This is a genomic window from Brevundimonas sp. (genome assembly GCF_035626535.1).
In the GTDB taxonomy this organism is placed as follows: domain Bacteria; phylum Pseudomonadota; class Alphaproteobacteria; order Caulobacterales; family Caulobacteraceae; genus Brevundimonas.
The window spans coordinates 1-46,491 of sequence record NZ_DASPNO010000092.1; the positions used below are offsets into that span (position 1 = coordinate 1).

General features: G+C 69.5%; 50 protein-coding genes and 1 pseudogene. 19 read left to right on the forward strand and 32 right to left on the reverse strand.

What is annotated here, in order from left to right:
- Window positions 1–257: 257 nt before the first annotated feature.
- Window positions 258–1,562, forward strand: coding sequence for a UDP-glucose/GDP-mannose dehydrogenase family protein (locus VEC04_RS13850; RefSeq protein ID WP_324777579.1), 1,305 nt, complete (start codon window positions 258–260; stop codon window positions 1,560–1,562).
- On the opposite strand, the gene VEC04_RS13855 is transcribed toward VEC04_RS13850, so the two are convergent.
- Both VEC04_RS13855 and VEC04_RS13860 read right to left on the reverse strand, forming a co-directional pair.
- Entirely contained in the window at window positions 1,559–1,726 is a 168-nt protein-coding gene (locus VEC04_RS13855; RefSeq protein WP_324777580.1) for a hypothetical protein, read from the reverse strand. The genes VEC04_RS13850 and VEC04_RS13855 overlap by 4 nt on opposite strands.
- Window positions 1,727–1,892: 166 nt before the next feature.
- Window positions 1,893–2,561, reverse strand: a complete 669-nt coding sequence (locus VEC04_RS13860; RefSeq protein ID WP_324777581.1) for an OmpA family protein — start codon at window positions 2,559–2,561, stop codon at window positions 1,893–1,895.
- Window positions 2,562–2,745: 184 nt separating this feature from the next.
- On the opposite strand from VEC04_RS13860, the gene VEC04_RS13865 reads away from it, so the two are divergent.
- Window positions 2,746–3,711 (forward strand): isopenicillin N synthase family dioxygenase, encoded by a 966-nt coding sequence (locus VEC04_RS13865; protein WP_324777582.1) that lies wholly within the window; start codon window positions 2,746–2,748, stop codon window positions 3,709–3,711.
- 91 nt (window positions 3,712–3,802) lie between these two features.
- On the opposite strand, the gene VEC04_RS13870 is transcribed toward VEC04_RS13865, so the two are convergent.
- The 10 genes from VEC04_RS13870 to VEC04_RS13915 form a co-directional block, all read right to left on the reverse strand.
- Window positions 3,803–5,689: a ubiquitin-activating E1 FCCH domain-containing protein gene (locus VEC04_RS13870; RefSeq protein ID WP_324777583.1), complete on the reverse strand. Its 1,887-nt coding sequence runs from the start codon at window positions 5,687–5,689 to the stop codon at window positions 3,803–3,805.
- A gap of 123 nt (window positions 5,690–5,812) precedes the next feature.
- The gene (locus VEC04_RS13875) at window positions 5,813–7,696 is read right to left on the reverse strand and encodes a M2 family metallopeptidase (RefSeq protein WP_324777584.1); all 1,884 of its coding nucleotides are present in this window, start codon (window positions 7,694–7,696) and stop codon (window positions 5,813–5,815) included.
- A gap of 95 nt (window positions 7,697–7,791) precedes the next feature.
- Window positions 7,792–8,484, reverse strand: a complete 693-nt coding sequence (gene mtgA, locus VEC04_RS13880; protein ID WP_324777585.1) for a monofunctional biosynthetic peptidoglycan transglycosylase — start codon at window positions 8,482–8,484, stop codon at window positions 7,792–7,794.
- Window positions 8,485–8,896: 412 nt separating this feature from the next.
- Window positions 8,897–9,868, reverse strand: coding sequence for a WD40 repeat domain-containing protein (locus VEC04_RS13885; protein WP_324777586.1), 972 nt, complete (start codon window positions 9,866–9,868; stop codon window positions 8,897–8,899).
- Between the two features lie 46 nt (window positions 9,869–9,914).
- The gene (locus tag VEC04_RS13890) at window positions 9,915–10,646 is read right to left on the reverse strand and encodes a hypothetical protein (protein WP_324777587.1); all 732 of its coding nucleotides are present in this window, start codon (window positions 10,644–10,646) and stop codon (window positions 9,915–9,917) included.
- 64 nt (window positions 10,647–10,710) lie between these two features.
- Window positions 10,711–10,863, reverse strand: coding sequence for a DUF2093 domain-containing protein (locus VEC04_RS13895; RefSeq protein WP_414642684.1), 153 nt, complete (start codon window positions 10,861–10,863; stop codon window positions 10,711–10,713).
- Window positions 10,864–10,965: 102 nt separating this feature from the next.
- On the reverse strand, window positions 10,966–12,039 hold the full coding sequence (locus tag VEC04_RS13900) for a GTP-binding protein (protein WP_324777588.1): 1,074 nt from the start codon (window positions 12,037–12,039) through the stop codon (window positions 10,966–10,968).
- A 38-nt stretch (window positions 12,040–12,077) separates the two neighbouring features.
- Window positions 12,078–13,034 carry a cation diffusion facilitator family transporter gene (locus VEC04_RS13905; protein WP_324777589.1) on the reverse strand — a complete coding sequence of 319 codons (957 nt, stop codon included), beginning with the start codon at window positions 13,032–13,034 and terminating at the stop codon, window positions 12,078–12,080.
- A 10-nt stretch (window positions 13,035–13,044) separates the two neighbouring features.
- On the reverse strand, window positions 13,045–13,701 hold the full coding sequence (locus VEC04_RS13910) for a hypothetical protein (RefSeq protein ID WP_324777590.1): 657 nt from the start codon (window positions 13,699–13,701) through the stop codon (window positions 13,045–13,047).
- A gap of 64 nt (window positions 13,702–13,765) precedes the next feature.
- On the reverse strand, window positions 13,766–14,386 hold the full coding sequence (locus VEC04_RS13915; protein ID WP_324777591.1) for a hypothetical protein: 621 nt from the start codon (window positions 14,384–14,386) through the stop codon (window positions 13,766–13,768).
- Between the two features lie 245 nt (window positions 14,387–14,631).
- On the opposite strand from VEC04_RS13915, the gene rplU reads away from it, so the two are divergent.
- The 3 genes from rplU to VEC04_RS13930 all read left to right on the forward strand — a co-directional run bounded on the left by rplU (window position 14,632) and on the right by VEC04_RS13930 (window position 16,202).
- Window positions 14,632–15,195, forward strand: a complete 564-nt coding sequence (gene rplU / locus VEC04_RS13920; RefSeq protein WP_324777592.1) for a 50S ribosomal protein L21 — start codon at window positions 14,632–14,634, stop codon at window positions 15,193–15,195.
- A gap of 28 nt (window positions 15,196–15,223) precedes the next feature.
- A complete protein-coding gene (gene rpmA / locus VEC04_RS13925; protein WP_324777593.1) occupies window positions 15,224–15,502 on the forward strand; it encodes a 50S ribosomal protein L27 in 279 nt (92 codons plus the stop codon).
- Window positions 15,503–15,668: 166 nt separating this feature from the next.
- Complete coding sequence (locus tag VEC04_RS13930; protein ID WP_324777594.1) at window positions 15,669–16,202, forward strand: GNAT family N-acetyltransferase; 534 nt, start codon at window positions 15,669–15,671, stop codon at window positions 16,200–16,202.
- Between the two features lie 102 nt (window positions 16,203–16,304).
- Here VEC04_RS13930 and VEC04_RS13935 read toward each other — a convergent pair whose 3' ends face one another.
- The 3 genes from VEC04_RS13935 to VEC04_RS13945 all read right to left on the reverse strand — a co-directional run bounded on the left by VEC04_RS13935 (window position 16,305) and on the right by VEC04_RS13945 (window position 17,917).
- On the reverse strand, window positions 16,305–16,502 hold the full coding sequence (locus VEC04_RS13935) for a hypothetical protein (RefSeq protein ID WP_324777595.1): 198 nt from the start codon (window positions 16,500–16,502) through the stop codon (window positions 16,305–16,307).
- Between the two features lie 177 nt (window positions 16,503–16,679).
- Window positions 16,680–17,318 carry a BA14K family protein gene (locus VEC04_RS13940; protein ID WP_324777596.1) on the reverse strand — a complete coding sequence of 213 codons (639 nt, stop codon included), beginning with the start codon at window positions 17,316–17,318 and terminating at the stop codon, window positions 16,680–16,682.
- 53 nt (window positions 17,319–17,371) lie between these two features.
- Complete coding sequence (locus VEC04_RS13945) at window positions 17,372–17,917, reverse strand: hypothetical protein (RefSeq protein ID WP_324777597.1); 546 nt, start codon at window positions 17,915–17,917, stop codon at window positions 17,372–17,374.
- Window positions 17,918–18,055: 138 nt separating this feature from the next.
- On the opposite strand from VEC04_RS13945, the gene VEC04_RS13950 reads away from it, so the two are divergent.
- Both VEC04_RS13950 and VEC04_RS13955 read left to right on the forward strand, forming a co-directional pair.
- Window positions 18,056–19,258, forward strand: a complete 1,203-nt coding sequence (locus tag VEC04_RS13950) for a threonine ammonia-lyase (RefSeq protein ID WP_324777598.1) — start codon at window positions 18,056–18,058, stop codon at window positions 19,256–19,258.
- Complete coding sequence (locus VEC04_RS13955) at window positions 19,239–19,787, forward strand: FKBP-type peptidyl-prolyl cis-trans isomerase (protein WP_324777599.1); 549 nt, start codon at window positions 19,239–19,241, stop codon at window positions 19,785–19,787. The genes VEC04_RS13950 and VEC04_RS13955 overlap by 20 nt, the downstream gene beginning before the upstream one ends.
- Window positions 19,788–19,793: 6 nt before the next feature.
- Here VEC04_RS13955 and VEC04_RS13960 read toward each other — a convergent pair whose 3' ends face one another.
- The 4 genes from VEC04_RS13960 to VEC04_RS13975 are packed head-to-tail and all read right to left on the reverse strand — an operon-like array spanning window position 19,794 to window position 21,929.
- Window positions 19,794–20,450, reverse strand: a complete 657-nt coding sequence (locus tag VEC04_RS13960) for a glutathione S-transferase family protein (protein WP_324777600.1) — start codon at window positions 20,448–20,450, stop codon at window positions 19,794–19,796.
- Window positions 20,450–21,103 (reverse strand): dihydrofolate reductase family protein, encoded by a 654-nt coding sequence (locus VEC04_RS13965; protein WP_324777601.1) that lies wholly within the window; start codon window positions 21,101–21,103, stop codon window positions 20,450–20,452. Before VEC04_RS13965 ends, VEC04_RS13960 begins: the two co-directional genes overlap by 1 nt.
- A complete protein-coding gene (locus tag VEC04_RS13970) occupies window positions 21,100–21,585 on the reverse strand; it encodes an SRPBCC domain-containing protein (RefSeq protein WP_324777602.1) in 486 nt (161 codons plus the stop codon). Before VEC04_RS13970 ends, VEC04_RS13965 begins: the two co-directional genes overlap by 4 nt.
- Complete coding sequence (locus VEC04_RS13975) at window positions 21,582–21,929, reverse strand: metalloregulator ArsR/SmtB family transcription factor (protein WP_324777603.1); 348 nt, start codon at window positions 21,927–21,929, stop codon at window positions 21,582–21,584. Before VEC04_RS13975 ends, VEC04_RS13970 begins: the two co-directional genes overlap by 4 nt.
- Window positions 21,930–22,031: 102 nt before the next feature.
- Here VEC04_RS13975 and VEC04_RS13980 point away from each other — a divergent pair, with 102 nt between their 5' ends.
- A complete protein-coding gene (locus VEC04_RS13980) occupies window positions 22,032–22,415 on the forward strand; it encodes a hypothetical protein (RefSeq protein WP_324777604.1) in 384 nt (127 codons plus the stop codon).
- Here the strand turns inward: VEC04_RS13980 and VEC04_RS13985 are convergent.
- The 3 genes from VEC04_RS13985 to VEC04_RS13995 form a co-directional block, all read right to left on the reverse strand.
- Window positions 22,412–23,350, reverse strand: coding sequence for a hypothetical protein (locus VEC04_RS13985; RefSeq protein ID WP_324777605.1), 939 nt, complete (start codon window positions 23,348–23,350; stop codon window positions 22,412–22,414). The genes VEC04_RS13980 and VEC04_RS13985 overlap by 4 nt on opposite strands.
- Before the next feature lie 92 nt (window positions 23,351–23,442).
- Entirely contained in the window at window positions 23,443–24,210 is a 768-nt protein-coding gene (locus tag VEC04_RS13990; protein ID WP_324777626.1) for an ABC transporter permease, read from the reverse strand.
- Between the two features lie 2 nt (window positions 24,211–24,212).
- Entirely contained in the window at window positions 24,213–25,151 is a 939-nt protein-coding gene (locus VEC04_RS13995) for an ABC transporter ATP-binding protein (RefSeq protein WP_324777606.1), read from the reverse strand.
- A gap of 197 nt (window positions 25,152–25,348) precedes the next feature.
- Here VEC04_RS13995 and VEC04_RS14000 point away from each other — a divergent pair, with 197 nt between their 5' ends.
- Both VEC04_RS14000 and VEC04_RS14005 read left to right on the forward strand, forming a co-directional pair.
- Window positions 25,349–26,161, forward strand: a complete 813-nt coding sequence (locus VEC04_RS14000) for a DUF1206 domain-containing protein (protein WP_324777607.1) — start codon at window positions 25,349–25,351, stop codon at window positions 26,159–26,161.
- Window positions 26,162–26,260: 99 nt separating this feature from the next.
- Entirely contained in the window at window positions 26,261–27,592 is a 1,332-nt protein-coding gene (locus VEC04_RS14005) for a sorbosone dehydrogenase family protein (protein WP_324777608.1), read from the forward strand.
- Window positions 27,593–27,648: 56 nt separating this feature from the next.
- Here VEC04_RS14005 and VEC04_RS14010 read toward each other — a convergent pair whose 3' ends face one another.
- Entirely contained in the window at window positions 27,649–28,197 is a 549-nt protein-coding gene (locus tag VEC04_RS14010) for a hypothetical protein (protein WP_324777609.1), read from the reverse strand.
- A 354-nt stretch (window positions 28,198–28,551) separates the two neighbouring features.
- Between VEC04_RS14010 and VEC04_RS14015 the strand changes: the two genes are divergently transcribed.
- The 7 genes from VEC04_RS14015 to VEC04_RS14045 all read left to right on the forward strand — a co-directional run bounded on the left by VEC04_RS14015 (window position 28,552) and on the right by VEC04_RS14045 (window position 34,924).
- Window positions 28,552–30,351 carry a long-chain-acyl-CoA synthetase gene (locus tag VEC04_RS14015; RefSeq protein WP_324777627.1) on the forward strand — a complete coding sequence of 600 codons (1,800 nt, stop codon included), beginning with the start codon at window positions 28,552–28,554 and terminating at the stop codon, window positions 30,349–30,351.
- Window positions 30,352–30,428: 77 nt separating this feature from the next.
- A complete protein-coding gene (motA, locus tag VEC04_RS14020) occupies window positions 30,429–31,298 on the forward strand; it encodes a flagellar motor stator protein MotA (RefSeq protein ID WP_324777610.1) in 870 nt (289 codons plus the stop codon).
- 152 nt (window positions 31,299–31,450) lie between these two features.
- The gene (locus VEC04_RS14025; protein ID WP_324777611.1) at window positions 31,451–31,729 is read left to right on the forward strand and encodes a hypothetical protein; all 279 of its coding nucleotides are present in this window, start codon (window positions 31,451–31,453) and stop codon (window positions 31,727–31,729) included.
- A gap of 178 nt (window positions 31,730–31,907) precedes the next feature.
- Window positions 31,908–32,129: a hypothetical protein gene (locus tag VEC04_RS14030; RefSeq protein WP_324777612.1), complete on the forward strand. Its 222-nt coding sequence runs from the start codon at window positions 31,908–31,910 to the stop codon at window positions 32,127–32,129.
- Window positions 32,130–32,309: 180 nt separating this feature from the next.
- Window positions 32,310–32,561 (forward strand): hypothetical protein, encoded by a 252-nt coding sequence (locus VEC04_RS14035; RefSeq protein WP_324777613.1) that lies wholly within the window; start codon window positions 32,310–32,312, stop codon window positions 32,559–32,561.
- Between the two features lie 87 nt (window positions 32,562–32,648).
- Entirely contained in the window at window positions 32,649–34,457 is a 1,809-nt protein-coding gene (mnmC, locus tag VEC04_RS14040; protein WP_324777614.1) for an FAD-dependent 5-carboxymethylaminomethyl-2-thiouridine(34) oxidoreductase MnmC, read from the forward strand.
- 41 nt (window positions 34,458–34,498) lie between these two features.
- Complete coding sequence (locus VEC04_RS14045; RefSeq protein ID WP_324777615.1) at window positions 34,499–34,924, forward strand: DUF6491 family protein; 426 nt, start codon at window positions 34,499–34,501, stop codon at window positions 34,922–34,924.
- Between the two features lie 3 nt (window positions 34,925–34,927).
- Here the strand turns inward: VEC04_RS14045 and scpA are convergent, their stop codons facing one another.
- Complete coding sequence (gene scpA, locus VEC04_RS14050; protein WP_324777616.1) at window positions 34,928–37,069, reverse strand: methylmalonyl-CoA mutase; 2,142 nt, start codon at window positions 37,067–37,069, stop codon at window positions 34,928–34,930.
- Window positions 37,066–38,454, reverse strand: coding sequence for a methylmalonyl-CoA mutase family protein (locus tag VEC04_RS14055; RefSeq protein ID WP_324777617.1), 1,389 nt, complete (start codon window positions 38,452–38,454; stop codon window positions 37,066–37,068). The genes scpA and VEC04_RS14055 overlap by 4 nt, the downstream gene beginning before the upstream one ends.
- 127 nt (window positions 38,455–38,581) lie before the next feature.
- Here VEC04_RS14055 and VEC04_RS14060 point away from each other — a divergent pair, with 127 nt between their 5' ends.
- On the forward strand, window positions 38,582–39,286 hold the full coding sequence (locus VEC04_RS14060) for a glutathione S-transferase N-terminal domain-containing protein (protein ID WP_324777618.1): 705 nt from the start codon (window positions 38,582–38,584) through the stop codon (window positions 39,284–39,286).
- Between the two features lie 3 nt (window positions 39,287–39,289).
- On the opposite strand, the gene VEC04_RS14065 is transcribed toward VEC04_RS14060, so the two are convergent.
- From VEC04_RS14065 to VEC04_RS14080, 4 genes are read right to left on the reverse strand one after another with little or no spacing between them, the layout of a single operon-like run.
- Window positions 39,290–39,598 carry a hypothetical protein gene (locus VEC04_RS14065; protein WP_324777619.1) on the reverse strand — a complete coding sequence of 103 codons (309 nt, stop codon included), beginning with the start codon at window positions 39,596–39,598 and terminating at the stop codon, window positions 39,290–39,292.
- Window positions 39,599–39,601: 3 nt separating this feature from the next.
- The gene (locus VEC04_RS14070) at window positions 39,602–42,139 is read right to left on the reverse strand and encodes a cbb3-type cytochrome c oxidase subunit I (protein WP_324777620.1); all 2,538 of its coding nucleotides are present in this window, start codon (window positions 42,137–42,139) and stop codon (window positions 39,602–39,604) included.
- A complete protein-coding gene (locus VEC04_RS14075; protein ID WP_324777621.1) occupies window positions 42,136–43,098 on the reverse strand; it encodes a cytochrome c oxidase subunit II in 963 nt (320 codons plus the stop codon). Before VEC04_RS14075 ends, VEC04_RS14070 begins: the two co-directional genes overlap by 4 nt.
- The gene (locus tag VEC04_RS14080) at window positions 43,088–43,345 is read right to left on the reverse strand and encodes a c-type cytochrome (protein ID WP_414642685.1); all 258 of its coding nucleotides are present in this window, start codon (window positions 43,343–43,345) and stop codon (window positions 43,088–43,090) included. Before VEC04_RS14080 ends, VEC04_RS14075 begins: the two co-directional genes overlap by 11 nt.
- Window positions 43,346–43,673: 328 nt before the next feature.
- Here VEC04_RS14080 and VEC04_RS14085 point away from each other — a divergent pair.
- Window positions 43,674–44,126: pseudogene (locus VEC04_RS14085) on the forward strand (c-type cytochrome); the annotation flags it as partial.
- On the opposite strand, the gene VEC04_RS14090 reads toward VEC04_RS14085, so the two are convergent.
- The 3 genes from VEC04_RS14090 to VEC04_RS14100 all read right to left on the reverse strand — a co-directional run.
- Window positions 44,122–44,856, reverse strand: a complete 735-nt coding sequence (locus tag VEC04_RS14090) for a cytochrome b (RefSeq protein ID WP_324777622.1) — start codon at window positions 44,854–44,856, stop codon at window positions 44,122–44,124. The pseudogene VEC04_RS14085 and the gene VEC04_RS14090 sit on opposite strands and share 5 nt — an antisense overlap.
- The gene (locus VEC04_RS14095; RefSeq protein WP_324777623.1) at window positions 44,853–45,608 is read right to left on the reverse strand and encodes a cytochrome c oxidase assembly protein; all 756 of its coding nucleotides are present in this window, start codon (window positions 45,606–45,608) and stop codon (window positions 44,853–44,855) included. Before VEC04_RS14095 ends, VEC04_RS14090 begins: the two co-directional genes overlap by 4 nt.
- Window positions 45,587–46,491: PQQ-binding-like beta-propeller repeat protein (locus VEC04_RS14100; RefSeq protein WP_324777624.1), on the reverse strand; the 905-nt coding region annotated here is incomplete at its 5' end. The genes VEC04_RS14095 and VEC04_RS14100, both read right to left, overlap by 22 nt.

Here is a 46,491-nt window from a genome sequence, read left to right on the forward strand (position 1 = left end):
GCGAGACCCAGCTGGCCCGCCCGACCGCCGACGGCGTTCGCGAGCCTCTGAACCGCCGCGCCACCATCGACATCAACTTCTAAAGAGTTGAGGTCGACCGCTCTGGCCCCGGCCGGAGCGGGACACGGCAAGAAACAGAGCCGCCGGTCCCTCACGGGGCCGGCGGTCTTGCTTTGCATCTCTCCCCGGGCGCGGCGGGGTGGCCAAAGCCCGAGCCGCCCGCTATCTCCCGGCCACTGTCGAAAGGGCGAAACCGCATGCGCGTCGCGATGATCGGAACCGGCTATGTAGGCCTGGTCTCAGGAGCCTGTTTCGCCGACTTCGGCCACGACGTGACCTGCGTCGACAAGGATCCGTCGAAGATCGAGCGCCTCGAGCGGGGCGAAATTCCGATCTTCGAGCCCGGCCTCGACGATCTGGTCGCCGCCAATGTTCGGGACGGCCGGTTGTCGTTCGCCCTCGACGGCGCGGAAGCCATCCGGGCGGCCGACGCCGTGTTCATCGCCGTGGGCACGCCGTCGCGCCGCGGCGACGGCCACGCCGACCTGTCCTATGTCCATGCCGCCGCAGAGGAGATCGCCGGCCTGATCGAAGGCTTCACGGTCATCGTCACCAAGTCGACCGTGCCGGTGGGCACCGGAGACGAGATCGAGGCCATCATCCGCGCCCGCCGTCCCGACGCCGACTTCGCCGTAGTCTCCAATCCGGAATTCCTGCGCGAGGGTGCGGCTATCGAGGATTTCAAGCGGCCGGACCGGATCGTGGTCGGGGCCGAGGACGAGCGGGCCCAGGCTGTGATGCGCGAACTCTATCGCCCGCTGAACCTGAACGAGACGCCGATCCTGTTCACCGGCCGGCGCACCTCGGAGCTGATCAAATACGCCGCCAACGCCTTCCTGGCGATGAAGATCACCTTCATCAACGAGATGGCCGACCTGTGCGAGAAGGTCGGCGCCGACGTGCAGCAGGTCGCGCGCGGCATCGGCCTGGACAACCGGATCGGCTCCAAATTCCTCCACGCCGGTCCCGGCTACGGCGGCTCGTGCTTCCCCAAGGACACGCTGGCGCTGGTGCGGACGGCGGTCGATGCAGGCTCGCCGGTGCGGCTGATCGAGACCACGGTCGAGGTCAACGAGGCGCGCAAGAAGGCGATGGCGAGCCGCGTTTCGGCGGCGCTGGACGGCGATCTGGCCGGCAAGACGGTCGCCCTGCTGGGCCTGACCTTCAAGCCGAACACCGACGACATGCGCGACGCCCCCTCGCTGGACGTGGCCCCGGCCCTGATCGCCATGGGCGCGACGGTGCAGGCCTTCGACCCAGAGGGCATGAACGAGGCCGCGCACCTGCTGCCGGGCGTCGTGTTCAAGGACGGCCCCTATGATGCCGTCGAGGGGGCGGACGTGGTGGTCATCCTGACCGAGTGGGACCAGTTCCGGGCTCTGGATCTGAATCGCGTCAAACGGCTGTTGCGCCAACCGGTGATGGTCGATCTGCGCAACGTCTACCGGCCCGAGGACATGCGGGCCCGCGGCTTCCGCTATGCTTCGGTGGGGCGGCGTTAGCGGAGAGAGGCGGCGATAAGGACCGGCTGGTCCTTTGCCTGCGCTTCCGCCCGCGGCAGAAGGCTGCGTCCGACCCCGATCACCAGCATCGCCGTCACGACCGCCGAGACGACCGCGATCGCGCCGAGCCTGACGCCGTCGGTGAATTCATGGTCCGGCCGCACGCGTTTCCCCCGAGTCGAAACAACGTTTGTTATCCAGCACCTGCGCCCCGCCGCCGCAAGTCACGGAACGGTGTCCGGCCACACAAAAGGCGGAGCCGAAGCTCCGCCTTTCTCTTGATGCGTTATCGTTCGCCGCACGGCGGCTCGCTCCTCGAGCGCGTTGGCGTCAGCCCCGGAACGGGCGGATCAGGATCTCCACGCGCCGGTTCTGGGCCTTGCCGCTGGCCGTGGCGTTGGTGGCCACCGGTTCGCTCTCGCCGCGTCCGTCCACGTATAGCCGGTCGGGCAGCACGTTGCGGCTGACCAGATACTGGGCCACCGACGAGGCCCGCTGACGCGACAGATTCAGATTGTAGTCCTCGGCCCCATCGGAATCGGCGTGGCCGATGATGTCGACGATGGACTGGTCGTAGCGGTTCAGCACCGCGGCGACGTCGTCGAGCGTGGCGTAGAAGGCCGGATTGATCGACGACTGGTTGGAGGCGAAGGTCACGTCCGACGGCATGCGGAGGACGAGGTTGTCGCCCTGGCGGGCCACGCCCACGCCGCTGCCCGACAGCTCGGCTTCCAGTTCGCGTTGCTGGCGGTCCATGTAGGCGCCCACCGCCGCGCCGCCGAGCGCGCCGATGCCGGCCCCGATCAACGCGTTCTTGCGGCCTTCCTCTGAGTTGGAGGTGTTGGTCAGGTAGCCGAGCACGGCGCCGCCAATGGCGCCCGCGATGGCCCCCGTGCCGGTGTTGTTGCGGCGCGGGGTCGAGCTGTACGGGTCGGTCGTCGTGCAGGCGCCCAGCAGGGCGATGACGCTGACGCCGGTGACGATAAGTTTGGCGTGCATGTGGAAATGGTCCTTCCAGGTTCTGGTCGACGGGAACGCGGCCTTACAGTCAAGGTTCCGTCCGTCCTCTGCTGAACGACCGGCGAGCGCGGCTTCATCCGCGCCGGGCGCCGGCGCCCCCGCTTTGCCAAGATCGGCTCGCAGGGCGTATGGAAACGCCCGAATGCAGTTTTGAGGTCCCGCCATGGCTGACAGCCTGAGCTCCACCACCGCCCGCCGGTCGATCGAACCGGTGTCGATGACGCTCTACGACACCGATTTCCAGGCCTTCGCCGACAAGCTCGGCGCGTCGTTCAAGCGCTATGGCTTCGCGGTCATCGCCGATCACGGGCTGGACGAGACGGTGATCGACGCCGCCCTGGATGACGCCAAGGCCTTCTTCGCCCTGCCGGAAGACGTCAAGCGCCAGTACCATCAGCCGGGGACCGGCGGCGCTCGTGGCCTGACCCCGTTCGGGGTCGAGGCGGCCAAGGGCGCGGCCACCGTCGACCTGAAGGAGTTCTGGCACGTCGGGCGCGAACTGCCGGAGGGCCACCCCTACCGGAAATACATGCGCGACAATGTCTGGCCGACCGAGATCGAGGGCTTCCGCGAGCACCTGTACGGCATGTTCACAGCCATGGACGAGCTGGGGCGCAAGATCCTGCGCGCCATCGCCCGCTACCTCGAGCTGGGCGACGACTTCTTCGAGGACAAGGTCGAGCTCGGCAACAGCATCCTGCGCATGCTGCACTATCCCCCCGTCCCGGCGGACGCGCCCGGCGTCCGCGCCGGCGCCCACGAGGACATCAACGTCATCACCCTGTTGCTGGGCGCCGAGGAGGCGGGCCTGCAGCTGAAGGACGCCGACGGCGAATGGCTGGACATCGCGCCGCCGCCGAACGCCCTGGTGGTCAACATCGGCGACATGCTGCAGCGGCTGACCAATCACGTGCTGCCGTCGACGACGCACCGAGTGGTCAATCCGGCTCCGGAGCGGCGCGGCTTCGCCCGCTATTCGACGCCCTTCTTCCTGCACTTCAATCCGGACTTCGTCATCGAGACCCTGCCGACCATGGTCTCGGACGAGAACCCCGACCGCTACGTCGGCAAGGCCATCATGGCCGAGGATTTCCTGACCGAACGGCTGAAGGAAATCCGGCTGATCTGAGGGCAATGCGTTCCGGGTGAGACATGCTCGACAATGGCGTCGAAGACATAGCCGACACCGTAGACAAGCAAGACATCTTCGCGACGGCGGCCTATTTCGAAATCCGCAGCTGGGTGATGTCGCGGCCGATGGCGGCGAAGGCGTCAGACAGGTCGCCGGCGCTGGCCGCGATGTGGAAATTGCTCGGCGTGCTCGCGCAATAGGCCAGAACGCTGGCGGCCTGCCCCGTCGCCGCGATCTGGAAGCCCACCGTGTAGATCAATATGCCCTGGGCCTTGATGGCCTCGCAGAGAGCCCTGGCTTGCGTGAAGGCGTCGCCGTTGTTGGCGGTGCAGTTGTTCCTGTAGGTGGCGCTGGTGGCGCCTGTATTCCGGTCCGGTACGGCGTCGCAGTAGGCCGTGTTGAACTCGCCGTCAGTCATGATGACCATCGCCTTCAGGGTCTCGGAGGTGTCATAGGCGGCGGCCGTGCCTGAGGACCACATGCTGCTGAAGGTCGGCGAGAGGGTGTACCAGCCCCAGCCGATGCCGATGTGACCGGCGGTCGTGCCCTCGACCTCGAAATTATCGATCGCCGTCGTCAGGCTCCCCTTGTCGGAAGTGAGCGGCATCACCGCGTTGCCCAGGCAGCCGCCCGTGGTATCCGGATAGTGGCGGCCGACGTAGGAGGAGGCGCCGCTGGGCCGCGCTTCGGTCCACGCCTGGGCTCCAGTGCGCTCGGTGACGCACGAGCTGATCCGGTTCGCGACGAGATCCTCATAGACGTTCTCGAAGGCGAACCAGGTGCAGCCGGCCTGGGCGCACCACGACCTTCCGCCCGAGCTATAGGGGCTGATGGTCGAGCCATCGTCCGGGTCGATCGTGTAGCTGTTGGTCGTGACGTTGCCGACGATATAGGTCTTGTTGTTGATCTGGGTCATGCCGTTCACATCGGTGATGCGAACGTACTGGTTGTTCAGCAGGCCGTGGTTGGCCGCGGTGATCGTGATTGAGCAATCGTTGTTCTGGCACTTCTGGACCCGGCCATTGCCGCTGTATGAGCCGTAGCTGCGGCCGTCCACGCGGCTGCCGCCCATGGTCCAGAGTTCAAATGTGCGGGCCGTCCTGTTGGTCACCACATAGGGCTTGTTGTTCAACTGGGTCATGCCGCTGGAACTCGTGATCCAGACGATGTCGCCATTGACGAAGCCATGGTCCGTCGAGGTCGTGATAACCACCGGGCGGGCGCGGGTGGCCGAGGAGATGGTCCTCTGCGTGCCGGTGAGATTGATGACCGCATTGCTGATGTTGACCGAGCCGGTGACCCCGCCGCGGACCTGGGTGATATAGCTGCTGCCCGGGTTGACCGCGTTCGAGTACGGCACCAGCGCGACCTTGGAATAGTAGGGGGTCTGGACGTCCTGAACGACCAGATCGACCAGGTCCTTGGCGGCCTCGATCAAGGCTGCGATCCGGTCCCCGGCCATGGAGCCTGTCAGGTCGAGCACCAGCGCAACCTCGATATTGCGCGACGAGCGGTCGACCTCGGAGTGACCGCCGACCGGCAGGTAGTCGTCCATCAACTGGCCGTAGGGCGGCAGGAAGATGTTGGCCACGAGAGTCTTCACCTGCACCCGGGTGTCGGCGATGACCACGTCCTCGTCGCTGAGGGTGAAGCTGGTCTGATCCTCTTCGAGCGTGACGTTCGGATAGGACTGCAGGTTGGCCTTCAGCGCCGCGAGGCCGACGCGTTGCAGATCGGCGTCTTCGGTGTAGGGCGACCGGGCCGCCGCGAGAGCCGCGGCGTCGAGGGCGTCCTGCAGGTTCACCCGGACGGTCGACAGCCGGTGGATATCGACGCCGCCGAAGGTCATCAGGATGAGGACCGGCAGGCTGAGGCCGAACAGCATGGCGACGTTGCCGCGCACATCGCCGCCCAGCCGCCGTGCGAGGCCGCAAGCGCCGCCGATTGCGCCGTCAATCCAGGTCTTGAGCCCCATCGCCGATCCCAGCCGCCTCCGCCGCGGGCGCAATCCGCCCACGGTTTCCAGACGATTGTGAAGCAAGCCCGTTAAGAGAAGCCCCAACAGCGAAAGTTAACAACACCAGCGTTGTGTGAAAGGTCAGGCCTCCCAGCCGCAGTCCTCGCCGCGATTCTGCTCGGTCAGCCACACGTTGAGCGGGGCGAAATAGGCCGCGATCGCCGAGGCGTCGTTCTCACGTTGCCCGGTGAAAGCCTGCATCGCCTCCGGCCACGGACGCGACTGGCCCATCTCCATCATGGCGTTGAAGCGCTCGCCGACTTCCTTGTCGCCGTAGATCGAGCAGCGGTGCAGCGGGCCGGTCCAGCCGGCCTGCTCGCAGGCCGCCTTGTGGAACTGGAACTGGTAAATATGGGCCAGGAAGTAGCGGGTGTAGGGCGTGTTGCCCGGGATGTGGTATTTCGCGCCCGGATCAAAGGCGTTCTCGGGCCGCGGGCCCGGCGGCACCAGTCCTTGGTAGCGCAGCATGTTGGCGGTCCAGGCGTCGTTGTACTCCTCCGGCGAGGTCTCGCCGTTGAACACGCCCCAGCGCCAGCGGTCGACCATCAGGCCGAAAGGCAGGAAGGCGATCTTGTCGAGCGCCATCTTGAGCAGGAACGGGATGTCCTCCTCCTCGCCCGGAACGGTGTCGAGCAGGCCGATCTGGTTCAGATAGGTCGGGGTCAGGGCCGAGAGGCCGACGAAATCGCCGATCGCCTCGTGGAAGCCGTCGTTCGCCCCGTTCTTGAACAGGAACGGCTGATCCTTGTAGGCGCGTTGGTAGTAGTTGTGCCCGAGCTCGTGGTGGACGGTGTAGAAGTCGTCGCCGTTCACCTGGGTGCACATCTTGATGCGGATGTCCTCGAGGTTGTCGAGATCCCAGGCGGAGGCGTGGCAGACCACCTCGCGGCCCTCGGGCCGGGTGATCATCGACCGCTCCCAGAAGGTCTGGGGCAGCGGGTCGAGCCCCAGCGAGACGTAGAAATTCTCGCCGGTCCGGACCATCTTTTCGGCGTCATAGCCCTTGCTGACCAGCAGCTGGGTCAGGTCGTAGCTGGACTGGCCGCCGCTCGGCGGGGCCACGACGTCATAGATGTTGCCCCACTGCTGCGACCACATGTTGCCCAGCAGGTCGGCGCGGATCGGGCCGGTGTCGGGCTGGACCTCGTCGCCGTACTTCGCATTGAGGCGGTTGCGGACATAGCAGTGCAGGTTCTCGTAGAACGGCTTCACCTGCGCCCACAGACGATCGGTCTCGGCCGCGAAGGCGTCGGGCGCCATGTCGTAGCCGGCGCGCCACATGGCCCCGGTGTCGGCGAAGCCGAGCTCGCGCGAACCCTCGTTGGCGATCTCGACCATGCGGGCGTAGTCGTCGGCCATGACCGGCGAGATGGTCCGCCAACCCTCGTACAGGGCTTCCAGTTCGGCGGGGTCGCGCGACTCGGCCATCAGGATGGTGGCCTCGTCGAGGGTGATCTGGCGGCCCTTGAACTCGAATTTGCCGGTGGCGTAGGTCGAGTCGAGGCGGGTGGTGATGTCGGCCAGTTCGGACGCCGCCCCGGGGCGGTTCGGCGCCGGCAGCACGATGCCGAGGCGTAGCAGGTTCAGCTTGCGGCGGACGTCGGCCGGCACCTCGACATCGTTGAAGCGGGCCGCGCCGTTGGCCAGTTCGACCTGGAGCTCGGTGTATTCGGCGTTGATCCGGCTCTCCAGCCACATGGTGTCGTGGGTGATGTTGGTCGCCCGGGTCCACTGGATGCGCGCCGCCTCCTCGCTGAGGGCGGCGAGGCGCGTCTCGGCGTCGGCGACGAAGGCGATGGCAGCCTGGGCCGTGGCCGGTGCGGCGGCCTGGGCGCGGATCGCGTCCGCAGCGGCCCGGGCCTCGGCGGGGGCCTGGCGTTCCGCCTGCTCCATGCCGAGGCTGGCGCAGCCCGCCGCGAGGCTGAGGGCGCAGGCGGCGGCGGCCGTCATCAGGGTGCGTTTCATGGTAGTCTCCCGGGGGCGTTTCGGCGTCAGGCGGTTGTTCCGCCTTTTTCGGCGCGCAGGTGAGGCGAGCGGAGCGGTGCCGTCAAGCGTGACGGTTAACCGAGCACGCAGGCGGCGAGGCCGTCGTTGCGCACCGTGCGCATCGCCGCCTGCACGCTCGACGCCCGGCGCCGGATGTAGGGTCCCGGCGAGGAGGCGTTGTAGCGCCGGGGCGACGGCAGGATGGCGGCCAGCCGCGCCGCCTCGCGGGCGCTCAGTTCGGAGGCGGGCTTGTCGAACCAATGCCGGGACGCCGCCTCCGCGCCGTAGACGCCCGGAGCCCATTCCGCGACGTTCAGATAGACCTCCATGACCCGGCGTTTGCCCCAGGCCGTCTCGATCAGCAGGGTGTAGCCCGCCTCGAACCCTTTGCGGATCCAGTCTCGGCCGGGCCAGAGGAAGACGTTCTTGGCGGTCTGCTGGCTGATGGTCGAGCCGCCGCGCATCCGCCCCCCTCTCCCGTTGGCCTTCAGGGCTTTTTCGATCGCCTTCATGTCGAAGCCGCGGTGCTCGCAGAAGCGGGCGTCCTCGGAGGCGATCACCGCCTCGACCAGCCGGGGCGAGATGTCGTCCAGCGAGCGCCAGCGGTAGGACAGGCCCTCGCCCTCGAACAAGCGGGTGACCATCAGGAAGGTTATCGGCGGGGGGACCAGACGGTGGACGACGACGGAGGTCAGGATCAGGCCCGCGAGGACCAGCACGGCCGCCAGAGCCGGTCGGCGTGTCTTGATCGGGACCTGCTTCGCCATGCCGCGAGGGTGGAGCGGAAGCGGGACCGGGGGCAAGGGGCGGGGGGGCAAGAAAAAACGCTATGGCAGAGTCGGCAGAGTCGGCGCCGGGGTAGCCGAAATTCGTTGTGGCAGAGTCGGCAGAGTCGACATCGGCCCCGGGGAAATCCAACGACCTCGCGATTTCGCCTTGTCGACTCCGCGACTCCTGCAGCGGAGCGGGGGCCGGCGAGGAACGCAGGAAGCAGTATGAGGCCGTTCCTTTGTCAGGCGGGAAGAGAGCTTCAAGAAAAGGCTATGCCGTTGATCCCGCACGGAATCGTTCGAGCAATCGGACTATAATTCCGCGGATTGCCAGCACAGCGTCACGGTTCTCGTTCGTCATCTTCCGGCGCGCGGAGCGAGACCGGGGGATGACGAAAAGGGAGGGAAATCAGCCCTCGACCCCGGCCACCCCGGCCTGGCCGTCCTCGTCCGCCCAGGCGACGCGCTTGCCGTCCGGGCTCATGGCGAGGGCGGTGACCGGCGCGCCCTTCTCCGCCTTCAGGAAATTGAGCCCGTGCCCCGCCGGATGGGCCAGCCAGACGCGGCCGTCGTTGAGGCCGGCGGCGATGACGGCATGTTTGGGCTGCGAGGCCACCAGCGCGACGAGGCTGCCTTCGTCGAAGCCGATCTCGGTGGCCTCGCGACCCATCGGCCCGTTCGAGCCGATGAACGGCCAAAGCACCGCGCCCTGCGCCCCCGACGTGGCCAGCAGCTGGCCGTTGGCGAGAAAGCTCATCGAGCGGACCTTGGACGGGTAGCCGCCCATGCGCAGGTTCTTCTGGTCCTTGACGCGCCAGCCGTGCAGCTGGTTGTCCTGCATGGCGGTGATGACGAAGGCGCCGTCCGGCGACCAGCCGACCGCCGTGTGCGAGCCCGCCCATTTGAGGAAGGTCGGCTTCTGGTCGGCGATACGGGCGAACCACAGGGCCGCGCCGCCGTAGGTCGAGGTGGCGATGCGGCGCCCCTTCGGCTCGAAGGCGACGCCCGAGACGGTGCGCTCGTGCACGAAGTCGCGGCGGAACGCGGCGTCCTTCGCATCGATGACGGACAGGGTCTTGCCGGCCGAGAAGGCGATCAGTCCGCTTTTGGCCGAGGCGTCGATGGCGTCGATCCACTGGCCCTTCGAGGTCGCCAGCACGCCCGCCTCGCCGCGCCGGTGCCAGATCACCCGGCCGTCGTCGCCCCCGGTGACCACGCCGTCGCCGGACGGGTGGACGGCGGCGCACAGGATGGCGCCGTCGTGGGCGGCGCTGAATTCGCCGCCCTCGAAGCGCACCGAGCCGTCGCCGAGGGCGAAGACGGCGCTGGTCCTGTCGAACAGGGCGACGGTGACCTGGGCGTCGTAGGTGTGGGTCTTCATGGGCCCCGTTTAGCCGCCGGGGCGGGGCGGTCAATCTGGCTTGCGATCAGCCGGCGGCGGGTTGCGTTCCGTGCTCCCGCAGGATCGAGGCCCACAGCTTCTCGACCTCGCCCAGCCCGTCCTCGAAGGCGCGGCGTTCGGCTCGCAGGCGGGCGGCCTCGATCGCCTGTTCGGAGCCCCAGAGATTGGACCGCTGGTCCTCGGTGGCGGTGACCTCGCCCGTGCCGTAGACGAAGCCGGTCCTGACATCGACGATCATGAAGGCGCATGTGGCGTTCACCACCGCCTTGCGGGTGGGCAGGAAACCGAGCGCGATGGTCTGCAGCGGCCCGACGTCTGCGCTCTCGGTGCGGAATCGGGTGTCGATGGTGTAGATCAGCAGGGCGTCGGCCTTCAGCTGGGCCGCGGCCGAGCGCAGGTCGCGCGTATTGCCGAGCCGGGCCGGGACCAGCAGGCGGCTGACCGGGGCGACCGCGGCGACCCGGGGCATGCGGCCGAGCCTTGCGAAGCTCTCGTCGGTCTCGATGTCGCGGGCGGTGACGATGCCGAAGGCGCCGGTTCCGACGCTGTCGTTCGAGCCGCTGCGGTAACCCGGAGCCGCCACCCGGACGACGGCCAACTGCGCCGGGAAGGTCATCGCGGGCTCGCGCTGGAAGGCGGCCGCGATGTCGCCGTCGTTCTCGGAGATCGCCCCCAGCGAAACGCCGGCTCCCGGCGTCGTATAGGTCGAGCAGCCGCAGAGCAGGGCCAGGCAGGCCACAAGCGCCAGTTTCCTCATCGCGTCCTCCCGCCACGAGACTAGCGATTCGAGTGAGGCTGAACAGTGGCCGTCGCCGGCACGGTCAGGCGCGCCCGTGCGTCTCCACCCAGCGGCGGGTCATCAGTCCGGCGCTGGCGTAGGCCTCCTGCAGCTCCACGCTCCAGTAGGTCAGGCGGTCCAGCGGAATCGGCCGGCCTGAGACGGCGCAGACGACATACTCCCCCGGCTTCAGCACATCGAAGTCCGGCGTGCCGTAGCGCAGGGTGGCCGGGCGGGTTTCGGTCGACAGCGGCCTGGGCGGCGGGTTCTCAGGAGCGTCTCCGGCGAGGTCAACGGATCAGGCGGCGCAAGCCTCGAAACCCTCGCGCAGTTCCGCCTCGTCGAGGTCGCGGCCGATGAAGACGGCGCGGGACCAGCGGCGCTCGATGGCGCCCCACGGCTTCTGCAGCTCGCCCTCGAGGATCATGTGCACCGCCTGGAAGACCAGCCGGCGGTCCTCGCCGGCGACGTCGATGATGCCCTTGGCGCGCAGGATGTTCTGACCCTGCTCGCCGAGCAGCCGGTCCAGCCAGGCGGTGAATTTCGTCCCGTCCATCGGCCGGTCCAGCGACAGGGAGATGCCCTTGATGTCGTCCTCGTGGGCGTGGCCGCGCGCACCGTGTGCGCGGTCGTGTTCATGATCGTGGGCGTGATCGTGATGATCGTGATCGTGGCCGCAGTGCTCGTCGTGAACGTGGCCCGCCTCGCCGTGGGCGGGGTTGGCGAACTGCGGGTTGATGTCGAGGATGCGCTCCAGATCGAAGCCGCCGAGGCCCAGCACCTGGTCCAGCGGCACGTCGGCGCGCTCGGCCCGGGTGATCGGCGCCAGCGGGTTGAGCTTGCGCAGCCGCCGCTCGACCTCGGCCAGTTCGATGTCCGACGCCAGATCCACCTTGTTGAGGATGATGCGGTCGGCGAAGGCGACCTGCTCGCGCGCCTCCTTCGAATCGTCGAGCCGGGCCATGACGTGTTTGGCGTCGACCAGGGCCGTGACGCTGTCGAGCTGCGTCTTCGCCTTGACGTCCTCGTCGACGAAGAAGGTCTGGGCCACCGGACCGGGATCGGCCAGGCCCGTGGTCTCGACGATGATGGCGTCGAAGGCCGGCTTGCCGGGCCGCTGGCGCTTCATCAGGCCGGAGACGACGCGGATCAGGTCGCCGCGCACGGTGCAGCAGACGCAGCCGTTGTTCATCTCGAACACGTCCTCGTCGGCGCCGACCACGAGGTCGTTGTCGATGCCGATCTCGCCGAACTCGTTGACGATGACGGCGTAGCGCTTGCCGTGGTCCTCGGTGAGGATGCGGTTGAGCAGGGTGGTCTTGCCGGCGCCGAGGTAGCCGGTGAGGACGGTGACGGGGATCTTGTCTGACATGGGCCGCTAGATGGCGGCTGCGGGGCCGCTTGTGAAGGTCAGCAGTCCGGACAATCCGGCAACGGGCCGGCTTCGAGCTGCAGGGTGGTGTGGCGGATGGAGAAGCGGGCGCGCGCCATCTGGTGCGCCTCGGCCAGCAGGGTTTCCGGATTGGCCCTGTCGTGGACGAGGTGGGCGGTCAGGGCGGTGTCGGTCGTCGACAGGCCCCAGACGTGCAGGTCATGCACGGCGCTGACGCCCGGCATGGAGAGGAAGGCGGCGCGGATCGCCTCGACATCGACGCCGCGCGGGGCCGCGTCGAGGGCCAGGTTGACCGAGTCCCTGAGCAGGCCCCAGGTGCCCCAGAGGATCACCGCGACGATGACCAGGCTGACGAGCGGGTCGATGATCGACCAGCCGGTGAACAGGATGGCGGCGCCGGCGAGGACGACGCCGATCGACACCGCCGCGTCGGCCATCATGTGCAGGTAGGCCCCACGCGCGTTCAGGTCCGAATGCTGGTCGCGCATGAACAGCAGGGCCGTGCCCAGGTTGATGACGAAGCCGACCGCCGCGACTCCCATGATCAGGCCCGACATCACCGGGGCCGGTTCCGCCAGACGGCGCACGGCCTCGAAGGCGATGGCGCCGCAGGCGAAGATCAGCAGCAGGGCGTTGGCGAGGGCGGCCAGTACGGTCGCCTTGCCATAGCCGTACGTCTTGCCTGGCCCGGCGGCCCGGCGGGCCAGCCAGGCGGCGCCGCCGGCCATGGCCAGGCCCAGCCCGTCCGAGAGATTGTGACCGGCGTCGGCCATGAGGGCGGTCGAGCCGCTGAACAGCCCGGCGCCGAACTCGACGCCGACGAAGGCGAGGTTGACGATCAGGCCGACGGCGTAGCGCCAGTCGCCGGTGTCGACGGGGCCGTGGTTATGCCCGTGAGCGTGGGCATGACCGGCGTGGCCATGGTCATGGGGATCGTGGCTGTGGCCGTGGTCATGCTGGTGGTCGGGCGCCATCCGCAGAGCTTTAGGGCTGATACAGGACGACGAGAAGGCCGACGGCGATCAGGGCCAGACCCAGCACGGCGCCCTCGTAGCGCGCCCAGCGCTCGAGCCGCAGCACGGACCAGCCGGCGCGCGCCAGCCCGGTGAACAGGGCCATGCCCAGCACCGTTCCGGCCGCGAAGACGACGGTGAGGGCCGCCAGCACGGCGACGCCGCCCTGGGCCTGGTTCAGATAGAAGGGCAGCAGCACCTCGCCGGGCGAGATCGCCATCGTCGCCACCAGGGCCCAGAAGGCGGCGGCGTGGGATACGGCCGGGCCCGACATTTCGAGAGACGGGCCGCCGGCGAGCTGCGGCCGCCGTACGACGGAGCGAACGAGATAGAAGCCGCCGAAAGCGAACAGCAGGACGGCGGACAGGTGGGGCAGCAGGCCCGCGATCCACTGGTCCAGCGCCAGCCCCGCGACCACGATCAAGCCTCCGACCATGGCCGTGACCGCCACATGCGTCAGGCCCGCGGCCACGACCGCCGCCATGACCCTCTGCAGCGTCCAGCGCTGGGCCCGGCCGACGAGCACGAAGGGCAGCCAGTGGGTGGGCAGGGCCGCGTGCAGGAAGGCGGTGGCGAAGCCAGCGCCCAGCAGGGACAGGAGTAGCGTCTGATCGGGGGCGGGCGTCATCCCCGCCCCTGTAGCGTGTTACTTTATAACAGTCGAGCAGGAATTGCGGCCACGCCGCCCGGCGTCAGAATAGCCAGCCGTCGTGGTCGTGCAGGCGGCCGATGTCATCGGTTCCACCCTCGAAACCGCCCTCGCCGTCGAGAGTCAGCATATGGGTCGGGAAGCCGGTCAGAACCTCGGGGACCCCGTCCTCAAGCCCGTCGAAAGCGCCTTCCTCATCGCCGGGCAGAATCAACGGCAGATCGGCGTCCCTGGAGAGCAGAAACTCGTCGGCCGTGACGCCCGGCAACACCTGGGCGATGTCCGCGTCCTTCGCCTTGCTCGAGTCGTCGGGCAGGCCCGGCAAGACGAGCGCTGTGTCGGCCTCCTTGCCGAAGAGGAATTGGACGTCCGTGAAGCGCTCGGTGGGCCTTGCCTCGCCGAAGGAGAGTTCGTCAGCCCATGCGCCGTACAGGAAATCACGCGCGTCCGAACCGTGAAGCATTGCGTCCAGATCGAGACCCCGCAGAATTTCGGTGATGGGCCGGACGGCCGGCGCCGCCTGGTCGAGCTGGTCCACCCCTTCTACGAGCGAGTCAGGGGCGTTCCGGGAAGCGCGGCGGTGTTCCACTGCAGTCACGTCGTCATCGAGCAGCGGGCCGACCGCCCGATCTCCCGCAGTCTGGAAGGACGACCGGATGCCCATGATAAGTCCTTCGGCGAAAAAACGTCCATCCGCTCCGGATGTACGCGACAACGCTGTTAGATCAACCTAGGGCGCCGAGGAGCGGGACGCAATCAGCGCTACCGGCGGATTTTGAGCGGCCGGAAACGCCCTGAAGGCCGGGTTTCGCGTTGACTCGGGAGGCCCGTTCCGTATATGTCGCCGCTCTTCGCCCGAGGGGGTCCCCCGTCGGGCTTATTCTTTTTGCGTTTCGCTGAGGCTTCAACATGTACGCGGTGATCAAGACCGGCGGCAAGCAGTACCGGGTTCAACCGGGCGACGTCATCGTGGTCGAGAAGCTCGACGGCGAGGCCGGCTCCAATGTGTCGTTCGGCGACGTGCTGATGCTGGGCGGCGACAAGGGCGTGACCCTGGGCGCCCCGATGATCGCCGGCGCGACCGTCGCCGCGACGCTGGTCGAAACCCGCAAGGGCGAGAAGATCAAGATCTTCAAGAAGATCCGCCGTCAGGGCTACCGCCGCACCAACGGCCACCGCCAGATGGAATCGGTCCTGCGCATCACCGGCATCGAAGGCGCCGGCGAGAAGGCCAGGTGGGACGGCGAAGTTTCGCTGACCACGAAGGCCGAGATGAACGCCCGCGCCCGCGGCCTGGCGCCCCGTACCGAAGGCTTGGGCGTCGAAGAGACCGAAGCCAAGCCGGCCAGGAAGGCCGCGGCTCCGAAGGCCGCCAAGGCCGAAGCCGCTCCGGCGACCGAAGCCGCCGCTGAAAAGCCCGCCGCCAAGAAGGCCGCGCCGAAGGCGAAGCCCGCCTCCACCGACGAAGCGTAAGAACAGTTAGAGACAAGGGAGCAGACCTATGGCTCACAAGAAATCCGGTGGTTCGTCGCGCAACGGCCGCGACTCTCATTCCAAGCGCCTCGGCGTGAAGAAGTTCGGCGGCGAGAACGTGCTGGCCGGCAACATCCTCGTGCGTCAGCGCGGCACCACCTTCCACCCGGGTGAGAACGTCGGCCTCGGCCGCGACCACACCCTGTTCGCCACCGCCACCGGCGCGGTCAAATTCACCACCAAGCGTGGCGGCCGTTGTTACGTGTCGATTCTTCCGGCCACCGAACAGGCCATGGCCGCCGAGTAGGCGCGAACGGAACATTTCCGGATCGCGCAAGGCTCAAGAGCCGCGATCCGGACCAAGGGAATCATTTCCGCGGGGAGTCTGGATCACCAGGCTCCCCGTTTTCGTTTCCCCGCCTCGAAGCCGTCCGAGCCCTCCAAGGAGGCGGCGCGAACACCGAGGCCGCCTCATGTGCGTGATCGAACCCTCCCCCGTCGTCGAAACCCGGCGCCTGGCGCTGCGCGCGCCGGGCCCGCAGGACATCAGCCGGCTGGCGACGCTCGCCAACGATCCGGACGTCGCCCGCATGACCCTGCGCATGCCGCACCCGTATTCGGCGGAGGACGCCGAGGCGTTCGTGCTGGCGGTCGCCGGACAGGATCCCGCGCGCGCCGCGACCTTCCTGATCGAGCACGAGGACCACGGTCCGGTCGGCGTCATCGGTCTGTTCGAGGACGACGATCCGGCGCCCGAGGTCGGCTACTGGATCGGGCGGCCGTTCTGGGGTCGCGGCTATGCGACCGAGGCGCTGGAGGGGGCCCTGGCCTGGGCGTCGAAGCGCTGGCGGCGGCGGGCGCTGGTCGCCGGACATTTCACCGACAATCCGGCCTCGGGACGCGTGCTGGAGAAGGCCGGCTTCCTCTACACGGGCGAGGTGCGGCGCGGCTTCAGCAAGGCGCGGGCCGGCGAGACCCGGACTCGCCGGATGGTCTGGCTGGCGTGACGTTAAGGTGCGCTAGCGCTCGCCGCGCGGCGGCTCGCTGCTTGAGCGCGGACATGTGCGATGCCGCGTCGGGTCGAAAAGGCGGAGCCTTTTGACCGCGGCCTAACCAAACAGGGTCGGGCCGAACACCGCGGCCACGGCGATGGCTCCACCGGCGACGGCGACGATCGCGCCGGCGATGAAGGCCACCCAAGTGCGCGCGGCGCGCTGGCGGCGCATGCCGCTGGTCTTGACCGATCTCAGCATGACGCCGGGCTTCGGCCCGAAGACTTCCGAGCCGGAAATGTTGTGCTGGGACATGAACGCGCTCCCTGATCCACCGCCCCTTGCGGGTCAGGACGAGCGAAGCGGGGCGGACAAGGCGAAACAATGGCGAACGCCGCTCACCCACCGTTCCGTGATCGGGTGAACAGTGTTTGGGCGCGCTATCGCTCGCAACGCGGTCGCTCGCTACTTGAGCGCGCCTGCGAACCCGGCTCAGCCGCAGAAGATCAGGCGGCCGCTCCAGGCGCGGTAATAGCCGCTGGCGGGATCGTAGGATCGGTAGGTCGCGCGGCACCAGTCGATGCGGCCCGGATCACGCCCTCCGGCGTAGCTGCCGTAGTCGTGGCCGCCGCGACCGCCGGGATAGACGATGTCCGGCCGGCCGTAGGCTCCGTGATAGGCGGTCCCCGGCTCGCGGCGGTCATAGCCGTAGCCGTAGCCATAGCCATAGCCGTAGCTGTGCCCATAGCCGCGCCACCGGGTCGAGTGTCGTCCGTCATGCCCATAGCCGTAGCCATGGTCATAGGCGTACGGCCGGCCATGGCGGCCGTCATTGCGCCCGTAGCCCGCCAGGGCGCGGTAGTCGCGCCGGGCCTGCGGACTCACCCGGCGGCGCTGATCGCGCCAGCGGGCGCCGCAGTCGGTGCGGTTGGCGTCCCAGAAGGCGTCGCAGCGGTAGTCGCCGGGCCGGTCGAGCTGGCTGCGCCAGTCAAAGGCGGACGGGGCCCGGTTGGAAGCGCCCCCATCATGGCCATAGCCGCTGTTGTGTCCCCACGACTGGGCGGCCGCCGGGGCGGCCATCAGCGCGCATCCTGCGGCGAAGACCAGGGCGGTGAGGAACGGGCGGCGCATGGTTAATCCTCCAGAGCGGCCCGATACGCGGCCTGAAAAGACAATCGGCGAAGCTACAGGGTGACGGAGATCCGCCCGCTGCGGGTGTCCACGTGCCGCATCAGGACGACGCGGTCGTCGCCGCCGGCGCTGACCGGCGCGATGATGAACCAGCCGCCGTCCGGCAGACCGGTGAAGCTGAAGCGACCGTTCTCGCAAGTTTCCGAACGGACATAGGCGCGGTAGTCGGCGCTGGGCTCCGCCACGGTCCGGGCGCGGACGATGGCCTCCGGAACGGCGGCCCGGTCGGTGGAGCCATAGAGGGTGCGGATTCGGGCGCGGGTGTAGGGAGTGTCGGGGGTCAGGCCGACGGAACCGGTGCAGGTGTAGATCTCGCCACCCCGTCGATAGTCGATCCGGCCGTCGATCGAGGCGCTGCCCGAGCGGGTCGACCAGGCGAAATCGTCGGCGCGGAACACGCCCGGCGCCGGCCCCGAACGCGGGCCCGGACCGAAGCCGCCATCCATCGGAACGGTTTCGCAGGCCGCGAGCAAACCGCCGAGAGCCAGGGCGGCGACCAGGGGAAGAACGGGCTTGCGAGGGGTCATCTGGGCGGCCATGGGCTCTCTCCGTCACGGGTGCGGGTCGAACATCCGGATGAGACGCTCAACGCTGCGGCAAGGTCAAGGTTGCGACGCCCCGGACGCTGGTCCAAAACCTCGCGGCAACCCGGCGTCAGACCGGGTATAGGGGAGCCCATGACAGTCACGTTTGACGACATTCTGGCGGCGCGGGAGCGGATCGCGGGTCAGGTCGATCGCACCCCGGTGCGCTATTCCCGCAAGCTGTCGCAACTGACCGGGGCGGAGGTCTGGATCAAGTTCGACAACCTGCACTTCACCGGCAGCTTCAAGGAGCGCGGGGCGCTGAACCGGCTGCTGCAGCTGTCGCCGGACGAGCGGAAGCGCGGCGTGGTCGCGGCCAGCGCCGGCAACCACGCCCAGGCCCTCGCCTATCATGGGGCCCGGCTGGGCGTGCCGGTCACCATCGTCATGCCGGAGGGCACCCCCTTCGTAAAGGCCGACGGCACCCGGGCGCACGGCGCGACCGTGGTGATCAAGGGCGCGGACTTCTCGGGCTCGACCGAGGAGGCGCACCGGCTTCGGGACGAGGAGGGCTTCGTCTTCGTTTCCGCCTTCGACGACGCCGGCATCGTCGCCGGTCAGGGCGTCTGCGGCCTCGAATTCATGGAGGATGCGCCCGATCTGGACGTGCTGATAGTACCGGTCGGCGGCGGCGGGCTGATCGCCGGCACGGCCATCGCCGCCAAGGGCCTCAAGCCGTCGATCCGCATCTTCGGCGTCGAGGCCGCCATGTATCCCTCGTTCACGGCCAGGCGCCGGGGCGAGACACCGAAATGCGGCGGCCAGACCATCGCCGAGGGCATCGCCATCAAGGCGGTCGGAGACATTCCTTTCGCCCTCGCCGATCCCCTGATCGAGGAGGTGCTGGTCGTCGGGGAAGCCGATTTCGAAAAGGGGGTCGCCTTCCTGGCCACCCTTGAGAAGACCGTCGCCGAAGGCGCGGGCGCGGGCGGGCTGGCCGCGCTTCTGGCCCATCCGGACAAGTTTCGGGGTCTGAAGGTCGGCATCGAACTGACCGGCGGCAATATCGACGCGCGGATGCTGGCCGTGGTCCTGAACCGCGAGCTGGTGCGCGAGAAGAAGCTGGTGGTGTATCGCATCCTCGGCGACGACCGCCCCGGCATGCTGTCGAAGATGAGCGCCGTGATTGGCGATCTCGGAGGCAACATCATCGACGTGGTGCACAACCGGCTGGCGCTGGACGTCCCCGCCAAGGGCGCCGAATTCGACATCATGGTCGAGACGCGCGGCGAGGCGCACGCCGGCGAGATCAGACAGGAACTGGAGCAGGCGGGCTATGAGCTACGGATGGGCTAGAACGGGGGCCGTACTGGCGATGGCGGCGGCGCTGGCGGGGTGCGGCCGCGAGGCGACGCCCGGAGTCGATCCGGAGGCGGCCGCGAACCTGCGCGCGGCCGAGTTCTTCCTTGAGTCCAACGCCCGGGCCGACGGCGTGCAGACCCTGCCGTCCGGAGTCCAGTACAAGGTGCTGCAGGCGGGACCGCCGGGGGGCGAACGGCCCGACGGCAACGATCTGGTGCGGGTCGACTACGAGGGTTCGCTGACCGACGGCAGGGTCTTCGACAGCTCGCTCGAGCGCGGGCAGCCGGCGGTGTTCACGGTCGAGGAGGGCATCTCGGGATCGGTCATCCCCGGCATGCGCGACGCGCTGCAGCACATGACCGTCGGCGACGAGTGGCTGGTCTATCTGCCGCCGGAGCTGGGCTACGGGGACGGGCAGGTCGGCGAGATCCCCCCGAACAGCGTGCTCATTTTCCGGCTGAAGCTGCTCGACGTGGCCCAGACCCCGGGCGGCACGACGGCGCTCGACACCGCCCACGGCTGACCCCGGTCAGTCGACCGCGGGCGGGGCCGGCATCAGGTCGCCGAACGGAGCGGCGTCCTCCAGCGCCCGCTGGAACGACGGCCGCGCCATCAGCCGTCCGTGCCAGGCCTTCAGCCGCGGCCGGTCGCCGAACGGGACCAGGCGCCGGGCGTAGGTCAGGATCGGGGCGGCGCAACAGTCGGCGAGAGTGAAGCTCTCGCCCGCGCCCCAGGTCCGACCGTCTCCGAGGCGGTCCTCCAGCCAGTCCCAGGCTTGCGCCAGCACCTGGGCGTCCTGTTCCGATCCGAACGGATCCCGGCTGCCCTCGGGGCGAAACTTCTCGAGCACGATGCGATTCATCGGGCCGCCGGCGTAGTGGTCGATGACGCGGTCGACGGCGCGTGCTTCCAACGCCGCCGCCGGATCGCGAGGGATCAGCCGCCCGCCGCCCGCACGCAGATCCATCCATTCGATGACGATCGAGCTTTCATGGAAGGCGCGGCCTTCCGCGTCGACAAGGGCCGGCATCTTGCCGAAGGGCGAGATCTTGCGGAACTCGGCCATCAGGGCGTCGTCGGTGTGATCCACCACGCGCAGCTCGAAGGGCAGGCCCAGCTCATAGGCGGCGGTCGCCGCCTTCTGTCCGTAGCCGGAGTAGGGATGATACCAGAGGGTGAAGCTCATCATGCGCCTTTCCGGACGATCGTCAGATGGGTGGCCCGCTCGCCCGGCGTGCTTTCCGCAAGACCATAGCCGAGGGCCGGCAGGTCCAGTCCCTGCCAGAACGGCTCGCCCGCGCCGAGCAGGACCGGCGAGACGGCGATATGCAGTTCGTCGATAGACCCGGCGCGCAGGTACTGCCGGATCGTCTCCGCCCCTCCGCCGATGCGCACGTCCAGGTCGCCGGCCGCGGCGCGCGCCCGTTCCAGCGCCACCTCCACGCCTTCGGTGACGAAGTGGAAGACCGTGCCGCCCTTCATCTCCAGCGGCTCGCGCGGATGATGCGTCAGGACGAACACGGGGCAGCGGTAGGGCGGCTCCTCGCCCCACCACCCCTTCCAGCCGTCGTCCGGCCAGGGCCCGCGGGAATGGGCGAACATGTTGCGGCCGAGGATACAGGCGCCGATACCGTCCATGCCGCGTCTGGCGAACGCCTCGTCCACCCCGGTCGCGCCGTGACCCTTCCCGTACATCTTCTGAAAGGTATCGGTCGGGAAGAACCATTCGTGCAGGTCCTCGCCGCCGACGCCCAGCGGATTCTGCAGGCTCTGATCCGGACCGGCGCCGAAGCCGTCGACGGAAATGGCATAGGACGAAACGCGAATCTTGCCGGTCACGGGTGGGCCTCCAGCTCGCGGGCGAGGTTGTCGAACATCTCGGCGCAGCCCTCCTCGCGCAGCGGGATGTGAGCCGCGCCGTCGTCGCCGAAATATGCGCCCTGTTCGGTGTAGATCAGGCGCGTGCCGGCTCTGTCGGCGATCAGTTCGATGGTCGCCAGCGACGCCGAGTCCCGACGCCTTTCGTCCCCGAGTTCGCGGCCCATGACGTAGCTGAGGATGATCCGGGCGTTCTCCACGATGTCGAGGAACAGGGTGTCGTTGAACCCGACGACGCTCTCCTCGCCGCCGAAACGGTAGCGGCCGCCGCCCCGGCCGCCGACACGAAAGTCATGGGTCCATTCGTAGATGGTCGCGCCCGGAGCTTCGACAAACCAGCGGCGGAAGGCGACGGGGTCGGAATATGCGCGAAACACGCGTTCCGGCGAGGCGTCGTAGCGGCGCTCGATGGTGAACATGCCGTGGGCGAGTTGCGCGGTCATTCGCGGGGCTCCGTTTCGGGTCTGGTCGCGTCGAGGAAGGCGCCGAGCCGGTCGAGGCTTGCCTCGACCGAGCGGCGGCGTTCGTTGATCCAGCGTTCGGCGGCGCCCAGCGCCCTGGGCTCCACGCGGCAGGTGCGGACGCGGCCGACCTTCTCAGTGGCCACCAGACCGGAGGCCTCGAGGATCTTCAGGTGCTGGACCACGGCCGACATCGACATCGGCAGCGGTTCGGCCAGTTCGCTGACCGTGGCCGGGCCTGCGGACAGGCGCTCGACCATGCGCCGTCGGGTGGGGTCGGACAGGGCCTGGAAGGCGAGATCGAGCGGCTGCTGATGCTGAAGCATTCACTTAAGTATCACGAGGCGAACGCCGTCGGCAAGCCCCGCGCAACGCCTCGTTAATCGGCGCAGCGCACGCTCCCCGGCATCCACCTTCGGAGCGACGCGATGTCGACCATCCAGACCTCCTCCTACCGTCGCCAGCGGGACCATTTCGAGCCGCAGGACACTGATCCGCAGGAGCAGCGGCGGCTGCGCGGCCTGCTCGAGCAGATCGACTATTCCGCCTTCGTGGCCAATCGCGAGGTGATCGCCGCCGCCCTGCCCGGCCTCGACGCCGCCGTGTTCCAGCGGCTGGCGGTGCAGACCGCGTCGGCGCGCGCCAAATGGGTCGGCGAGGCGCTGCGCCAGAGCGAATCCGGCGCGCCCTCGACGCCCGACCAGATCGCGCGGCTGACCTCGGCCCGCACGGCCTATGAGGAACTGGCCGAGGCCTACGAAGGTCTGCGCCGCATGGTCGAGCGCGGCTATCTGGTGGTCAGGACGGCCTAGTCCGCCGTTTCCAGGGGCTGAGGCCGGGTCGCGATCGGCGCGTCCGGATCCGCGGGCGGCCGTTCGGCGGTGGTCGGAGGCGGCCCCGCCGGTTCGGCCGGAATGATCTCGATCCGTGGTTCGACGGGCGCGGCCGCGGCGGGCGGCGGCCCGGAAACGACGACCGCGGGCGGAGCCGCGGGCTGGCCGGCGGCGGGCCGTTCGGGCGCGGCCGGCGCGGGGCGAACCGGGGTCGAGGTCACAACCGGCGTACGGGCCGCGGCTGTGGTCGCCGGAGCTTCGGAAACGGGCGCGGCGTCGATCGGCGGAGCGGCTTCGACCAGACCTGTAGGCGGCGCGGGGGCGGGCGCCTCGGCCAGCAGTGCGGCGGCGGGAGCGCTCTCCGGCGAAGACGCGGGCGAGCGGGTCAGCATCCATCCGCCGACGGCGACCGCGCCGACTGCCGCCGCGGCGGCGGCGGCGTAGAGCGGCGTGCGACGGCCGGGACGGCGGGCCGTGGCGGAAGCCAATGCGGGGCTGACCGTCGCCACCGATTCGACGGGCTTCAGGTCGGGCGTCCGCGACGGAGCGGGTTCCCGGCGGGGCCCGGCGGGCGGCTCGACCGGCGGTAGCGGCCGCACCGTGAGGTCGGCGCCGGCGGCGGCGGGGGCCGGCCGCGCCGGCGCCTCGAACGTCGCCCGTTCAGGCGCCGGGGCCGGAGCCGGCGCGGGCCGGGGCGCCGACGCGGCCTGCGGAATCATCGAGCCGCTCAGAATGTCAGCGCGGGCCGACGGGGCCGGAGCCGGTTTCGGCGGCTGGGGCAGCGGCGGCAGGCGCTCGCCTTTCGGCAGGGGTCCGGCGCGGAACACGGTCGCGGGTGCGCGGCCCCAGGTCACCGGGCGGCGAGCGAAGGGGGCGGACGAACCGTTGAGGGGCTGGTGGTCGTCGGTGGACATGAACTCTCCCGCGCCGATCGGGCGCGCTTCAGAAACGCGAAGTCCGGACAAGGGTGCGCACCGATCTGGCCCGTTTCGTGACGGCGACCGGCCTAGTTCTTCAACCGGTAGCCGGTCCGAAAGATCCAGCCGACGATGACCAGGCAGATCAGCAGGAACCCCAGCGTCGCCCCGAGGCTGACCCCGATGCCGACGTCGCCGCTGCCGTAGAAGGTCCAGCGGAAGCCGGAGATCAGATAGACCACGGGGTTGAACAGCGTCGCCGTCCGCCAGGCTTCCGGCAGCATGTCGATCGAGTAGAACGAGCCGCCGAGGAAGGTCAGCGGCGTGACCACCAGCATCGGGATCATCTGCAACTGCTCGAAGCCGTTGGCCCAGACGCCGATGATGAAGCCGAACAGGCTGAAGGTGGTCGAGATCAGGATCAGGAAGGCCAGCATCTCGACCGGGTGAAGGATCTGCAGCGGCACGAAGAAGGCGGCCGTGGCGAGGATGATCAGCCCCAGCACCGCCGACTTGGTCGCGGCGGCCCCGACGTAGGCGATGACGATCTCCAACGGCGACACCGGCGCCGAGAGAAGCTCGTAGATGGTGCCGGTGAATTTCGGGAAGTAGATGCCGAAGCTGGCGTTGAAGATCGACTGGGTGAACAGGCTCAGCATGATCAGGCCCGGCACGATGAAGGCGCCGTAGGGCACGCCGTCGATCTCGGTCATGCGGCTGCCGATGGCCGAACCGAAGACCACGAAATACAGGGCGGTGGTGATCACCGGCGTGACCAGCGACTGCCAGATGGTGCGGAGGGCGCGGGCCATCTCGAAGCGGTAGATGGCCCAGACGCCATGGCCGTTGAAGGTCATGCTCATGCGGCGGCTCCCGTATCGCGATGAACCAGGCTGACGAAGATGTCCTCGAGCGAACTCTGGCTGGTGTTCAGATCCTTGAAGGCGATGCCCAGGTCGCTGAGCCTGCGCAGAAGCGAGGGCACGCCGGTCTTCTCAAGGTTGGAATCGAAGACGTATTCCAGCTCATGGCCGTCGTCGTTCAGGGTGACGTTCCATTCCGCCAGCTCCGGCGGCACGGCCGCGAGCGGGTCCTGCAGGTTCAGGGTCAGGGTCTTCTTGCCCAGTTTCTTCATCAGGGCGGTCTTCTCCTCGACGAGGATCAGCTCGCCCTTCAGGATCACCCCGACCCGGTCGGCCATCTCCTCGGCCTCCTCGATGTAGTGGGTGGTCAGGATGATGGTGACGCCCTGCTCGCGCAGGCGGCGGACCAGATTCCACATGTCGCGGCGCAGCTCGACGTCGACGCCGGCGGTGGGTTCGTCGAGGAACAGGATGTCAGGCTCGTGGCTCAGCGCCTTGGCGATCAGCACCCGGCGCTTCATGCCGCCGGACAGGGTCATGATCTTGTCGTTGCGCTTCTCCCACAGCGACAGCTCACGCAGCACGCTCTCGATATAGGCGGGATTGGGCGCCTTGCCGAACAGGCCACGGCTGAAGGTCACCGTCGCCAGCACCGACTCGAAGGCGTCGGTGGTCAGCTCCTGCGGCACAAGGCCGATCTTGCTGCGCGCGGCGCGGTAGTCGGACAGGATGTCATGGCCGTCGACGGTGATCTTGCCCGTCGTGGGCGTGACGATGCCGCACACCACCGAGATCAGCGTCGTCTTGCCGGCGCCGTTCGGTCCCAGCAGGGCGAAGATCTCACCCTTCCGGATGGTCAGGTCGATGGGTTTGAGGGCCTGAAGCCCGGACTTGTAGGTCTTGGTCAGACCTTCGATGGAGATCACCGGCTGCATGCACGCCCTCCCTGAGCGGGCAGCAGATATGCGTCCGCCCGCCGCACCTCAAGACCGGAGGGCGAATAGCGGAGCCATATTCCGCCGGGGGAGTTGAGGTCGCCGTGCCGAACCCCCTCGCCCTCCTCCGCTCCCGTCTCGCGCGCCTCGGCGAAACGGGGCGCCGCAGGTCGCCTTTGCTGCGCCTGGTTCCGCCCTTGCGCGATCTGATCGAGCTGGCGGCGAGGGTGGGCTATGGGGCCCGAGGCTTCGTCTATCTGTCCGTCGGCGTGCTGATCCTGCTGGCGTCGGTCGATCTGATCGGCGGCGCCGTAGGCACGAAGGGAGCGCTCGACTGGCTGGCGCAGAGGCCGCTCGGCCGGGTGTGGGCCCTGTTGATCGGCCTCGGACTGGCGGCGTTCGTGATGTGGCGCCTGCTGCAGGCCGTGTTCGACGCCGACCATGAGGGCCTCTCGTTGAACGGGATGGGCCGACGCCTGAGCCAGCTGTTCAGCGGCCTGAGCTACGCCGCCCTCGCCGTCGCCGCCTTCGGCCTGATGGCCGGCGCGCCCGCCGATCCGGCGGGGGACGGGGTGGCCCAGAGCCAGGCCCGGGCCGCCGCCGTGCTGGCCCTGCCGCTCGGCCAGTGGCTGCTGGTCGCCGCCGGGCTGGCGATCTTCGGCGTCGGTGTGAGCAACATCGTCAAAGCCTGCCGCGAGGACTTCACCGAATACCTCGCCTGTTCGAAGCGGCTGTGCCGGCGGGTCGCCCCGCTCGCGCGGGCGGGACATGTCGCGCGCGGCCTGGCCTATCTGCCCCTGGCCGGTCTGGTGGTGCTGGCCGGCCTCGACGAACGCGCTTCGGAGGTGACCAGTTTCGGCTCGGCGCTGGAGGCGGTCGAGCGACAGCCGGCCGGTCCGTGGATCCTCGCGGCGGCCGCTCTGGGCTTCGTCGCCTTCGGCGCCTTCTCCTTCATCGAGGCGCGGTTCCGCCGGATCCGTCCGCCGCGAGAGCTCAAGTCCCCGCTCTGAACCGCCGTCCGCTCCGGTGGCGCGGGCGGCGGCGGAGGCGCGGGATGATCCATCCGGCCGTTTCCCGCGTTTGACGCCCATCCACTCCCGGAGGCCAACATGGCCCGCCTCAAGTCGCTGATCGCATCCGCACTCTTCCTCGCCGTGGCGGGATGCGGCGGTGGTGAGGCGCTCGACCCGATGGCGGGCTTCGGGCCCAACCCCGTCCTGCCCGCGCCGCAGCGGTCGCTGTTCCCGGTGGTCAACGTCGCCGAGGCTGTCGGCTGGCCGGAAGGGCGCACGCCGACGCCGGCGCCCGGCTTTCGCGTACAGGCCTTTGCGTCGGGGCTGGATCATCCGCGCTGGCTGTACCGGCTGCCCAACGGCGACATCCTGGTGGCCGAAACCAACGCCCCGCCCAAGCCGGAGGGCAAGAAGGGCGGATTGCGGGGCTTCTTCCAGAGCCTGTTCATGAAGAAGGCCGGGGCGCAGGTCCCGAGCGCGAACCGGATCACCCTGCTGCGCGACGCCGACGGCGACGGCGTGGCCGAGACGAAGACCGCCTTTCTGCAGAACCTGATGTCGCCCTTCGGCATGGTTCTGGTCGGGGAGACCCTCTATGTCGCCAACGCCGACGCGGTCGTCGCCTTCCCTTATCAGACCGGCCAGACGGCGATCACCGCGGCGCCGCGCCGGATCGCCAACCTGCCCGCCGGCCGAAACCACCACTGGACCAAAAGCCTGGTGGCCAGCCGGGACGGCTCGCGGCTCTACGTCGGCGTCGGCTCCAATTCGAACATCGGCGAGAACGGCATGGAGGAGGAGGTCGACCGCGCCGCCATCCTAGAGATCGATCCGGCGACCGGGGCCCGCCGGATCTACGCCTCCGGCCTGCGCAACCCCGTCGGCCTCGCCTGGCAGCCGGACAGCGGCCGGCTCTGGGTCGCGGTCAACGAGCGAGACGAACTGGGCCACGACCTGGTGCCCGACTATATGACCTCGGTGAGGCCCGGCGGCTTCTACGGCTGGCCATGGAGCTACTACGGCCCGATCGTCGACGAGCGGGTCGAGCCGCGCCATCCGGGCATGGTGGCCCGGACGCTGAAGCCGGACTATGCGCTCGGGGCGCATACCGCCTCGCTGGGCCTGACATTCGGCGAGGGCGGCCTGTTCCCCGCCCGCTATCGCGGCGGCGCCTTCGTCGGCCAGCACGGCTCGTGGAACCGCCGGCCGCGCAACGGCTACCGGGTCATCTTCGTGCCGTTCGCCGATGGCGCCCCGAACGGCGGGCCGGAAGACATCCTGACCGGCTTCATTAACGAACAGGATCAGGCGATGGGGCGGCCGGTGGGTGTCCAGTTCGATGCGCGTGGCGCGCTGCTGGTCGCCGACGACGTCGGCAACGTCATCTGGCGGGTGTCGCCCGTCGCGCCTGCTCCGACCGGCGTCTGACATGAAAAAGCCCCGGCGGATCGCTCCGCCGGGGCTTCTTCCTGCGCGGTTCGCCATCAGTCCGCGGGCTGGATCACGATGACGGGCGTCTGGACGGGCGCCGGGGTCGTCGTCGTAGACGGGGCCGTGTTCAGGGTCGCCGTATAGGGCTGCGGGCCGGTCGGGGCGACTTCGACGCGCGGGGTGGGCGCCGCCGGAGCCGGGGTGGCCCGGACCGGAGCCGCGGCGCGGCGCGCAGGGGCCGGCGCGGCCCGGCGGACCACAGGGGCGGGGGCGGGAGTCGCCTCGACCACGGGAGCGGTCTCGACCGACGCGGTCTCCGTCAGCACGGGCTGGGCCGGGAGCACGGGCGCAGTGGCGGCCGGTTCGGCCGGCGGCGCGGGCGCGGCCTCGTCGCCGCCGCCCATCATCAGGGCCGCCGCGGCGGCGCCGCCGAGGACCAGCGCGCCGACGGGAGCGAGGATCATCCAGGTCTTCACGCCGCCCTTGCGGCCCCGGGCGGTGCGGCGGGTGCGGGCGTAGACCGGGACGAACGGCTCCTCGCGCGGAGCCTCAAACTGCTCGCCCTGCGGCATCGGTCGGTCATGGGGATAGGTTACAGACATCTGTGTTCCTCCAATTCGGTGATGTCGGAACCGACTTGCGAGATCACGGTTCCGCTCGAACGGCCACGCCTTGAAGAAACACTGTTGCGAACACAGTTTGGCCTGTTCCCGTTCAGTTTTGTGGCGCGTACTTACTGTCGGCGCGCTGGAGCAATTCTCAGACCTGCCGCGCGGACTGTTTGGACCACCAAATCGAACTTGACCCGACGGAACCGCCGCTTCGGCGCCACGCCCCCGCGTAAACCGGCGTTCGACGCGCCGCAAAGCCGCTCAGGATTCCCCCGCCGGTTGACCCGGAGGGGCGGCTTGTTCATCACCAAGGGAAGGCTGTCTTTCGACGGAGTGGATGGGACGATGGGGCTGGTGGCGAACATCCGGCGCGACATGCGGTTCGCGAAGGGGCTGCGCCGACTGCTCAAGCGCATCAAGCTGATCGACCTCGACAGCGCAGACCTGGTCTGTGACGACTGGGAAGAGGCCGTCGACAAGTTTCCGGACCATGTCGCCGTCCAGGACGACCGCCTGACGCTGACCTACCGTGAGCTCGACGCCATGGCCAACCGGTTCGGCCACTGGGCCCAGAGCCGGCGGCTGAAGCGCGGCGACACCATCGCCCTCGTCATGCTGAACCGGGCCGAATACCTCGCCGCCTGGATCGGCTTCTCGAAGGTCGGGGTCGCGACCGCCCTGATCAACACCAACCTGACCGGCCACGCCCTTGCCCACTGCCTGTCGATCTCCAACGCGTCGCAGGTGGTCACCGACGCCGACTCCTGGCGCAAGGTCGAGGAGGCCCGACCGCTCGCCGGCCGCAACCTGATGCTCTGGGTGCTGGGGCTGGCCGACGCCGACGAGGCCGACGAGCGCCGCGGCCTCGACAAACCCGTCCGCGGCGGGTCGTCCGTGCGCCCCGCGCGCTCGGTGCGCTCGGGCCTGACCAACCGCGACACGGCCCTCTACATCTACACCTCCGGCACGACCGGCATGCCCAAGGCGGCAAAGGTCACCCACGCCCGGGCCCGGACCTATATGCGCGCCTTCGCCGGCGCGACGGCGGCGACCGACAAGGACGTGACCTTCAACGTGCTGCCGCTCTATCACTCGACCGGGGGCCTGGTCGGCATCGGCCCGGCCCTGCTGAACGGCGGTCGGCTGGTGCTGCGCAAGCGGTTCTCGGCCACGAACTTCTGGCCGGACGTGAAATCGTCCGGCGCGACCCTTTTCGTCTACATCGGCGAGCTGTGCCGCTATCTGGTCAACTGCCCCGAGAACCCCGAGGAGCGGGCCCACAAGCTTCGGCTCGCCTTCGGCAACGGGCTGCGCCCGGACGTCTGGAACGACTTCCAGAAGCGGTTCGCGATCCCCGACATTCTCGAATTCTACGGCTCGACCGAGGGGAACGTCTCGCTGTTCAATTTCGACGGCAAGCCGGGGGCCATCGGGCGCGCCCCGGGCTTCCTGAAGAAGCAGATCAATTTCCGGCTGGTGCGCTTCGACATCGACTCCGAGGAGCCGGTGCGCGGACCCGACGGCCTGTGTCAGCTGGCGAAGGCCGGCGAGGTCGGCGAGGCCATCGGACGCATCGGCGACGACACCCGCCACGCCTTCTCCGGCTATGCCGACAAGGCGGCGTCGGAGCGGAAAGTCCTGCGCGACGTCTTCGTGCGGGGCGACCGCTGGTTCCGCACCGGCGACCTGATGAAGCAGGACTCCGAGGGCTACGTCTATTTCATCGACCGGATCGGCGACACCTTCCGCTGGAAGGGGGAGAACGTCTCCACGGCCGAGGTCGAGCAGCGCCTGGCCGACGCGCCGGGCGTCAAGGAAGTCATCGCCTACGGCGTCCCCGTCCCCGGTTATGACGGCAAGGCGGGCATGGTCGCCCTGGTGATCGACGGCAAGTTCGGCGCCCGCGCCTTCGCCGACTGGGTTGATCAGGAACTGCCGGTCTACGCACGGCCGGCTTTCGTGCGGATCATCAAGGCGGCGGACACCACCGGCACGTTCAAATACCGCAAGATGGATCTGGTGGCCGACGGGTTCGACCCCGGCAAGGTCGAGGGGCCGGTCTACGTCCGGGGCGGCAGGAGCGGCTACACCAGGCTGAGCGACGTGGCCCTGCTGGCGATCCTGAACGGCGAGACGCGGCTGTAGTCGCAGGCTCGCAACCGCCCCTTAATGATTAATGGCGATGGTCGGCGTCTCTCGCGCGCAGGACCGACCGTCTCTCCATGTTCCAGATTATCGGCATCGTGCTGCTGTTCGCCCTCGTGTTCGGCAGCTACATCATCTCGGGCGGCAAGTTCGAGGTGATCCTCCACGCCCTGCCGCACGAGATGATGGCCATCGGCGGCGCCGGCCTGGCGGCCTTCCTGATCTCGAACAGCGTCACGGTGATCAAGTCGACGCTCGGCGGCCTCGGCAAGTCCTTCGCCGGACCGAAATGGAAGAAGCAGGACTACAAGGACCTGCTGTCGCTGCTGTTCCAGCTGACCAAGACGATGAAGTCCAAGGGCGTCATCGCCCTTGAGAGCCACATCGAGAAGCCGGCCGAGAGCGCCATCTTTCAGAAATACCCCAAGGTCCTGAAGGACCATTTCGCCACCGACTTCATCTGCGACACCCTGCGCATGATGACCATGAACCTCGAGGATCCACACCAGATCGAGGACGCCATGGAAAAGCAGCTGGAGAAGCATCACCACGAGGCGCTCGGCGCGCCGCACGCGCTGCAGCAGCTCGCCGACGCCCTGCCGGCCTTGGGCATCGTCGCGGCGGTCCTGGGGGTGATCAAGACCATGGGCTCGATCACCGAACCGCCGGAAATCCTCGGCGGCATGATCGGCGGGGCGCTGGTCGGCACCTTCCTCGGCGTGTTCCTGGCCTATGGGCTGGTCGGTCCGATTGCGGCGCGGCTGAAGGCGATCGTCGACGAGGAATCGGCCTTCTACAAGATCATCCAGTCGGTGCTGGTCGCCCACCTGCACGGCAATGCGGCGCAGATTTCGGTCGAGATCGGCCGGGGCGATATCCCGTCCTCGGCCCAGCCGTCCTTCCTCGAGATGGAGGAATCGCTGCAGGGCGCGCCGACCGAGGCGTGACCGCCCGAACCGCGACCCCATCACGGCCCCATCACAGCCTCTCACCGCCGATCACGGGTTCGGGAACAGCCGGACGCGTGGCCGGTTACCCGCAGGACCGATCGTGGGAGCGGGCGGCTGTTTCGCCCGGGCGATCGCTCGGAGGAATACGTATGAAGCTGATGATCATCACCGCCGCCGCCCTTGGCGCGCTCGCGCTGGCCGCCTGCACGCCCGCAGAGGACGAGACCGCCAAGGACGCCACGGCGACTGGCGCCGACGCCTCGGCGACGGCCCCCGCGGCCGACGGGGCCATGACTCCGCCGACCGGTACGACGCCGGACACGACGACTCCCGCCAACCCCGACGGCACGACCACGCCTCCCGGCCAGACGCCGCCGACCCTGCCGCCCGAGTCCAACGGCTCGACCTCGTCGCCGCCGCCGATGTAGGATTCCGACGCCCGCAACGTATCCGGAAAGGGGACCGTCCGCGGTCCCCTTTTTGCTGTCGGATGACAGCAGTTCACGAACCCGTGAGAATTTAGCTTGCGCATCTGCTCACGAAGCCGTTATCTCGGCCTTGCGAGGATTCATGCCCTCGTATGACCCTTCTGAAGGAAGAAACACCATGCGCATCGTTGCTCTGATCGCCGCTTCGGCCGCCGCTCTGGCCCTGGCCGCCTGCCAGCCCGCCGACAAGGCCGCCGAAGAAACCGCCGCCGAGCCGGCCGCCGAAGCTCCGGCTGAAACCCCGATGGCCGCCGAGACCCCGGCCGCCCCGGCTGAAGCCCCGGCTGAAACCCCGGCCGCCCCGGCCGCCGAGACCACCCCGGCTGCTCCGGCTCAGTAATATCTGAGATCGACGGACCTTCGGGTTCGTTCGGAAAGGGTCGCCCTCGCGGGCGGCCCTTTTTCGTTGCGCGGTCCCTGACCGAAGCCGCCTTGCGGCAAATTCACTTGCGCGGCCGGCGCCGCCGTCGGTATCTCGGGGTCCGGGACACTGTCGTCCGTTCGAACGAAGGATCTCCCCATGCGCATCGTCGCCCTGATCGCCGCCTCGGCCGCCGCCCTGGCGCTCGCCGCCTGCAACAACGCTGAAGAGAAGGCTCCTGAAGCCTCCACCCAGGCCGCCGAGGCTTCGGGCGTCACCGATCCGGCCGCTGTCGACCAGACGGTCGAGCAGACCGCTGCCGACGCCAAGGCCGCCGCCGAAGGCGCCGAGGCCTCCATGGCCGCCCAGGCCGCCGAGCCCGAGCCGGCCACGCCGGTCGAGGCCCACTGACGCCAGCCGGCGAAAAGACTGTCGATCGGGGCCGTCCGTTGGGCGGCCCCTTTTCGTTGGTCGCATTCGTGGCCAGAAGCCTGAGCCATGACTGACGACCGATCGCCCCGACTGGTCTGGACCGAGGACGGCGCGCCCCGTTCCGGCCGGTTCGACGACATCTATTTCTCGCGCGAGGACGGGCTGGCCGAGAGCCGGGCGGTCTTCCTGGCGGGATGCGGTCTTCCGGAGACGTGGCGGGGCCGTCGCCGCTTCACCGTCGCCGAGCTCGGCTTCGGCACGGGCCTGAACATCGCCGCCCTGCTCGACCTGTGGCGCCGCGAGGGATCGCCGGGCGGGCGGCTGCAGATCTTCTCGGTCGAGGGCTTCCCGCTGGGCCGGGACGAGGCCGCACGGGCGCTGGGGAACTGGCCTGAGATCGGCGACGCGTCCCGCGCCCTGCTCGACGCGTGGCCGGCGCCGACGCCGGGCTTCCATCGCCTCGATCTGCCTGCGTTCAACGCGACGCTCGATCTGGCCGTGGGCGAGGCCGCCTGGGCTTTGTCCCAATGGTCGGGGCGGGCCGACGCCTGGTTCCTCGACGGGTTCGCCCCCTCGACCAATCCGGCGATGTGGTCGGGCGCGGTTCTGGATGGCGTCGCCGCCTGCTCCGCCCCCGGGGCCCGGCTGGCCACCTTCACGGTCGCCGGCGCGGTGCGGCGGGGACTCTCCGAGCGCGGCTTCACGGTCGAGAAGCGCCCCGGCCATGGACGCAAGCGGGAACGGCTGGAGGCTCATCTGCCCGGCGGTCACGTCAGCGAGGCCGCTCCTCGCGTGGCGATCATCGGCGGGGGCATAGCGGGCGCGGCCCTGGCGCGGGCCTTCACGGCGCTCGGCCAGCCCTGCACCGTGATCGAACAGACGGCGCCCGGCGCCGGAGGCTCCGGGTTTCCTTCAGCGCTGGTCACGCCCCGCCTCGACGCCGGCGACGCGGCCATCGCGGCCCTGCACGCCCAGGCCCTGACGCGCGCCCGGGCGCTCTATGCGGCGGTTCCCGGCGCGGTCCTCGCCGACGGCGTGCTGCAATTGGAGCAGGCCGCGCGGGACGGCGCCCGCTTCGCCAAGGTCGCCGCGCAGGATATCTGGCCCGAGGGCGCCATGACGCCGCTGGACGCCTCCGACTGCGCCGTCCGGCTGGGGGAGCCGGTGGAGACAGGCGGCCTGTTGATGCGCGACACGCTCGCCCTGAACCCCCGCCCCGTGCTGGAAGCGTGGCTCGGAGAGGCGGATCGGATCGCCGCCAGGGTCGCCCGGATCGAGCCCTGCGCAACGGGCTGGCGGCTGGCCGACACGGCGGGCGAGACCCTTCTCGAGGCGGGCATCGTCGTCATCGCCACCGGCTGGGGCGCGGCTGCGCTGGCGCCGGACCTGCCGCTGACGCCGGTCCGCGGTCAGGCCGACTGGGTGGAGGGGATCGCCAGCCCCCCGGTGGCCTGGGGCGGTTACGCGTCGCCGACGCCCGACGGGCTCCTGTTCGGCGCCACCCACGACCGGGGCGAAACCGGGGTCGAGACCGACGCCGCCTCCACCGCCCGAAACCTGCAGACGGTGGCCGCCCGCCTGCCGCAACTGGCGCAACGCATCGCCGCGGCGGGCGGCGTTCGCAGCCACGCGGCGATCCGCGCCACCACGCCGGACCGCCTGCCGCTGGCCGGTCCGCTGGCGCGGGGCCTTTTCGTGCTGACCGGCCTTGGCTCGCGCGGCTTCTGCGTCGCCCCGGTGCTGGCCGAGCACGTCGCGGCGCTGGGGGTGGGCGCGCCCTCGCCCCTGCCCGCGGCGCTGGCGGCGCGGGTCGAAGCGAATCGTTTCGTGATCGCCGCCCCTCTTGCGCAACCTTCACCGCGGATGGACGGTTGACGCTGAGCCGACGCTCCAACCCGCCGGCCCGGAGATCGATCATGACCCGTCTGATTTCAGCCGCCGCCGTCGCGGCCCTGACCGCCCTCGCGGCCTCCTGCGCCCCCACCCCCGACAGCGGCATGGACGGGGATAGCGCCTCGGCCCGGCCCGAGCGCCAGTGCTTCAGCGCCGACCAGGTCCGGAATTTCCGACAAGGCCGATCCGGCCAGCTCTATGTCCGCGTCACCCGCAACGACGTCTATGAGCTGAACTCTTCAGGCGGCTGCACGGATCTGGACTTCGCCCAGCGCCTGGCGATCACGGCGGACGGCGCGGCCCTGTCCGGCGGCCGTCTCTGCACCGGCGATTGGGCGCGGATCACCCTGCCGGGCTCGGCTGCGCCTGTCAGCACCTGCCGCGCCCGCGTCGACCGCGTGCTGAGCGCCGAAGAGGTCGCCGCCCTGCCGAGCGCCCACAGACCCTGAGGCTCAGGCCTTCTGGGCGTAGCCGAGGCGCTGGTTCAGCTTCTCGATCAGGTCGATGGCCGTGTCGGCGATGACGGAGCCGGGCGGGTAGACCGCGGCCGCACCCATGTCGATCAGGGTCTGGACGTCCGACGGCGGGATCACCCCGCCGACCACGATCATGATGTCCGGCCGGCCCAGCTTCTCCAGCTCGGCCTTCAGCTCGGGCACCAGCGTCAGGTGCCCGGCGGCCAGCGATGAGGCGCCGACGGCGTGGACGCCGCGCTCGACCGCCTCCTTCGCCGCCTCGGCGGGAGTCTGGAACAGAGCGCCCGCCGTCGCCTCGAAGCCGAGGTCGCCAAAGGCGGTGGCGATGACCTTCTGGCCGCGGTCGTGGCCGTCCTGGCCCAGCTTGGCGATCAGGATTCGCGGCGGGCCGCCGTCGTTCTCGACGAAGGCGGCGACCATGCCGCGGGCGCGGGCGATCTTCGGATCGTCGCCGGCCTCCCTGGCGTAGACGCCGGAAACGGTTTTCACGGTGGCGACGTGGCGGCCGAAGGCGGCTTCCAGCGCGTCGGAGATTTCGCCGACGGTGGCGTAGGCCCGGGCCGCCTCGACCGACAGCTGCAGCAGATTGGCCTTCCCACGCGCCCCGGCGGTCAGAGCGTTCAGCGCGGCCTGCGTTTTCGCCTCGTCGCGTTCGTCCCGGAGCCGCTTCAGCTTGTCGAGCTGGGAGGCCAGCACGGCGGCGTTGTCGACCTTGAGCACCGGGATGTCGTCGATGTGGTTGGCGAGGTAGCGGTTCACCCCCACCACCGTCTGCTGGCCGGTGTCGATCCGCGCCTGCGTCTTCGCCGCGGATTCCTCGATGCGCAGCTTCGGCACCCCGGCCTCGATGGCCTTGGCCATGCCGCCCAGCGCCTCGACCTCGGCCATGTGGGCGCGGGCTTTTTCGGCCAGCTCGTGCGTCAGACGCTCGACGTAGTAGCTGCCGCCCCACGGATCGATGACGCGGGTCAGGCCGGTCTCCATCTGCAGCAGCAGCTGGGTGTTGCGGGCGATGCGGGCCGAGAAGTCGGTCGGCAGGGCCAGCGCCTCGTCGAGGCTGTTGGTGTGCAGGCTCTGGGTCTGGCCGCCCGCAGCGGCCATGGCCTCGACCATGGTGCGCGAAACGTTATTGAACACGTCCTGCGCCGCCAGCGACCAGCCGGAGGTCTGGCAGTGCGCCCGCAGCGACAGCGAGCGTGGGTCACTGGCGCCGAATTTCGACACCGCCTCGGCCCAAAGCAGACGGCCGGCGCGCAGCTTGGCCACCTCCATGAAATAGTTCATGCCGATGGCCCAGAAGAACGACAGGCGCGGGGCGAACCGGTCGATGGGCATGCCTGCCTCGACGCCCGCCTTCATGTATTCGATGCCGTCCGCCAGCGTGTAGGCCAGCTCCAGATCCGCCGAGGCCCCGGCCTCCTGCATGTGGTAGCCGCTGATCGAGATGGAGTTGAACTTCGGCGCGTGCTCGGCCGTCCAGGCGAAGATGTCCGAGATGATCCGCATGCTCGGCGCGGGCGGATAGATGTAGGTGTTGCGGACCATGAACTCCTTGAGGATGTCGTTCTGGATGGTCCCGGTCAGCGCCGCGTGCGGCACGCCCTGCTCCTCGGCCGCCACGATGTAGAGGGCGAGCACCGGCAGAACCGCGCCATTCATGGTCATCGACACGCTCATCCTGTCGAGCGGGATGCCGTCGAACAGGGTGCGCATGTCGTAGATGGAATCGATGGCCACGCCGGCCATGCCGACGTCGCCCTTCACCCGCGGATGGTCGCTGTCGTAGCCGCGGTGGGTGGCCAAGTCGAAGGCGATCGACAGCCCTTTCTGCCCGGCCTCGAGGTTGCGGCGGTAGAAGACGTTGGAGGCCTCGGCGGTCGAGAAGCCGGCGTACTGGCGGATGGTCCAGGGGTTGGACGCATACATCGTCGGATAGGGGCCGCGGTGATAGGGCGCGATCCCGGGCAGGCCGTGGATGAAGTCGAGACCGTCCAGCGCGGAAGCGCCGTAGGCCGAAGCGACGGTCAGGCCCTCCGGAGTGTTCCACGGCTCGCGGGCGGGGCCGGCGCCGACGGGGCCGAGATCGAGGTCGACCCTGGTGAAGTTCGGGAAGCTCATCGGCCGGCCTCCATCGCTTCGAAGGGCGCGGCGAAGCGGATGGGGGTCAGGGGCACGCAGGCGTCGCCGCCGCCCTCGGGCGCAAGGCGGGGTTCGGGTTCGGCGGGGGCCGGTCGGGGCTCGGGATCGATGAATTTCGTCACCCCGACCATCTGCGCCGCGCCGTTCGCCAGCGCCGCCTCGAGCGTCTGCCGGGCCCGCGCCACGCGCGGCTGGATGACGTGACCGCGCAGGGCCTCGACGATCCCGCCCTCGGCCTCGATCTTCTGGAACTCCGCCCAGCCGGCCTCGGCCAGCTCGCGGGTGCGCTGGTCGAGGAACCACGAGCCCGCCGCCGGATCGTCGACGCGGCCGACGTGGGCCTCCTCCATCAGCACCAGCTGCGTGTTTCGCGCCTGCCGCCGGGCGAAGTCGTCGGGACGACCGCTCGCGCGCGAGAAGCCGTCGAGCACCACGGCATCCGCGCCGCCGACCGCGCCGGCGAAGCCCGCCGCGGTCAGCCGCAACAGGTTCGGCCAAGGGTCCCGCGCCGACAGCATCCGCCGCGACGACCGCGCCTCGATGACGGCGGGCGTCCCCGCTCCGAAGGCCCGGCTGAGCGTGCGCCACATCAGGCGCAGGGCCCGGACCTTGGCCAGGCTGTCGAAATACTCCTGGTCGACCGAGATGCCGAGCACGGTTCCGCGCAGCGCCTGCTCCGCCGTCATGCCGGCCTCGACCGCGGCCCTGACCAGCGCTGCCGAATTGGCCGCCGCGAAGGCCAGTTCCTGGCCGATCGAGCCGCCGGCCTCGTGCGCCACGCGGCCTGAGGCGAGGAAGAAGGTCGCCTGCGGATAGGCGCCGGCGTGACGCGCCGCCGTGTTGGCGGCGAGGGTCAGATGCTCCTCGAGCGCACGGGAGGCCTCGCCGGTTTCTGCGAAGGCGGAGACCGGGTCCAGGTGGAACATCAGCCTGGCGCGCGGCGAGCCCTTGGCGGCGACGGCCAGCGCATTGGCGGCTTCGGGGCCCGCCAGCCCGGCGTCCAGACCGACCGCCGCCAGCTCCAGCGCCACGCCGTCCAGCGCCGCCGCCAGGGGGGCCGAGTCCGCCAGCACCGCGCCCTTCAGCACCACCGACGCCGCCCCGCCCTCGAGGTCTGCCAGCACCGCCGCATTGACCGCCACCGGATCGTCGCCCTCGACCAGGGTGCGCAAATCCCACGCCCGGCCGTCGGCGTCCGAGGGGCGCGGCGCGAACAGGGGCTCGACGCCTGTGGCGGCGGCGTAGAGCGGCCGCACGGCCAGCTGGTCGGCGTCGAGATGGATGAGGCTTTCGACCGGCCGGTCTTTCAGCGCCTTCTCGGCGAGCGCCTTCCAGTCGGCCGGGGACGGGGTGGGGAAAGTCATGCGCCTCCAATGCCCGCATGGACGCGCCGGGTCCAGATCAGGAGTCCGCGCATCAATACGCCACTGCAGCAGTTGCGGTTCAGCGGGCCGATCCTACATAGGTGAGAACCACAGCAGGAGCTTCTCCATGGCCGACCTTTCCGCCTTCCCGATCACGCAACGCTGGCCCGCCGAACACCCCGACCGGCTGCAGCTCTATTCGCTGAATACGCCCAACGGCGTGAAGGTCTCGATCATGCTGGAGGAGCTCGGCCTCCCGTATGAGCCGCACCTGGTGGACATCACGAAGAACGAGACCTGGGGTCCGGAATTCCTGTCGCTGAACCCGAACGGCAAGATCCCCGCCATCATCGATCCCGACGGGCCGGGCGGCAAGCCGCTGGCCCTGTTCGAGTCGGGCGCCATCCTGATCTATCTGGCCGAGAAGACCGGTCGGCTGATCCCGGCCGACGCCGCCGGACGCTACGAGACGATCCAGTGGGTGATGTTCCAGATGGGCGGGCTGGGGCCGATGTTCGGCCAGCTCGGCTACTTCAACAAGTTCGCCGGCAAGGCCATCGAGGACAAGCGTCCGCTCGAGCGCTACGTCGCCGAGTCGAAGCGGCTGCTGGGGGTGGTCGACGGACGGCTGGAAGGCCGCGACTGGATCATGGGTGACCAGTACACAATCGCCGACGTCGCCATGCTGGGCTGGGTGCGCAACCTGATCGGCTTCTACGAGGCGCGCGAACTGGTCGATTTCGACGGCCTGAGGAATGTGCCCGCCTGGCTGGAACGCGGCCTCGCCCGCCCGGCGGTGCAGCGCGGGCTGGAGATTCCGAAGCGGCCCTGAGGCTCAGTAGCCGATGACCGTGGGCAGCGTCTGCCAGGCGATGGCCACGGTCGCGACGCCGCCACCGAGCAGGGACAGCTGATCGCCGAAGCCGGTGGACGGGTCCGTCCGCCGGCGCAGGCGTCGCGCCGCCCATGCGGTGATCGCGACGGCGGCGAGCAGGCAGACGGCGCTGAACGCCAGTCCGGCCATGCGCCAGGCCGGATCGTCGGCCCGGCTGACCACGTCGGCCAGGCTGGCGATGGCGTAGACGCCCATGAAATGGACCGTCCAGACGATCAGTCCGCCCAGCATCCAGGCCCAGCGCCGCATCGTTCAGCCTCCCGGAAACAGCCGCGTCAGCAGGGTGGCGGAGGTCCCTTGCCCGGCCGAATAGACGATGAAGAGCGCGATCAGATCGCAGGTCGAGGGCCGCTCCGCGATCAGATGGCCGGCCAGCCAGCGCAGCACGGCGTAGAGGCCCATCAAGGCCACGACGGCGGCGAAGAAGCCCTGCCACGCCAGCAGGGCGTAGACGGTCGAGCCCTGGGCGTTGACCTCGGGCCGCAGGCCGGTCGCCCGCCAGGCGTCCAGATCCGCTCCCCAGGCGCCGACGATCAGGGCGGCGGCCGCCGCCATCATCAGGACGGCCACGGCGCCGCTGCGCGGCCGGGCCAGCCTCAGCGAGCGGCAGGCCAGCCACGCCAGCACCGCGGCCCCGGCATTGCCCGCCACCACCCCCGCCATTGACGACAGTCCCGGCGGCGGCGCCCAGTCGGCGGGGTTCCGGCTCCACAGGAAGACGTAGCTGAAGCCCATCAGGGCGGCGACCATCCCGGCCACCACGAGGGTGATGACCACCGCCCACCAGCCGTGGCTGGAGGGTCCGCTGGCGTAGGTCGGCACGGTGATGCCGGCGCCGATGTCGGCGGTCTTCATCGCCATCGGCCGGTCGAGGAACCAGCACCACTGGAGGATGCAGTAGAGCCCCAGCACGCCGCAGACCACCGACGGCCAGTACGCCTTGACCGTCAGCAGCAGGAAGAAGGCCGCCGTGAAAACCGCCGCCCAGACATGCCATGCCGAGGGCCTGGGCATGCGTTGAAGATACTGCGGCTCGGCGTTCAGGGTGGAGGTGACGATAGTCTCACGCTCGCCGGTGGCGGTGTTGGGCAGGAAGTAGCGCCCGGCCTCGACATCGCGCGCCAGCCCCTTCTGGTCCCACAACGGATAGAGGCTCCTCACCACCGGGATCGATCGCACCGAGTAGAGGCCGGTGGGGAGCCATTCGAGGCCCGGGCCGTCGAAGACATTGCCGGCGTCGCGGCCGCCGAACGGGCGGAAATTCCGCGCCATGTCGATGATCCACAGCAGCACGGCGGCCGCGAACACGAAGGCGCCGACGGTCGAGATCAGGTTGGGCCACTCCCATCCGCGGTCCGGCAGCCAGGTGTATACCCGCCGTGGCATGCCCATCAGCCCGGTCAGGTGCATGGGCAGGAAGGTCAGGTGCATGCCGGCGAACATCAGCCAGAACACCCACTTCCCCAGCCGCTCGCTGAGCGGCCGGCTCGAAGTCATCGGCAGCCAGTAGTAGATGGCCGCGAACATCGGGAAGACCATGCCGCCGATCAGCACATAGTGCAGGTGGGCGACGACGAAATAGCTGTCGTGCGCCTGCCAGTCGAACGGGACCATGGCCACCATCACCCCGGTCAGGCCGCCCATGACGAAGATGGTCAGTCCGCCGAGCACGAACAGGCCGGGCGTACTGAACCGCATCCGGCCGGCGGCGACGGTGGCGATCCAGGCGAAGACCTGCACCCCCGCCGGCACCGACACGGCCATCGACGCCGCCGAGAAGAAGCTGGTCGAGATCGTCGGCATGCCGGTGGTGAACATGTGGTGGGCCCACACGCCGAAGCTGATGAAGCCTGTCGCCAGCATGGCCAGCACGACCAGCCGGTGGCCGACCAGCGGCGTCCTCGCCATGGCCGGGATGATCGTCGACATGGCCCCCGCCGCCGGCAGGAAGATGATGTAGACCTCGGGGTGGCCGAAGAACCAGAACAGGTGCTGCCACAGCAGCGGATCGCCGCCCTTGAGCGGATCGAAGAAGGGCCAGCCCAGCGCCCGCTCGACCTCGAGCAGCAGGGTCGAGAGGATGATCGACGGAAAGGCGACGATGATCATCCCGGCGAAGATCAGCATGGCCCAGGCGAAGACCGGCAGCTTGTCCAGGGTCATCCCCGGGGCGCGGGTGCGCAGCACGCCGACGATGATCTCGATGGCCCCGGCGATGGCCGAGATCTCGATGAAGCCGATGCCCAGCAGCCAGAAGTCGGCGTTGATCCCAGGCGACCAGGCCACGCTGGTCAGCGGCGGATACATGAACCAGCCGCCGTCGGGAGCGAGGCCGAAGAACAGGGAGGCGAAGAAGGCGAGGCCGCCGATCAGATAAGCCCAGAAGGCGTAGGCGCTGAGCCTCGGAAACGGCAGGTCGCGCGCGCCCAGCATCTGGGGCAGCAGCAGCACACCCAGCGCCTCTACGGCCGGCACGGCGAACAGGAACATCATCATCGTGCCGTGCACGGTGAAGAACTGATTGTAGGTCTCCTGCGGCAGGAAGCCGTTCATCGGCACCGCCAGCTGGGTGCGCATCAGAACCGCCAGCGTCCCCGCCAGCACGAAGAACAGCATGGCCGCGCCGACGTAGTAGACGCCGACGAAATTGTTGTTGATGGCGGTGATCCACTCCCAGCCGCGGGGGCCGCACCACGCCTTCTCCAGGTCTTCGAGCTCGCCCGCCGGCCGCTCGCCCGCCGTCGGAAAGCGGTCGTAGAGGGCCGGGTCGAAGCCGGTCTCGCTGTTCACTTCAGGCTCTCGAGCCAGGCGGAGACGTCGCGCAGCTCCTGACCGGTCAACACCGGATAGGCCGGCATGCGGTTGCCGGGCTTGATCGACTGGCTGTCGGAAATCCACCCGGCCAGCGTCCCGTGGTTGTTGGGCAGGATGCCCGCGCCGAGGGTGCGGCGCGAACCGACATGGCTCAGATCCGGGCCGGCCAGGCCGTTGAAGCGCGTTCCGGCGACGGTGTGGCAGGCGCCGCAGCCGGCGCGGGCGAAGACCTCGGCGCCGGGACCGGCGAGCGTCGCCATCACCGCCGGCGCCGACTGCCGCGCCCGCCATGCTTCGAAGTCGGCGGGCGTGTGGGCGACCACGACCAGCCCCATCAGCGCATGGGGCCCGCCGCAGTATTCGGCGCACTGAGCGCCGTAGACGCCCGGCGCGTCGGCCTGCAGCCGCATCAGGTTGCGTCGACCCGGGATCATGTCGACCTTGCCGCCGAGCCGGGGGACCCAGAAGCTGTGGATCACGTCGGCGGAATCCAGCTCGAACACCACCGGGCGGCCGGCGGGGATGTGCACCTCGTTGGCGTCCTGCAGCACCTCGCGCCCAGCCGCGTCCACATAGGCCACCCGCCACCACCACATCTCGCCGGTGACCCGGACCCGCATCTCGCCCGGCGCAGGCTCCTGCGTCAGATGCGAGGTCAGGCCGAGGCCGTAAACCAGCAGGGCGCTGAGCACGACGACCGGAAAGGCCAGGCCGCCGATCCACACCAACCGCTCGCCGCCCAGACGGCCGCGCCACCGCCGCGGGCCGAACAACGCCACGCCCAGGGCGATCAGCACCACCAGCAGCACCGCGCCGCCCATCGCGAACAACACCCAGGCGAGGGCGTTCAGCGGCCCGGCGAACGGTCCGGCCGGATCCAGGGCGGGCGGCGGCCAGCCCGCAATCCCTTCGGGCGAGGACCGCTCAGCGCTCATCGAGCGTGTAGAGGTAGGCCGCGACGTCGCGGGCTTCCGCTTCCGTGATCGGTGACGGCGGCATGCCGGTCTCCGGCGACAGCGACGGCGGGTCGATCAGCCAGACGGTCAGTACTTCGGGCCGGTTGGGGAAGCGACCGCCGATCATCGGGCTGGCCCCGAACCCCTTCAGCGACGGCCCGGTCCGGCCCTGCGGCCAGTCGATTCCCGGAATGGCGTGGCAGGCCGCGCAGCCGACCCGCTTCATGACGGCGAGTCCCCGCGCCGGATCGGCCCCGGCGACCGTGCGGGGCGGCTCGGCCTTGTCCCCGCAGGCGGCCAGCAGGACCGCCGCCAGCGGGACCCATCGCCTGATGCATGTCGTGCGCCGTGAAATGGTCAGCCATCCTGCCCCTTCCGGGAAACAAACCCGTGCCCAGCGTCACGGTTCCGGACCCCCCGGAACCGCAAAGGTCGGATGGTGTTGGTTCGGCGTGCGCCTGATCCCGGTCCTCCTCTTCGTCACGACCGCGGCCTGCTCGCCGGCGAGCGACCGCTCGATCGAGGCCTTCACGGCCGATGGCGAGATCATCGCCATGGGTGGCGGCGACGGCGGCCCGGCCAACGCCTGTTTCAGCTGTCACGGACTGGACGGGACGGGCGACGGAGTCAGCGTCCCTCGCCTCGCCGGTCTGGACGCCGGCTATCTGCAGAAGCAGCTGTCGGACTACGCCCGGGACGTGCGCACCGATCCGGTCATGAGCCGCATCGCCCGCTGGCTGGACGATGACGACCAAAGGGCGGTGGCGGCCTTCTACGCCGCGATGCCTCCGCCCGCGCCAACCGGACCGGGAAGCCCGCCCCCCGCCCTCTATCTGAACGGCGCGCCCGACCGGGGCGTCGCCGCCTGCGCCAGTTGCCACGGCGCCGAAGGCCAGGGGCTCGGCGCCGGCAATCCCGCCATCTCCGGCCAGCCGGCGGCCTATACGCTGGATCAGCTGCGGCGCTGGAAGCGGGCCGAGCGGCGCAACGATCCACGCGGCGTCATGGCCGGCGCGGTCGCGGGTCTGACCGAGGCCGAGATGCGGGCCATAGCGGCCTGGCTCGAGCGCGCACCCACTGCTCCGCCGCCCGCCAGCGACGCTGCCACCGCGTCCGCCGCCGGGGTAGCTGCGGCACGACCGGCAGCATCCCGTGGAACACGTCGTCCCGATCGATGAAGTGGTGTTTCAGCGCGGCTCCGACGTGGATCGGGATCAGGATCAGCAGGGTCACGACCAGCCCCCAGTGCATCCATTCGGACAGGGCCTCGATCCGCCAGCGCTGGACAAGGCTAAGGTCTCCAAAGGGCATCAGCGGCCAAGGGACGACACCGACCAGCGCCAGATCCTGCTCGCGCGCCGTGGCCGAGATCATCGCCCAGCCGGTCAGGGGCAGGCCGAACAGGCAGGTGTAGAAGACGTAGTGGGTCACGTGCGCCGCCGTGCTTTCCCAGCCGGGCTTGTCGGCGTCGTTGATCGGCCCGGGCGCGAGGGCGCGCCACAGGCCTCGGCCGATGGCCAGAACCAGCATCAGCACGCCGACCAGATAGTGCAGGTCGTGGGCCGCCACCTTGTCGCCGCCGACCGGCAGCCGACCCATCCACCAGCCCCAGATCAGCTGGAAGACCACCAGCGCCGCCATGGTCCAGTGGAAGACGATAGCCACCGGCGAGTAGCGGCCCTCGTCGTGATGGCCCGCGGCCCATTCGAGGACGTTGACGATCAGCCGGTCGATCATGCGGGGCTCGCGCCGGCCCGTGCGTCAGGTCCGATCCAGCGGCCGAGCGCCATCAGCGCCGCGGCCAGATAGACCGCCGCCGCCGGGGCCCACATGATCAGCCCGGCCGCCTGCTGGTCCTGCAGCGGGGTCAGCCCCCAGGCCGCGGTGGTCAGAAAATGCGGGGCGTAGACCGCCTCGCCGGCGAAGGTCAGTAGGGCGCCGAGCAGTCCCATGGCCACCATGGCCAGCAGCAGGGCGGCCACCGCCGCGAGCGCCGACGCCCGGCGCACGCCGGCCCAGAACCACGCCGCCGTGCCGAGCAGGCTGAGCTGCATCAGCCAGTAGGCCGTATCGCTGGACAGGGCCCAGCCGTAGGCGGCCGGCGCATGCCAGGCCCAGAACACCACCGCCTGCGCCGCCGTCGCCAGCGCCAGCGGGCCCGTCTGGCGGTTCGGCAGCGCCCGAGCGATCACCGGCGCAGCGACCGCCACGAGCAGAACGTGGTGCACGGTCCGTGCGGCGAACAGGGCGGAGCTCAGCGCGCACAGCGGCGAGACGAAGATCAGGGTGAGGATCAGGACGGCGCCGACGCCCGCGGCCCGCCGGCGGCCGGACACCCGCCAAAGCGCCAGGGCCAGCCCGAGCGCCAGCGCGCCGATCAGCGCCGGATCGAAATTCCATTGCGCCAGCCACCCGGCCGGATCCGGACCAGGTCCGCAGTACGGCGCCCAGGCCGGTCCGCCGCCGCTCATCGCTCCGGCAGGGCCCATGCGATCACATGGTCTCCGGCCGGGGTCTCCATGAAATGATGTCCGCCGGCCATGACTGCCAGATACTGCCGCCCGTCCTGCTCATAGACCATCGGCGCCGCCTGACCCCCGGCCGGCAACACGTCGGACCAGATGGTTTCGCCGGTTTCGATGTCGATGGCGCGGATCAGGTCGTCGGTGGCGGCGGCGATGAAGATCAGTCCGCCTGCGGTGACCACCGAGCCGCCGTTGTTGGGCGTGCCGATGTCCAGCGGCAGCATCGACGGGATGCCGAACGGACCATTCTTGCGCGCGGTCCCCAGCGGCCGGTCCCAGACCGTGCGGCCGGTGCGGATGTCGATGGCCCGGATGCCGCCGTAGGGCGGCTGCTTGCACAGCATGCCGGTCGCCTTCATTCGCCAGCCGGCGTTGACGTCGATGGCGTAGGGCACGCCCCACTGAGGATCGCCGGCGCCCTCGGCCCCCTCGGGCACGCCGCCGCGCGACTCGGGCGTCTGCTTCTTCAGCCGGGGATCGCCGCGCGGGAACCAGCCCTTCTCGTTCGCCTCCTCGCGCGGGACCAGCCGGTTGTAGTTCGGCATGTCGTTGTAGTTGGCGATGATCCAGCCGCGCTGCGGATCGACCGCGACGCCGCCCCAGTCCGAGCCGCCGTTGTAGCCGGGATACTGGATCCAGCGCCGGTCGCTGGTCGGGGGCGTGTACATCCCCTCGTACGAGGCCTGGCGGAAGCCTATTCGACAAAGCAGTTGGTCGATGGGGGACATGCCCCACATGTCGCGCTCCGTGAGGTCGCGTTTCGCGAGCGTGTGGAAGCGCGAGAACGGCTGGGTCGCCGTCCGCTCGCGGGGCTCGACGCCGCCCTGCGGCACGCGCCGCTCCTGCA

Excerpts from the sequence above, each read along its gene's own strand:
- rpmA (WP_324777593.1), top strand. The coding sequence starts at position 15,224 with ATGGCTCACAAGAAATCCGGTGGTTCGTCGCGCAACGGCCGCGACTCT.
- VEC04_RS13865 (WP_324777582.1), top strand. The coding sequence starts at position 2,746 with ATGGCTGACAGCCTGAGCTCCACCACCGCCCGCCGGTCGATCGAACCG.
- VEC04_RS13930 (WP_324777594.1), top strand. The coding sequence starts at position 15,669 with ATGTGCGTGATCGAACCCTCCCCCGTCGTCGAAACCCGGCGCCTGGCG.
- VEC04_RS13990 (WP_324777626.1), bottom strand. The coding sequence starts at position 24,210 with ATGACCTTCAACGGCCATGGCGTCTGGGCCATCTACCGCTTCGAGATG.
- VEC04_RS14090 (WP_324777622.1), bottom strand. The coding sequence starts at position 44,856 with ATGATCGACCGGCTGATCGTCAACGTCCTCGAATGGGCCGCGGGCCAT.
- mnmC (WP_324777614.1), top strand. The coding sequence starts at position 32,649 with ATGACTGACGACCGATCGCCCCGACTGGTCTGGACCGAGGACGGCGCG.
- VEC04_RS13885 (WP_324777586.1), bottom strand. The coding sequence starts at position 9,868 with ATGAAGACCCACACCTACGACGCCCAGGTCACCGTCGCCCTGTTCGAC.
- VEC04_RS13940 (WP_324777596.1), bottom strand. The coding sequence starts at position 17,318 with ATGCGCCGCCCGTTCCTCACCGCCCTGGTCTTCGCCGCAGGATGCGCG.
- VEC04_RS13950 (WP_324777598.1), top strand. The coding sequence starts at position 18,056 with ATGACAGTCACGTTTGACGACATTCTGGCGGCGCGGGAGCGGATCGCG.
- rplU (WP_324777592.1), top strand. The coding sequence starts at position 14,632 with ATGTACGCGGTGATCAAGACCGGCGGCAAGCAGTACCGGGTTCAACCG.
- VEC04_RS13870 (WP_324777583.1), bottom strand. The coding sequence starts at position 5,689 with ATGGGGCTCAAGACCTGGATTGACGGCGCAATCGGCGGCGCTTGCGGC.
- VEC04_RS14015 (WP_324777627.1), top strand. The coding sequence starts at position 28,552 with ATGGGGCTGGTGGCGAACATCCGGCGCGACATGCGGTTCGCGAAGGGG.
- VEC04_RS14030 (WP_324777612.1), top strand. The coding sequence starts at position 31,908 with ATGCGCATCGTTGCTCTGATCGCCGCTTCGGCCGCCGCTCTGGCCCTG.
- VEC04_RS14080 (WP_414642685.1), bottom strand. The coding sequence starts at position 43,345 with ATGAAGCGGGTCGGCTGCGCGGCCTGCCACGCCATTCCGGGAATCGAC.
- VEC04_RS14025 (WP_324777611.1), top strand. The coding sequence starts at position 31,451 with ATGAAGCTGATGATCATCACCGCCGCCGCCCTTGGCGCGCTCGCGCTG.
- VEC04_RS13975 (WP_324777603.1), bottom strand. The coding sequence starts at position 21,929 with ATGCTTCAGCATCAGCAGCCGCTCGATCTCGCCTTCCAGGCCCTGTCC.
- VEC04_RS13955 (WP_324777599.1), top strand. The coding sequence starts at position 19,239 with ATGAGCTACGGATGGGCTAGAACGGGGGCCGTACTGGCGATGGCGGCG.
- VEC04_RS13935 (WP_324777595.1), bottom strand. The coding sequence starts at position 16,502 with ATGTCCCAGCACAACATTTCCGGCTCGGAAGTCTTCGGGCCGAAGCCC.
- VEC04_RS13875 (WP_324777584.1), bottom strand. The coding sequence starts at position 7,696 with ATGAAACGCACCCTGATGACGGCCGCCGCCGCCTGCGCCCTCAGCCTC.
- VEC04_RS14010 (WP_324777609.1), bottom strand. The coding sequence starts at position 28,197 with ATGTCTGTAACCTATCCCCATGACCGACCGATGCCGCAGGGCGAGCAG.
- VEC04_RS13850 (WP_324777579.1), top strand. The coding sequence starts at position 258 with ATGCGCGTCGCGATGATCGGAACCGGCTATGTAGGCCTGGTCTCAGGA.
- VEC04_RS13905 (WP_324777589.1), bottom strand. The coding sequence starts at position 13,034 with ATGGCGCCCGACCACCAGCATGACCACGGCCACAGCCACGATCCCCAT.
- VEC04_RS14045 (WP_324777615.1), top strand. The coding sequence starts at position 34,499 with ATGACCCGTCTGATTTCAGCCGCCGCCGTCGCGGCCCTGACCGCCCTC.
- VEC04_RS14035 (WP_324777613.1), top strand. The coding sequence starts at position 32,310 with ATGCGCATCGTCGCCCTGATCGCCGCCTCGGCCGCCGCCCTGGCGCTC.
- VEC04_RS14060 (WP_324777618.1), top strand. The coding sequence starts at position 38,582 with ATGGCCGACCTTTCCGCCTTCCCGATCACGCAACGCTGGCCCGCCGAA.
- VEC04_RS13945 (WP_324777597.1), bottom strand. The coding sequence starts at position 17,917 with ATGGCCGCCCAGATGACCCCTCGCAAGCCCGTTCTTCCCCTGGTCGCC.
- VEC04_RS13970 (WP_324777602.1), bottom strand. The coding sequence starts at position 21,585 with ATGACCGCGCAACTCGCCCACGGCATGTTCACCATCGAGCGCCGCTAC.
- VEC04_RS14065 (WP_324777619.1), bottom strand. The coding sequence starts at position 39,598 with ATGCGGCGCTGGGCCTGGATGCTGGGCGGACTGATCGTCTGGACGGTC.
- VEC04_RS14055 (WP_324777617.1), bottom strand. The coding sequence starts at position 38,454 with ATGACTTTCCCCACCCCGTCCCCGGCCGACTGGAAGGCGCTCGCCGAG.
- VEC04_RS13915 (WP_324777591.1), bottom strand. The coding sequence starts at position 14,386 with ATGGGCATCCGGTCGTCCTTCCAGACTGCGGGAGATCGGGCGGTCGGC.
- motA (WP_324777610.1), top strand. The coding sequence starts at position 30,429 with ATGTTCCAGATTATCGGCATCGTGCTGCTGTTCGCCCTCGTGTTCGGC.
- VEC04_RS14095 (WP_324777623.1), bottom strand. The coding sequence starts at position 45,608 with ATGGGCCCTGCCGGAGCGATGAGCGGCGGCGGACCGGCCTGGGCGCCG.
- VEC04_RS13860 (WP_324777581.1), bottom strand. The coding sequence starts at position 2,561 with ATGCACGCCAAACTTATCGTCACCGGCGTCAGCGTCATCGCCCTGCTG.
- VEC04_RS13910 (WP_324777590.1), bottom strand. The coding sequence starts at position 13,701 with ATGACGCCCGCCCCCGATCAGACGCTACTCCTGTCCCTGCTGGGCGCT.
- VEC04_RS14075 (WP_324777621.1), bottom strand. The coding sequence starts at position 43,098 with ATGAGCGCTGAGCGGTCCTCGCCCGAAGGGATTGCGGGCTGGCCGCCG.
- scpA (WP_324777616.1), bottom strand. The coding sequence starts at position 37,069 with ATGAGCTTCCCGAACTTCACCAGGGTCGACCTCGATCTCGGCCCCGTC.
- VEC04_RS13980 (WP_324777604.1), top strand. The coding sequence starts at position 22,032 with ATGTCGACCATCCAGACCTCCTCCTACCGTCGCCAGCGGGACCATTTC.
- VEC04_RS13890 (WP_324777587.1), bottom strand. The coding sequence starts at position 10,646 with ATGAGGAAACTGGCGCTTGTGGCCTGCCTGGCCCTGCTCTGCGGCTGC.
- VEC04_RS13900 (WP_324777588.1), bottom strand. The coding sequence starts at position 12,039 with ATGTCAGACAAGATCCCCGTCACCGTCCTCACCGGCTACCTCGGCGCC.
- VEC04_RS14005 (WP_324777608.1), top strand. The coding sequence starts at position 26,261 with ATGGCCCGCCTCAAGTCGCTGATCGCATCCGCACTCTTCCTCGCCGTG.
- VEC04_RS13960 (WP_324777600.1), bottom strand. The coding sequence starts at position 20,450 with ATGAGCTTCACCCTCTGGTATCATCCCTACTCCGGCTACGGACAGAAG.
- VEC04_RS13995 (WP_324777606.1), bottom strand. The coding sequence starts at position 25,151 with ATGCAGCCGGTGATCTCCATCGAAGGTCTGACCAAGACCTACAAGTCC.
- mtgA (WP_324777585.1), bottom strand. The coding sequence starts at position 8,484 with ATGGCGAAGCAGGTCCCGATCAAGACACGCCGACCGGCTCTGGCGGCC.
- VEC04_RS13985 (WP_324777605.1), bottom strand. The coding sequence starts at position 23,350 with ATGTCCACCGACGACCACCAGCCCCTCAACGGTTCGTCCGCCCCCTTC.